At 47.8% G+C, this 57,671-nt stretch carries 54 protein-coding genes and 1 tRNA gene (1 of these 55 running past the window's edge); 24 read left to right on the top strand and 31 right to left on the bottom strand.

Features of this window, described 5'->3' with window-relative positions; all coding sequences use genetic code 11:
- Both AC4IE7_RS17190 and AC4IE7_RS17185 read right to left on the bottom strand, forming a co-directional pair.
- Positions 1–276: the 5' end (the start) of an ABC transporter permease gene (locus AC4IE7_RS17190; RefSeq protein WP_490778092.1), read on the bottom strand. It extends 450 nt beyond the left edge of the window; only the first 276 of its 726 coding nucleotides appear in the window; its start codon is at positions 274–276; its stop codon lies off the left edge, out of view.
- Positions 273–1,262 (bottom strand): ABC transporter ATP-binding protein, encoded by a 990-nt coding sequence (locus AC4IE7_RS17185; RefSeq protein WP_490778091.1) that lies wholly within the window; start codon positions 1,260–1,262, stop codon positions 273–275. The genes AC4IE7_RS17190 and AC4IE7_RS17185 overlap by 4 nt, the downstream gene beginning before the upstream one ends.
- Positions 1,263–1,424: 162 nt before the next feature.
- Between AC4IE7_RS17185 and AC4IE7_RS17180 the strand changes: the two genes are divergently transcribed.
- Entirely contained in the window at positions 1,425–3,413 is a 1,989-nt protein-coding gene (locus AC4IE7_RS17180; protein ID WP_490778090.1) for a hydantoinase/oxoprolinase family protein, read from the top strand.
- Positions 3,414–3,520: 107 nt separating this feature from the next.
- Here the strand turns inward: AC4IE7_RS17180 and rpmG are convergent, their stop codons facing one another.
- The 3 genes from rpmG to radC all read right to left on the bottom strand — a co-directional run bounded on the left by rpmG (position 3,521) and on the right by radC (position 4,701).
- Positions 3,521–3,676, bottom strand: coding sequence for a 50S ribosomal protein L33 (rpmG, locus tag AC4IE7_RS17175; protein WP_068990016.1), 156 nt, complete (start codon positions 3,674–3,676; stop codon positions 3,521–3,523).
- A 17-nt stretch (positions 3,677–3,693) separates the two neighbouring features.
- Positions 3,694–3,930, bottom strand: a complete 237-nt coding sequence (gene rpmB / locus AC4IE7_RS17170; protein WP_490778089.1) for a 50S ribosomal protein L28 — start codon at positions 3,928–3,930, stop codon at positions 3,694–3,696.
- A 96-nt stretch (positions 3,931–4,026) separates the two neighbouring features.
- Positions 4,027–4,701 (bottom strand): RadC family protein, encoded by a 675-nt coding sequence (gene radC / locus AC4IE7_RS17165; protein ID WP_490778088.1) that lies wholly within the window; start codon positions 4,699–4,701, stop codon positions 4,027–4,029.
- A 144-nt stretch (positions 4,702–4,845) separates the two neighbouring features.
- Here radC and coaBC point away from each other — a divergent pair, with 144 nt between their 5' ends.
- The 4 genes from coaBC (at position 4,846) to slmA (ending at position 10,463) form a co-directional block, all read left to right on the top strand.
- Complete coding sequence (gene coaBC, locus AC4IE7_RS17160) at positions 4,846–6,054, top strand: bifunctional phosphopantothenoylcysteine decarboxylase/phosphopantothenate--cysteine ligase CoaBC (RefSeq protein ID WP_490778087.1); 1,209 nt, start codon at positions 4,846–4,848, stop codon at positions 6,052–6,054.
- A 362-nt stretch (positions 6,055–6,416) separates the two neighbouring features.
- Positions 6,417–8,903: a phosphomannomutase/phosphoglucomutase gene (locus tag AC4IE7_RS17155; RefSeq protein WP_490778086.1), complete on the top strand. Its 2,487-nt coding sequence runs from the start codon at positions 6,417–6,419 to the stop codon at positions 8,901–8,903.
- A gap of 64 nt (positions 8,904–8,967) precedes the next feature.
- A complete protein-coding gene (gene argB / locus AC4IE7_RS17150; protein ID WP_490778085.1) occupies positions 8,968–9,864 on the top strand; it encodes an acetylglutamate kinase in 897 nt (298 codons plus the stop codon).
- On the top strand, positions 9,861–10,463 hold the full coding sequence (slmA, locus tag AC4IE7_RS17145; protein ID WP_490778084.1) for a nucleoid occlusion factor SlmA: 603 nt from the start codon (positions 9,861–9,863) through the stop codon (positions 10,461–10,463). The genes argB and slmA overlap by 4 nt, the downstream gene beginning before the upstream one ends.
- Positions 10,464–10,542: 79 nt before the next feature.
- Here the strand turns inward: slmA and AC4IE7_RS17140 are convergent, their stop codons facing one another.
- Positions 10,543–11,517: a DUF4124 domain-containing protein gene (locus AC4IE7_RS17140; protein WP_490778083.1), complete on the bottom strand. Its 975-nt coding sequence runs from the start codon at positions 11,515–11,517 to the stop codon at positions 10,543–10,545.
- An 81-nt stretch (positions 11,518–11,598) separates the two neighbouring features.
- On the opposite strand from AC4IE7_RS17140, the gene AC4IE7_RS17135 reads away from it, so the two are divergent.
- Positions 11,599–12,345, top strand: a complete 747-nt coding sequence (locus AC4IE7_RS17135; RefSeq protein ID WP_490778082.1) for a sulfite exporter TauE/SafE family protein — start codon at positions 11,599–11,601, stop codon at positions 12,343–12,345.
- 204 nt (positions 12,346–12,549) lie between these two features.
- On the opposite strand, the gene pyrE is transcribed toward AC4IE7_RS17135, so the two are convergent.
- On the bottom strand, positions 12,550–13,194 hold the full coding sequence (pyrE, locus tag AC4IE7_RS17130) for an orotate phosphoribosyltransferase (RefSeq protein ID WP_490778081.1): 645 nt from the start codon (positions 13,192–13,194) through the stop codon (positions 12,550–12,552).
- A gap of 170 nt (positions 13,195–13,364) precedes the next feature.
- On the opposite strand from pyrE, the gene AC4IE7_RS17125 reads away from it, so the two are divergent.
- Together AC4IE7_RS17125 and AC4IE7_RS17120 are read left to right on the top strand one after the other, a co-directional pair.
- Positions 13,365–14,759, top strand: coding sequence for an AmpG family muropeptide MFS transporter (locus AC4IE7_RS17125; RefSeq protein WP_490778080.1), 1,395 nt, complete (start codon positions 13,365–13,367; stop codon positions 14,757–14,759).
- Positions 14,760–14,886: 127 nt separating this feature from the next.
- Entirely contained in the window at positions 14,887–15,567 is a 681-nt protein-coding gene (locus AC4IE7_RS17120; protein WP_490778079.1) for a sulfite exporter TauE/SafE family protein, read from the top strand.
- Positions 15,568–15,676: 109 nt separating this feature from the next.
- Here AC4IE7_RS17120 and AC4IE7_RS17115 read toward each other — a convergent pair whose 3' ends face one another.
- The 6 genes from AC4IE7_RS17115 to AC4IE7_RS17090 all read right to left on the bottom strand — a co-directional run bounded on the left by AC4IE7_RS17115 (position 15,677) and on the right by AC4IE7_RS17090 (position 21,034).
- Positions 15,677–16,120: a DUF4426 domain-containing protein gene (locus AC4IE7_RS17115; RefSeq protein WP_490778078.1), complete on the bottom strand. Its 444-nt coding sequence runs from the start codon at positions 16,118–16,120 to the stop codon at positions 15,677–15,679.
- A 393-nt stretch (positions 16,121–16,513) separates the two neighbouring features.
- On the bottom strand, positions 16,514–18,490 hold the full coding sequence (locus AC4IE7_RS17110; protein WP_490778077.1) for a dynamin family protein: 1,977 nt from the start codon (positions 18,488–18,490) through the stop codon (positions 16,514–16,516).
- A 107-nt stretch (positions 18,491–18,597) separates the two neighbouring features.
- Positions 18,598–18,882, bottom strand: coding sequence for an ACR/YggU family protein (locus tag AC4IE7_RS17105; protein ID WP_490778076.1), 285 nt, complete (start codon positions 18,880–18,882; stop codon positions 18,598–18,600).
- Entirely contained in the window at positions 18,879–19,457 is a 579-nt protein-coding gene (locus AC4IE7_RS17100; RefSeq protein WP_490778075.1) for a YggT family protein, read from the bottom strand. Before AC4IE7_RS17100 ends, AC4IE7_RS17105 begins: the two co-directional genes overlap by 4 nt.
- Complete coding sequence (gene proC, locus AC4IE7_RS17095) at positions 19,450–20,286, bottom strand: pyrroline-5-carboxylate reductase (RefSeq protein WP_490778074.1); 837 nt, start codon at positions 20,284–20,286, stop codon at positions 19,450–19,452. The genes AC4IE7_RS17100 and proC overlap by 8 nt, the downstream gene beginning before the upstream one ends.
- Before the next feature lie 25 nt (positions 20,287–20,311).
- Positions 20,312–21,034: a YggS family pyridoxal phosphate-dependent enzyme gene (locus AC4IE7_RS17090; RefSeq protein ID WP_490778073.1), complete on the bottom strand. Its 723-nt coding sequence runs from the start codon at positions 21,032–21,034 to the stop codon at positions 20,312–20,314.
- Positions 21,035–21,299: 265 nt separating this feature from the next.
- On the opposite strand from AC4IE7_RS17090, the gene AC4IE7_RS17085 reads away from it, so the two are divergent.
- Positions 21,300–22,334, top strand: coding sequence for a type IV pilus twitching motility protein PilT (locus AC4IE7_RS17085; RefSeq protein WP_490778072.1), 1,035 nt, complete (start codon positions 21,300–21,302; stop codon positions 22,332–22,334).
- A gap of 156 nt (positions 22,335–22,490) precedes the next feature.
- Entirely contained in the window at positions 22,491–23,615 is a 1,125-nt protein-coding gene (locus tag AC4IE7_RS17080; protein WP_490778071.1) for a PilT/PilU family type 4a pilus ATPase, read from the top strand.
- A 238-nt stretch (positions 23,616–23,853) separates the two neighbouring features.
- Here the strand turns inward: AC4IE7_RS17080 and AC4IE7_RS17075 are convergent, their stop codons facing one another.
- From AC4IE7_RS17075 to AC4IE7_RS17055, 5 genes are all read right to left on the bottom strand, one after another.
- Entirely contained in the window at positions 23,854–24,306 is a 453-nt protein-coding gene (locus tag AC4IE7_RS17075; RefSeq protein WP_490778070.1) for a hypothetical protein, read from the bottom strand.
- Positions 24,307–24,612: 306 nt separating this feature from the next.
- Entirely contained in the window at positions 24,613–25,185 is a 573-nt protein-coding gene (locus AC4IE7_RS17070; RefSeq protein ID WP_490778069.1) for an ankyrin repeat domain-containing protein, read from the bottom strand.
- Between the two features lie 77 nt (positions 25,186–25,262).
- Positions 25,263–25,598, bottom strand: coding sequence for a DUF1820 family protein (locus tag AC4IE7_RS17065; protein WP_490778068.1), 336 nt, complete (start codon positions 25,596–25,598; stop codon positions 25,263–25,265).
- A 167-nt stretch (positions 25,599–25,765) separates the two neighbouring features.
- On the bottom strand, positions 25,766–25,930 hold the full coding sequence (locus AC4IE7_RS17060) for a hypothetical protein (RefSeq protein WP_490778067.1): 165 nt from the start codon (positions 25,928–25,930) through the stop codon (positions 25,766–25,768).
- Between the two features lie 850 nt (positions 25,931–26,780).
- Complete coding sequence (locus AC4IE7_RS17055; protein WP_490778066.1) at positions 26,781–27,491, bottom strand: NYN domain-containing protein; 711 nt, start codon at positions 27,489–27,491, stop codon at positions 26,781–26,783.
- Positions 27,492–28,025: 534 nt separating this feature from the next.
- On the opposite strand from AC4IE7_RS17055, the gene AC4IE7_RS17050 reads away from it, so the two are divergent.
- Both AC4IE7_RS17050 and AC4IE7_RS17045 read left to right on the top strand, forming a co-directional pair.
- Complete coding sequence (locus AC4IE7_RS17050) at positions 28,026–28,586, top strand: heme-binding beta-barrel domain-containing protein (RefSeq protein ID WP_490778065.1); 561 nt, start codon at positions 28,026–28,028, stop codon at positions 28,584–28,586.
- A gap of 54 nt (positions 28,587–28,640) precedes the next feature.
- A complete protein-coding gene (locus AC4IE7_RS17045; protein WP_490778064.1) occupies positions 28,641–29,255 on the top strand; it encodes an NAD(P)H-dependent oxidoreductase in 615 nt (204 codons plus the stop codon).
- 126 nt (positions 29,256–29,381) lie between these two features.
- Here the strand turns inward: AC4IE7_RS17045 and AC4IE7_RS17040 are convergent, their stop codons facing one another.
- Positions 29,382–30,467, bottom strand: coding sequence for a hypothetical protein (locus tag AC4IE7_RS17040; protein ID WP_490778063.1), 1,086 nt, complete (start codon positions 30,465–30,467; stop codon positions 29,382–29,384).
- 691 nt (positions 30,468–31,158) lie between these two features.
- On the opposite strand from AC4IE7_RS17040, the gene AC4IE7_RS17035 reads away from it, so the two are divergent.
- From AC4IE7_RS17035 to AC4IE7_RS17005, 7 genes are all read left to right on the top strand, one after another.
- Positions 31,159–32,394 carry a multidrug effflux MFS transporter gene (locus tag AC4IE7_RS17035; protein WP_490778062.1) on the top strand — a complete coding sequence of 412 codons (1,236 nt, stop codon included), beginning with the start codon at positions 31,159–31,161 and terminating at the stop codon, positions 32,392–32,394.
- Positions 32,395–32,827: 433 nt separating this feature from the next.
- Complete coding sequence (locus AC4IE7_RS17030; RefSeq protein WP_490778061.1) at positions 32,828–34,165, top strand: tyrosine-type recombinase/integrase; 1,338 nt, start codon at positions 32,828–32,830, stop codon at positions 34,163–34,165.
- Positions 34,155–34,874: a hypothetical protein gene (locus AC4IE7_RS17025; protein WP_490778060.1), complete on the top strand. Its 720-nt coding sequence runs from the start codon at positions 34,155–34,157 to the stop codon at positions 34,872–34,874. The genes AC4IE7_RS17030 and AC4IE7_RS17025 overlap by 11 nt, the downstream gene beginning before the upstream one ends.
- A 135-nt stretch (positions 34,875–35,009) precedes the next feature.
- A complete protein-coding gene (locus AC4IE7_RS17020) occupies positions 35,010–35,231 on the top strand; it encodes a helix-turn-helix domain-containing protein (RefSeq protein ID WP_490778059.1) in 222 nt (73 codons plus the stop codon).
- Positions 35,228–37,000: a DUF927 domain-containing protein gene (locus AC4IE7_RS17015; protein WP_490778058.1), complete on the top strand. Its 1,773-nt coding sequence runs from the start codon at positions 35,228–35,230 to the stop codon at positions 36,998–37,000. Before AC4IE7_RS17020 ends, AC4IE7_RS17015 begins: the two co-directional genes overlap by 4 nt.
- Before the next feature lie 426 nt (positions 37,001–37,426).
- On the top strand, positions 37,427–41,230 hold the full coding sequence (locus tag AC4IE7_RS17010; protein WP_490778057.1) for an SIR2 family protein: 3,804 nt from the start codon (positions 37,427–37,429) through the stop codon (positions 41,228–41,230).
- Between the two features lie 165 nt (positions 41,231–41,395).
- Entirely contained in the window at positions 41,396–41,959 is a 564-nt protein-coding gene (locus AC4IE7_RS17005) for a hypothetical protein (protein WP_490778056.1), read from the top strand.
- Between the two features lie 185 nt (positions 41,960–42,144).
- Here the strand turns inward: AC4IE7_RS17005 and AC4IE7_RS17000 are convergent.
- From AC4IE7_RS17000 to AC4IE7_RS16950, 11 genes are all read right to left on the bottom strand, one after another.
- Positions 42,145–42,220 (bottom strand) — tRNA-Thr (locus AC4IE7_RS17000).
- A gap of 111 nt (positions 42,221–42,331) precedes the next feature.
- On the bottom strand, positions 42,332–43,417 hold the full coding sequence (thiO, locus tag AC4IE7_RS16995) for a glycine oxidase ThiO (protein ID WP_490778055.1): 1,086 nt from the start codon (positions 43,415–43,417) through the stop codon (positions 42,332–42,334).
- Between the two features lie 367 nt (positions 43,418–43,784).
- Entirely contained in the window at positions 43,785–44,216 is a 432-nt protein-coding gene (locus AC4IE7_RS16990; protein ID WP_490778054.1) for a type IV pilin protein, read from the bottom strand.
- A complete protein-coding gene (locus tag AC4IE7_RS16985; RefSeq protein WP_490778053.1) occupies positions 44,206–47,034 on the bottom strand; it encodes a pilus assembly protein in 2,829 nt (942 codons plus the stop codon). The genes AC4IE7_RS16990 and AC4IE7_RS16985 overlap by 11 nt, the downstream gene beginning before the upstream one ends.
- 10 nt (positions 47,035–47,044) lie before the next feature.
- The gene (locus AC4IE7_RS16980; protein ID WP_490778052.1) at positions 47,045–47,551 is read right to left on the bottom strand and encodes a pilus assembly PilX family protein; all 507 of its coding nucleotides are present in this window, start codon (positions 47,549–47,551) and stop codon (positions 47,045–47,047) included.
- A gap of 5 nt (positions 47,552–47,556) precedes the next feature.
- On the bottom strand, positions 47,557–48,372 hold the full coding sequence (locus tag AC4IE7_RS16975) for a PilW family protein (RefSeq protein ID WP_490778051.1): 816 nt from the start codon (positions 48,370–48,372) through the stop codon (positions 47,557–47,559).
- A gap of 2 nt (positions 48,373–48,374) precedes the next feature.
- Positions 48,375–48,944 carry a type IV pilus modification protein PilV gene (gene pilV, locus AC4IE7_RS16970; RefSeq protein WP_490778050.1) on the bottom strand — a complete coding sequence of 190 codons (570 nt, stop codon included), beginning with the start codon at positions 48,942–48,944 and terminating at the stop codon, positions 48,375–48,377.
- A complete protein-coding gene (locus tag AC4IE7_RS16965) occupies positions 48,935–49,375 on the bottom strand; it encodes a GspH/FimT family pseudopilin (RefSeq protein WP_490778049.1) in 441 nt (146 codons plus the stop codon). The genes pilV and AC4IE7_RS16965 overlap by 10 nt, the downstream gene beginning before the upstream one ends.
- Positions 49,376–49,637: 262 nt before the next feature.
- Entirely contained in the window at positions 49,638–50,579 is a 942-nt protein-coding gene (ispH, locus tag AC4IE7_RS16960) for a 4-hydroxy-3-methylbut-2-enyl diphosphate reductase (protein ID WP_490778048.1), read from the bottom strand.
- A 4-nt stretch (positions 50,580–50,583) separates the two neighbouring features.
- Positions 50,584–51,033, bottom strand: coding sequence for an FKBP-type peptidyl-prolyl cis-trans isomerase (locus AC4IE7_RS16955; protein WP_490778047.1), 450 nt, complete (start codon positions 51,031–51,033; stop codon positions 50,584–50,586).
- Between the two features lie 3 nt (positions 51,034–51,036).
- Complete coding sequence (locus AC4IE7_RS16950; protein WP_490778046.1) at positions 51,037–51,813, bottom strand: hypothetical protein; 777 nt, start codon at positions 51,811–51,813, stop codon at positions 51,037–51,039.
- Positions 51,814–52,404: 591 nt separating this feature from the next.
- On the opposite strand from AC4IE7_RS16950, the gene AC4IE7_RS16945 reads away from it, so the two are divergent.
- From AC4IE7_RS16945 to rimO, 3 genes are all read left to right on the top strand, one after another.
- A complete protein-coding gene (locus AC4IE7_RS16945) occupies positions 52,405–52,737 on the top strand; it encodes a transcriptional regulator (RefSeq protein ID WP_490778045.1) in 333 nt (110 codons plus the stop codon).
- Positions 52,734–53,597, top strand: coding sequence for a tetratricopeptide repeat protein (locus AC4IE7_RS16940; RefSeq protein ID WP_490778044.1), 864 nt, complete (start codon positions 52,734–52,736; stop codon positions 53,595–53,597). The genes AC4IE7_RS16945 and AC4IE7_RS16940 overlap by 4 nt, the downstream gene beginning before the upstream one ends.
- Positions 53,598–53,717: 120 nt before the next feature.
- Complete coding sequence (gene rimO / locus AC4IE7_RS16935; protein WP_490778043.1) at positions 53,718–55,067, top strand: 30S ribosomal protein S12 methylthiotransferase RimO; 1,350 nt, start codon at positions 53,718–53,720, stop codon at positions 55,065–55,067.
- A 61-nt stretch (positions 55,068–55,128) separates the two neighbouring features.
- On the opposite strand, the gene AC4IE7_RS16930 is transcribed toward rimO, so the two are convergent.
- Positions 55,129–55,329 carry a YgaP family membrane protein gene (locus AC4IE7_RS16930; RefSeq protein WP_490778042.1) on the bottom strand — a complete coding sequence of 67 codons (201 nt, stop codon included), beginning with the start codon at positions 55,327–55,329 and terminating at the stop codon, positions 55,129–55,131.
- 153 nt (positions 55,330–55,482) lie between these two features.
- Here AC4IE7_RS16930 and AC4IE7_RS16925 point away from each other — a divergent pair, with 153 nt between their 5' ends.
- Together AC4IE7_RS16925 and AC4IE7_RS16920 are read left to right on the top strand one after the other, a co-directional pair.
- A complete protein-coding gene (locus AC4IE7_RS16925) occupies positions 55,483–57,054 on the top strand; it encodes a bifunctional aminoglycoside phosphotransferase/ATP-binding protein (RefSeq protein WP_490778041.1) in 1,572 nt (523 codons plus the stop codon).
- Positions 57,055–57,151: 97 nt separating this feature from the next.
- Positions 57,152–57,493, top strand: a complete 342-nt coding sequence (locus AC4IE7_RS16920; RefSeq protein WP_490778040.1) for a hypothetical protein — start codon at positions 57,152–57,154, stop codon at positions 57,491–57,493.
- The last annotated feature ends 178 nt before the right edge of the window (positions 57,494–57,671 follow it).

The raw sequence follows: 57,671 nt of genomic DNA, 5'->3' as shown, positions 1-57,671 counted from the left end.
TAGTGCATAGCTTCCAATGCGGAATGAATCACTGAAAGTGCGGGCGGTAAGTATCGGCGTGATGATCAGAATCAGAACTGCAGTCAGTCCATACAGCTGCAGGCTGAGGTGGTGACTGAGACCCAGTTTCCTATGCTCTGTCTGCATGCCGCTGAAGGATTCCAGGGTGCCGAGAAACTGCCAGCTGAGCAGACATAAGCAGAGCGCGAGCAAACTCCAGGCAAGGGGGGTGCGCATCAATCGCCGCCACTCAATCGAGGCAAGAGGCCAGCTCATTGAGCGCCTCCTGTGGTGGCTTGCAGGAAAAGCTGCTCCAGACTGCGGGTTTCGGGGGATAGCTCACATACTTGCCAGCCTCGGCTAAGTATCTGTTGCAGACACTCACTGGGCCGGCACCCCTGCTCGAGGGTTATCAGAAAATAGTCAGTGTGTAACTGCTCGGCAGAGGCAATTGCCGGTAGTGCTGCGATTTCAGACTCCAGGGGATTTTGTTCAAGGCCCAGTCGGTAGTAGGACTGATCGGCTGGCGTGATCTCTCCGCTATAGACGGTTTTGCCCTGCTGCAGGATAACCACCCGGTTACAGGTGGCTTGAATCTCCGGCAGGATATGGCTGGAGAGAATGACAGCCTTGTCAGTGGCCAGTGTGCGGATCAATTCCCGCAATTGACGGATCTGAGCCGGGTCCAGACCATCGCTCGGCTCATCGAGAATGAGCAGCCTGGGGTCATGAATAATGGCTTGTGCCAGGCCAACCCGCTGCTGATAGCCTTTGGAGAGTTTACGGATTAATCGTTTGCCATACTCTTCCAGTCCACACTGTTGTTTGGTCGATTGTTTAGCCTCTTCTATCTGTTTTCGTTTCAGGCCATGAAGCCTCGCGCAATCAGCAAGGAACTCATCGACGGTCTGATCGGGGTGAAGTGGAGGACGCTCAGGCAGGTAGCCGATTTGCCTTTTGGCTTGCTGTGGCTGCTCAAGTAGATCAAAGCCGCAGATCTCCACTGAGCCACCACTCGCAGCAAGATCACCACAAATCATGCGCATGATGGTCGATTTACCAGCACCATTGGGACCCAGCAGTCCAAGGATGTCTCCTTTGGAGAGTTGCAGGTCGAGAGGTTCGACAATCTGAACTTGATTAAAGCTTCTGCAAAGCTGGTTGGTTGAGAGGAGGTTCAGCATTGTTGATAAAGGTGGACGGGCAGTACTCAAGCTGTTGTGGAATAGATAAAAAAGTCGTTGCAGAAGCCCGCCAAACATATCACTCTTGGCTCGCTATGCAAGGCCTGTGATTGGAACCAATCCGCATTTCTCGATAGGTTTGAACGTCTTAACCGATAAATTCATGGTTAACAACGTCTAAAAACAGGTCGCAGAATAACTGACTCTCGGCATAGCTATCAATATTTGCCGGAATAGAAAATGACAAAGCTGGATCAACAAGCCTCATTTCCTGTGTTGCTGGGCGTCGATACTGGCGGCACATTCACCGATTTTGTGTTGCTCAAGGATCGTAAAATAGAAATTCACAAGGTGCTCTCAACACCTGAGGCACCAGAGCGGGCGATACTGCAGGGGATTCAAGAGCTGCAACTGGAAGCAGACGGTCTGGTTTTGGTACATGGCTCCACTGTTGCCACCAATGCAGCACTGGAGGGAAAAGGGGTTCGTACCCTCTATATTGGTAACCGTGGACTGGCTGACCTGTTGACCATTGGTCGTCAGGCGCGTCAGGCGCTCTACAACCTGCAGCCTGATGCTATCGCGCCACCAGTGCCATCTGAGTACTGTCTTGAGACTGGGGGGCGTCTGGGAGGTGATGGGCAGGTTATTGAGCCTCTGAGTAAGAATGATCTTGCCTGCCTGAAAGCAGAAATAGATCGGCTCAACCCGCAGGCTGTCGCCATCAACCTCTTATTCAGCTACCTGGATGATAGTTTTGAGCGGCAGATCGAGTCTCTGGTATCAGGGGATGTTTTCTGCTCCCGCTCCTCCGAAGTGCTCCCTGCCAGTGGGGAGTATGAACGGGGCATTGCTACCTGGCTCAATAGCTGGGTAGGTCCGTTGGTGGCAGGATATCTCAAACGCCTCAGTTGCGGATTGCCGGGAACCCGTCTCTCAGTGATGCAAAGTTCAGGTGAGGCAATTGCTGCGGAGCAAGCGGCGCGTCAGGCAGTACGTATGCTGTTGTCAGGGCCTGCCGGTGGTCTGGTCGGTGCTGGATTTATAGCCGCAGAGTCTGGACGTAGTCGACTGCTGACTCTGGATATGGGGGGAACCTCCACTGATGTGGCCTTGATCGATGGTGCTCCCCGTCTTACCCGTGAAGGTCGTATCGGCCCCTGGCCGGTGGCTGTACCGATGGTTGATATGCATACCATTGGTGCTGGTGGGGGCTCAATAGCTCGGTTGGATGCCGGAGGCATGCTGTTGGTGGGCCCGGAGTCGGCTGGTGCAGATCCGGGGCCAGCCTGTTATGCAAGAGGCGGCAGAGAGGCCACTGTAACCGACGCCAACCTGCTACTGGGGCGATTGCGGGAGGATGCCTTTCTTGGGGGGCGAATGAGACTGCAGCGGCAGGCAGCCGAAGAGGCGGTTGGGCGATTGGCGCAGCAGATGGCACTGCCAATAGAGACCGTCGCGGAAGGGATTATCCGTGTGGCCAATGAGCATATGGCTCATGCCTTACGGGTTACATCAGTTCAACGTGGTGTAGACCCCAGAGACTACACACTGGTCTCCTTTGGCGGAGCAGGGGGGCTACACGTTTGCGCCTTGGCTGATGCATTGGCAATGAGATCGGCTTTAGTACCTGTAAATGCCGGGGTGCTCTCTGCTCTGGGTATGCTGGCTACTAAACCGGGGCGACAGCTGGTAAGAACCCGACTGGGGCTGCTGGATTCACTGGACGATAAGTCGATCAATGAGGCGTTGTCAGAACTTGCTGCAGAAGGCAGGAGGGGGCTGCTGCAAGAGGGTATGAGTCAGCAAGAGATTGAGCAGGCTTACTCGGTCGATTTACGTTATCTCGGCCAGTCTTACACCCTCAATGTGCCCTGGGAGAGCCAGATCCAGGCTGAGCGGGAGTTTCATGCCCTACACAAGTCCAGATATGGACATCAAATGGATGGCAGCGTCGAATTGGTCAATTTAAGAGTGGCGCTGCACGGCGCTCAGGCCGATATTGTGCTGCCAGGCGTTGCCACAACTCAACCTGCTGAGCCAGTTGAGCTGTTGAGTCTGTCAGGTGAAGATACTCCAGTTCCCTGTTATGAGAGAGAGGCGTTGGCTGATGAGCAGTCTATCGAAGGGCCCGCCTTGATTGTTGAGATGGCTTCCACCACTTGGCTGGCGCGAGGCTGGCAGTGTGTGGTTGATCGGTCAGGGAACCTGATGTTGCATCGGGTTTAAGTCAATGGATGACCTTAGCCATAGAGAAGCTTTTTACTCTTGGTTAGGAATCTCTGGCATAAAAAAACCCGCCGGTGTGGCGGGCTTTTCCAGGGATAGTGCAAGATCTATTTGATCTTGGACTCCTTGTACATCACGTGCTTACGAACCTTAGGATCGAACTTCTTGATCTCCATCTTTCCCGGCTGATTACGCTTGTTTTTGGTTGTGGTGTAAAAATGTCCAGTCCCGGCGCTCGAGACAAGTTTGATTTTATCACGCATGACTCAATGCTCCTTGATTAGACTTTTTCGCCACGGGCGCGAATTTCAGATAAAACCGAGTCGATACCCTTTTTATCAATGATGCGCATACCTTTGGAGGTAAGGCGCAGACGAACCCAACGGTTCTCACTTTCAACCCAGAACCGATGCGTATGCAGGTTGGGGAGAAAACGGCGCTTGGTTTTGTTGTGCGCATGGGAAACGTTGTTTCCCGAGACCGGGCGCTTGCCGGTTACTTGGCAGACTTTTGACATAGTCAAAACCTCAAAAATTGTTATCCCTGGGGGCGAAAGGCGCGTATTTATATCAGAGTGCAGACTATGAATCAAGGGAATTTGGATTTGATTCTCTCAGATCATTCCCCGCTCAGCCAATGAGGCCGGCTCTCCATCGCCAATGATAATGTGATCAAGCACCCGAATGTCCACTAGAGCCAGAGCGCTTTTCAGCTGTTCTGTAATTGCTCTGTCGGCACGACTGGGTTCGACAATACCGGAAGGGTGGTTATGGGCAAAGATCAGCGCGGCTGCATTGTGTTGAAGTGCGCGTTTGACTACTTCTCTGGGATGCACGCTGGCACCATCGATGGTGCCGCGAAACAGCTCTTCATAACAGATAACCCGATGATGGTTATCTAGAAACAGGCAGGCAAAAACCTCATAGGGATAGTGGCGTAGCTTGCTGTGCAGATAATGCTGGGTTTGTTGAGGATTGGTCAGACTGTCGCTGTGTTGTAGCTGTTCATGAAGATAACGCCTCGAAATCTCAAGGGCTGCCTGAATCTGAGTGAATTTGGCCACTCCCATTCCCTTGGCCTGACAAAACCGGGATTGGTCTGCCCTTAACAGTGCGCCAAGGCTTCCAAACTCAGACAACAAGTTGCGAGCAAGATCAACGGCGGTTATACCTTTGACACCAGTACGTAAAAAAATTGCCAGTAGCTCTGCATCGGAGAGTGTAGCCGGGCCTTTCTGGAGTAACTTCTCCCGTGGACGCTCGTCATCTGGCCAGTCTGTGATCGCCATATTTTAAGACCTCCCTGTCTCATGTTTGACCGAGAAGAGATCATAGCCTGTTTTGTTGTCAGGGACATCTAAAGCAAATTTGTTAACATTTTCAGGCCCAGGGGTTACTCTTGGTGGGATGAGCGAATGGTGTGGACATAACTGATGAGCAGTCTGGCAAATAAAAAAATCCTGCTAGGCGTTACTGGTGGAATTGCAGCCTATAAAAGCGCACTACTCCTGCGCGAACTGCAAAGAGCTGGGGCTGAGGTGCGAGTCGTGATGACGGCATCGGCCCAGGCATTTGTCACACCGCTGACCTTTCAGGCACTCTCCGGACAGCCGGTTCATACCGAGCTGCTCGATTCCGTTCAGGAATCGGCCATGGATCATATCTCACTGGCACGCTGGGCGGATCTGGTGTTGGTGGCGCCGGCAACGGCAAATTTTTTAGCAAAAATGTCGACAGGTCTGGCAGATGATCTATTGACCACGATCTGTTTAGCTACCATCGCGCCGATAGCACTGGCGCCGGCAATGAATCAGCAGATGTGGCTCAACCCTGCAACTCAGGAGAATGTAAAGAGACTTACAGCTCGTGGGGTGCATAGCTGGGGGCCGGATTCTGGAGAGCAGGCTTGTGGTGAAACCGGGCCAGGGCGAATGCTTGAGCCAGAGCAGTTGATGGCGCTGGCACAAGCGTTCTTTGAAGTGGGTTCACTGATTGGTGTTCATGTGCTCATGACAGCTGGATCGACTCGGGAGCCGATCGATCCGGTGCGGTATATCGGTAATCGCAGCTCGGGGAAAATGGGTTACGCACTGGCCGAAGCGCTTAAAGCACAAGGTGCTGAAGTAACCCTTGTAAGTGGTCCTGTTGCATTGGCAGTGCCGCCAGGTGTGAACTGTGTCAACGTTGAGCGAGCGGAGGAGATGCGAGCTGAAGTCATGTCATATGTGACCGATTCGGATATCTTCATTGGGGTCGCTGCTGTTGCAGATTACCGCCCTAGCAGCGTTGCTCATGATAAAATTAAGAAAAATAAAGAGATAGTTACACTGGAACTTGTAAAAAATCCAGATATACTCGCTGAAGTAGCCAGTCTTGATGAGCCTCCATTTTGTGTCGGTTTTGCCGCTGAGACAAACGATGTGGAGGCCTATGCAGAGGCAAAACGACAGACCAAAGGAGTGGAAATGATTGCAGCCAACAAAGTTGGTGCCAAGGAAGGGGGGTTTGAGTCAGATCAAAACGAACTACTGTTGTTGTGGGAAGGGGGACGAGAAGTCTTACCCATGATGTCAAAACATCAGTTGGCACAACAACTCGTAGCGAGAATTTCAGAACGATATCATGCAACAACGCAACAATAGTATTCACGACTCTTATCAGGGTGAAATATTTTGCTGTCTGAATCTCTTTCACGGGGTAGTCAATTGAGACCTGCACACTATGCTGGCATCAATTATCGTACTGAAACTCGGGCTGATTGAACTTGTTTTGACAACTATTGTTTTTCATGTCTGAAGATACCGGGTGGGCTGAAATAACTCAGCTTTGTTGTTAGGGGCCAAGGTTTGGCATGATAATCTGCTTGGTGGTTTAGGTCGTTCTGTAAGGCATTGATATCTAAGATTGTTGTCATGATAGAGCTGTAGATGACGAAGAGCATCTGCCTGGGTAGTGATAGAATTCAGGGTTTATTATGGGTTTTGCAAAAAAGAATGGGGACCAGATGGCTAAGCAAGGGAGTGGGCGCACAATTCGCGGTTATTGGATGATTGGGGTGTTTGGCTTATTGATCCTGGTCGTCGCCGCTTGGGCTGCTGATTACTACCTGGCCCAAAATGCGAAGCAGGCCAATCAGCAGTTTCATACCAAAGCCGTAGCCCAAACCCTGGCAGAGGCTGTCAGTGCTGGAATTCAGCAGCAAATCGATTTGATCAGAGGGTTGGCCAGTCAGGTTGGAACCTCTGCGCTGTTTGACTTGAATGACCCTGAGAAATTACTGCGTGAACAACAAAGACTGACCGATTTAGTACCTGGCGCACTGCAGGTTCGTCTTCTGCCTGTAGGTGTAAGTGAGCCGGATAAGAGTATCTCTCCCCACATGGGGTATGCGTCACTGCAACTGCTGAGGCAGGCTGAAACCAGTGATCAGTCGCTCCCAGCTGAACTGCATCAGTATGGTACGGCTCACCAGCATATTGCTATTGCAGCTGCGATCCGTGGGCCAGCAGGCCAGATTAAAGGGGTCATTCACGCCTCCTTTCCAAGCAAAGAGTTCCAAAAGTTACTGGATAGTGCCGGCAGCACAGTAGGGCGTATCGAGTGGCAACAGGTAATTTCTGGTAAAGCGCCTTTATCGCTTGCCGGATCGGGATTGTTGGCAGCAGCAGGTATACAGTCGGATGGTGTGATTTCTATTCCTGGATCAATTTGGCAGATCGCCTATTGGAGCAGTACCGGGGCTGTGCTCGATCCTCTAAAGATCGGAATGCAGATTGCTCCCGGTGCGTTGCTGTTTCTTTTTACCGCTTTGCTGTTATTGATGCTTTCCAAACAGATGACCAAAGCATTAAAAGCGGATCAACACAGCATACTCTCTCTGGTAGAAGCGCTGGTGGTGGGTCGTCCACCTAAATCCCAATTGGCGCAACTCAGTGATCTCCAGCCAACCTTGGATGTAATGGAGCATCAGATAAGAGAATATCGTAGCACGCAGGCCGGAAAGGCGACCACCAAACGAGGGAGTGCTACTGATGACAAGCCAGGAATGGGGATCTCTGTTGAAGAGGGTGTTCCTGTAATTCATGATCCAGCCGATTCTGAGACATTGATCCGTTCAGTTGATCTCTCGCCAACAATTTTTCGTGCGTATGATATCCGTGGTGTTGTGGATGAAGTTCTGACAGAGGAAGCCGTTGCGGTGCTTGGTCAGGGTATTGGCAGCGAGATTTATGAGCAGGGACATAGCGCAGTAATTGTAGGTCGGGATGCGCGTAGATCGAGTGAAAGCCTTCAAAGTTCTCTCATTCAAGGACTTCAGGCCAGTGGCCGGGATGTGATTGACCTGGGACTGGTGCCAACGCCACTGGTCCATTTTGCTGCCCACGAACTCGATGCGGAGTGTGGGGTTATAGTGACCGGCAGTCACAATCCACCTCAATACAATGGTTTGAAAATGGTAATCGGGCGTGAGAGCCCCTCTCCAGAGGAGATCCAAAATCTCCGTCGTCGTATCGATGCTGATCAATTGCTGGTGGGTGAAGGATCTTTTGATTCCAGGGATATCATAGAAGACTATATTGAGAGAGTGCTCTCGGATGTGCGAATGGGGCAAACCCTCAAGGTAGTGGTTGACTGTGGGAATGGTGCTGCATCTGTAGTTGCACCAGAGCTCTATCGCCAGCTTGGTTGTGAAGTAGTGGAGCTCTATTGTGATGTCGATGGTGATTTTCCCAATCACCATCCCGATCCGGGCGACCCGAAAAATATGGCTGATTTGCAGAAGGCTGTTGTAGAACACCAGGCTGCATTAGGTCTGGCGTTCGATGGTGACGGAGATCGCTTGGGAGTTGTTGACTCATCGGGGAATATCATCTGGCCTGATCGTCTGCTGATGTATTTGGCAATCGATGTGCTGACCCGTGAGCCCGGTGGTGACATTATTTACGATGTGAAGTGCAGCCGTCATCTGGCAAATATCGTACTCTCCAATGGCGGTCGTCCCTTAATGTGGAAGAGTGGCCACTCCATGCTGAAGGCCAAGATGAAAGAGACCCATGCACTGTTGGCTGGGGAGTTCAGTGGCCATATTATTTTTTCCGAACGTTGGTACGGATTTGATGATGGTATATATGCTGGGGCACGCTTGCTTGAGATTCTCTCTCTGGATTATCGTACCAGTGCAGAAGTATTTGCTGAGCTTCCCGATAGTCTATCGACGCCTGAATTTGTTGTACGCCTTGATGAGGGGTATGCCGAGACAGTGATGGAAGCACTCGATCTGTTGCCTGACATGCCAGGAGCCAGAATGGTCAAGATAGACGGTTTAAGGGCTGAATTTGAACAGGGGTGGGGCTTGGTGAGAGCGTCGAATACCTCTCCGGCACTGCTGTTCCGTTTTGAGGCAGAGACTGAAGATGGGTTGGCAGAGGTGCAGTCCATCTTCCGTGATATGCTTAATAAAGTCGATCCACACCTTGAGTTGCCATTCTAAGCGGTGTGTATCAGGCTACTTTGTATAGATAGTTAAACCTTCCTCACTGAGTTGTCACCAAAAGATGAGTCTAACAGCTGAACAGGCGCAGAATATTGCCCACGTATTAACCTCAGCCCTCCCCTATATCCAGCGATTTAGTGGTAAAACCCTGGTCATTAAATATGGCGGTAACGCCATGGTCGACGAGGCTTTAAAAAACAGTTTTGCCATGGATGTGGTGTTGATGAAGCTGGTTGGGGTTAATCCTGTGGTTGTGCATGGCGGCGGTCCACAGATTGCCGATCTACTGGGGCGGTTGGGCAAGAATTCTGAGTTTGTTCAGGGGATGCGAGTCACCGACAGCGAAACCATGGACGTTGTAGAGATGGTGCTGGGTGGATTGGTGAATAAAGACATCGTTAGTCTGATCAACCGTGCTGGTGGCTCGGCTGTGGGGCTGACAGGTAAGGATGGTGATCTGATCCACGCAAAAAAAATGGTGATCAGCCGCGTCGGGCCTGAGTTGGATGTTCCTGAAATCATCGATATTGGGCATGTTGGTGAGGTGGAGAGCATTGATGTGAGTGTGGTCGATATGTTGATACAGGGTGACTTTATTCCTGTAATCGCACCCATCGGTGTCGGCAAGGACGGCCACTCCTATAATATCAATGCAGACCTGGTTGCTGGTAAGGTCGCAGAGGTTATGCAGGCAGAGAAGTTGATACTCCTGACCAACACCCGGGGATTGCTTGATAAGGACGGTGGTCTGCTGACAGGTCTCTCTGCTGAAAGGGTCGATGAATTGATTGATGATGGGACTATTCACGGCGGCATGCTGCCTAAAATTGCCACGGCTCTGGAAGCGGTGAAAGCGGGAGTGGGAAGCTCTCATATCATTGATGGACGCGTACCCCATGCAGTTTTACTTGAGCTGTTCACGGATGAGGGTGTGGGTACCTTGATTCGGCGTAGATGATGACAAAAGAGAAGAAGGCGCCTCGTAGGCAATTGATTCTCGAGGCACTGGCTCGTGAACTTGAGCAGAACCCTGGGGAGAGGATTACAACTGCTTCTCTGAGTAAGGCGGTTGGTGTTTCTGAGGCGGCACTCTATCGTCATTTTGCAAGCAAAGCCAAGATGTTCGAAGGATTGATTGATTTCGCTGAAGAGAGTGTCTTTATTCGCATCAATCAGATTCTCAAAGAACATTCAGATGCACAAACCCGATGTGCACGAATTCTCTACCTGTTATTGGTTTTCTCCGAACGGAATCCAGGTATAACCAGAGTTTTACTTGGTGATGTTCTGGTGGGTGAGACAGAGCGCCTGTTGGCTCGTGTCGGGCAGTTTTTTGATCGCTTCGAGACACAGCTAAAACAGGTTCTGAGAGAAGGAGAGATGAGGAGTGAAGGGAGGCCTCATGCATTGGATAGCGCAATTTCTGCCAATATGATGACCTGTCTTGTAGAGGGGTTGCTGCACCAATATCTGCGTAGTCGATTTAAGGCATCACCACTGCAGCATTGGGAGATTCAGTGGCGGCTTCTATCAGCAACCCTGTTTCCAGATAGTTAACGGCCATCAGGGGTTTGCTGGTCAGCATTCAGCCATATTCCATCAAAGTATACTCCACACCAGAATATCACTCTGCCAGCTATTGGGTGAGTGCTTTCTGAAACCCTTCTTTTATTTTCAATACCTTTGATGTTTTCTTGCATCGGATACTATTTGCCGGATCAGCTTTGCATTGTAGATCCATGAAAATCACAGTGCTGCCCTTTTGTGGATCCTCAATACGGGACATGGAGATGCTGATATCGCCATCATTGACAGGCTCGCCAGCAATCACAATGTTTTTGCCATCGATTTTGATTGCTGTGGTGCTGTGCTTTTTAAGATACTGCTTGGCCAATATCCAGGGTTTGTCACAGGACTTGTCATCCTGGCAATCGTAGACATTTTGAAGTGCGTCACTGAAGGTTGACTCGGCCTCTTTGATAGGATTGTTGCTGGCACTCAGCTTTTTCAATTCACGAAAGCGCTTCAGGTCCTGGGCGAATGATTGCCGTATACGGTTTTTATGGTGTTCTCGATCGATAATTGAGCTGTAGGCATCCTTTAAAGCCTGCCGTTTGATCTCGATATCATTCTGCATCTTTGCTGAGACAGGTTTTCCGCTCAATTCTCTCTGCGCGGCATGCTGTTGCATGTCATCAAGAGTCGATTTGAGACGTTTGATATTCGAATGGGTTACCCTGATGTGCGTGTCTACAGCCTGTAGTTGCCCATTACGGGTCATCAGAATATCATCTTCAGTGCGGAAGGAGCGTAACAGCACATTATCAAGGGCCTGCTGTTTTTCCAGTACCCTCTGTCGCTCCAGACGCAGCCGCTCCTCTTCGCGCTCCTGCCTGAGTTCCTCGGCAGTTTTAGCCGCGTCCACCTTTTGTACCGTGATGCCATGCTCATCTAAATGAGAGCGTGCCCGATGTGTCTCTGTTGGTGGTAATTTGTCGGAATAGTGGGTGCGCCCTTCGTCATCCGTCCATTTGTAAAGCTTCCCTGCAAAACAATTTAGGGGTAAGACGCTGCATAAAAGGATAACTGTACAGATATTTCTCAAACCCATGCTCGCTTATGACTCTAATTTCGCCGATTACACTTAAAGATCGATTATACTTCGGGAGTTACCTCATAAGATAGCTGGTTTGTGGAACAGTTCACCCTTTTCATTATTTCTATTCTGGCAAATCTCTTCTCCGCCTTCTCTGGTGGCGGTGCGGGATTGGTGCAATTGCCTGCATTAATCTTCCTTGGATTACCTTTCGGTATCGCTTTAGCGACCCATAAAGTGGCCTCTGTGGCGCTGGGGATTGGCGCCACTATACGACATCTGCGCGAGGGTGGGCTGGAGCGCCAGTTTGTGATCTTTATGCTCGCTGCCGGTATACCTGGCGTCATTCTTGGCGCCAGTCTAATTCTGCAGATACCGGATCGGATCGCCGAAGTCTCCCTTGGAATACTCACCCTGGGGTTGAGTCTCTACTCTTTTCTAAGTCCTCAGCTGGGGCAGGAGTACAAGGCAATTCATCGTGACCGGATAGGGATGATCGCCGGGGGAGTGGGGTTGTTCCTGATTGGTGTGCTGAACGGCTCTCTCACTTCTGGCACAGGTCTGTTTGTTACGCTCTGGCTAGTGCGCTGGTATGGGCTCGACTACCAGCGTGCAGTAGCGCACACCTTGGTCCTGGTTGGGGTGTTTTGGAATGGCAGTGGGGCCATTACTTTAGGGCTTCTGGGGGAGATACGTTGGCAGTGGTTGCCTGTTCTGATTGCTGGATCGTTGATTGGTGGCTATTTCGGAGCACACCTCTCAATTGCTAAAGGGAATAGATGGATCAAAAGGGGGTTTGAAATTGTCACCCTCCTCGTTGGATTGAAGCTTATTTATGGATAGTAGCTCCCGGCACTTGAAGCGGAGTAGATCGAGTGCCGGGTGGTGAGGAATCTCGAGCTTGAAGCTAAAAAAATCAGTTGACCGCGCCATTCCAGTGCTGTGATCTGATTTTTGAGGAAAACGGCTTCGACGGTGATGGTTACCTTTTGGGTGAATCACACTGCCCAACTGATCTCTTGAGGTTGAAGCAAACCGGATTGCAGATTATGCGACCCCGTAATTCTCACGATAGGCTTGAATACGCTGCAGAGCCTCCTTGTCATCATCCTTCTGACTGAGGTATTCGATCAGCTGTTCAAGCTTGACTATGGCACTGACAGGCATGCCGTAATCACTCTCGACTTCCTGTATGGCCGATCTCTCCCCCTGTCCCCGCTCTTGTCGGTCCAGGGCGATAACAACCCCGGCGGGGATGGCACTTTCGCACTTGATGATCTCCACTGATTCACGCACTGAAGTGCCTGCAGAGATGACATCATCGATGATCATTATTCTGCCTTCCAGGGCATGTCCGACAATCACACCACCCTCGCCATGATCTTTAGCCTCTTTGCGATTGAAGGCATAGGGCAGATCCAGACCATGATGGTCATGCAGCGCAGCAGCAGTTACTGCAGCCAATGGAATGCCTTTGTAGGCTGGGCCGTAGAGTACATCGAATTCGATTCCGGAATCGACTATAGCCTGGGCATAGTATCGTCCCAATCGTGCCAGACTGGCACCGGTATTGAAGAGTCCAGCGTTGAAGAAATAGGGGCTGACCCGGCCGGATTTCAGCGTGAACTCGCCAAACCGAAGTACCCCGACGTCGAGGGCGAAGTCAAGAAATTCCCGTTGATAATCCTGCATGATCGAATACCTGTTTAAAGAGAGGTGCGCATTGTAACCTCCCGCCACCTAAATAGTCATCAGAGCATACAATTTGGGCTTTGAGCCGACAGGGTGTTCACCGGACTCGAATGGGACTATTGACCAACAGAAGCATATAATGCCCGATCATTTCACGATTAGAGGTATCCGTGTCAACAGCCAGCAGGTTATCCAATTGGCGCCAAACATTGTCAGTCTATTGGCAGCCGGGCGTTCGCAATATGCTCTTTTTGGGGTTTTCAGCCGGATTGCCCCTGTTGCTGGTTTTCGGGACCCTCTCCTTTTGGCTGCGAGAGGCTGGCGTCGCCCGCTCCACCATTGGCTTTTTGAGCTGGGTGGCTCTGGCATATGGCTTCAAGTGGATCTGGGCTCCATTGGTCGATCGTATGCAATTACCCTGGCTGACGAGACGTTTGGGGCGTCGTCGGGGATGGATGATTTTTGCCCAGATGATGGTGATCCTGGGGCTTTGTGGATTGGCCTTCTCTGATCCGCTACAAGGATTAGGCTCATTTGCTCTGTTTGCGCTGTTGGTGGCTTTTTCTTCCGCTACCCAGGATATCGCCATCGATGCCTACCGTATCGAATCGGCTGAGGTAAAGTTTCAGGGGTATATGGCTGCAAACTACATGATCGGCTATCGCTTGGCGATGATCGTCAGTGGTGGTGGTGCCCTGGGTATTGCGAATTGGGTTGCACCAACTGAGACTGGCTATCATCTTGCTGCCTGGACCCTGGCCTATCTGAGTATGGCACTGTTGATGTTAGTGGGTGTGGCGACAGTTTTGCTGATATCAGAACCGGATGTGCATCCCGATAGGGCTACCTTAGAGCAGGAGGCCAAAGTTGAGGAGGCCCTGGGGCAACAAACCTGGCTACCTGAACCGCTGCGTCGATTCATGACCTGGTTTTCCGATGCGGTAGTCAGTCCATTTGTCGATTTTATCAGGCGTTACCAATGGCAGGCTCTATTGTTACTGGCCCTGATTGCCACCTACCGGATTTCAGATATTGTGCTAGGGGTTATCTCGAGCGTTTTCTATGTTGATCTGGGTTTCAGTAAGGGTGAGGTTGGTCTGGTTGTCGGTGTGTTTGGCGTGGTAATGACCTTGGTTGGCGCTGTTCTTGGGGGTACGTTGGTTGCTCGTTTCAGTGTGATGCCAATCTTACTTATTGGTGGGATATTGGCAGCGGCAACCAATCTCCTTTTTGCCTGGTTAGCTGAGGTTGGATATAACCTCTTCTTTTTGACCCTGGTGATCTCTGCAGATAATCTGAGCGCCGGCTTGGCAACTGCTGCATTTGTTGCCTATCTTTCAAGTTTGACCAATGTCGCCTATTCGGCAACCCAGTATGCGCTATTCAGCTCAGTAATGTTGTTATTGCCAAAATTCCTGGGAGGCTTTTCCGGCGTGATGGTGGATAGTTTTGGTTATCCTGCATTCTTTCTGATTACCGCTTCAATCGGAGTGCCTGTCATATTCCTGATTCTATTGGCAATGCGATATGTACCTGTGCCCAGATCGAAGCATAATCCCGGATAATGTGTCAATTTTTTGAGGTTAACTGCAATGTGCTCTGAAATACGATCTGATAGTCGCCAGCTGGTGATTCATACAGATGATACTCATATCATTGATAGATCGAGGTTGATTGTCGGGAGCGCAATCCATGGTTGAACCAGGAAGTTATCTGGCTGCATTTGTTGTTGGGCTATTGGGGGGTGGTCATTGTGCCGGTATGTGTGGTGGTATCGTTGGTGCTTTGACATTCGGCCTGCCGGAACAGGTACGGGATAGACTTATACAGACACTGCCTTATCAGGTTGGTTATAACTTGGGTCGTATTACCAGTTATGTCTTGGCTGGTGCGATCATGGGGGGGCTCGGCCTATTACTGGCTCAATTGATGCCGGTCTATGTAGCGCAGCAGGTGTTGTTGGTCGTAGCTGGATTATTCATGATCTTTCTTGGTCTCTATCTAGGTGGTTGGTGGTTAGGTTTGTCTAGAATAGAGCATCTGGGTAACAGTTTATGGAAGCGTATCGAGCCCTTTGCAAGAAAACTGTTACCGGTTAAAACCCCTGCACAAGCTTGGGTTCTGGGTATTGTCTGGGGCTGGATCCCCTGTGGTCTGGTCTACAGTATGTTGATCTGGACTGTTTCATCAGGTGGCATTGTTGAAGGTGCGGGATTGATGTTGGCTTTCGGCTTAGGCACATTGCCAAATCTTTTTGCTATGGGGATGGTTGCAGGTAGCCTGGCGAGATGGCTCAAGGATATTCGGGTTCGCCGTGCAGCAGGATTGACGGTCATCATATTTGGTTTGGTGACCCTATATCGAGCTTTCTAAAAGGTTGAGGCTTTCAGGTTGGGCGAGTAGTCCAGAACCCTTATATTGAGTGTTCTTGATATTCAACCCCTCTCACCCAGAGGGCGAGGGAGTTAGTGGGGTAGCAGCGCTAATCGATATAAAAATCCTGGCTCAATTTGGCGGTATAGAAACGCCGCTCTCCTCTGGGTTGTACCTTTAACTCAAAATTCAGTGTCTCCTGATCAGCGATGCGGAACTCACCGATGTAATAGACGGCATCACCCTCTTTGACCTTACGCATGGGGATGCTGATCAACTGGCCGCGTATATTATTAGCCTTGGCCATTACGATGGCTTCCGATGGTGTACCGGTGGTTCCTTCCTCTGATTTGATGATGCTGACATTCAGCATGCCACGGTACTTACTTCGTTGAATGCCATATTGGCGGGCTACATTGGGCTCCAGTGAAGCACTGGGTATGGCGTTGTGGTGAATGGTATATCCAGGAATGGTGGTACTGTTTTCTGCCCAGACAGGAAGGGTGATGAGTGATACAAACAGCAGTCTGGTAAAAAAATTAAAAACGGACATGTAAACTCCTCCATTATGCCGGTCTGATTGACCGGTCTAGGTTGTGATTGCCCTGGTCAAGGTGAACATCTTTTCTGCCTATGTCAAAGTGGACGATGTCGATCAGAAGAGCAGATAAGCACTCTTCTATGCTTGGGGCATGAACAACAGTTTAGACGATCAAGCCCAGAGCGTGAAGTGGAACTGTATACGGGGTGGGTGTAGGACGCCTGCTGGTTAGTAGATTGCAGGTAAAAGAGCCTGCGGTCGATTAGTCTCTTAAGCGCTGATTAACTTGGTTAATATAAGGCTTGCAGATCGAAGATAATAGCTAATTAAAAGACGACCTACTGCAGTGTCACAAGACAGAGCAGTAGGTTTATTTAGATTAAGACGAACTCTGTTATGCAGCTATCAACCCGCATTTTGTTTAACCAGTGTTGGTTTCTGACGTTTAGCCTGATGCAATGGACGGCTATTGCTTAGTCTGTTGGACATATTGCGTAGTGCTGTCAGCTGTCTGGCCAGTTCGGTATATTGTTCCTGAAGTTCGAGTATGCGGTACTGCAAAGTATTTCGGGACTGGCCGATCTTTTGCAGATTTGTAAGCCGCTTCTCCATCATCTCCTTGTGATCTTTGATCTGCATCACTAAGGGTTCCAGGGTTGAACTGAGCCATCTGTTGATATCTTCGTCAGCCCTTTTAAAGATGTCGTGAGCGCGCTTAACCAATGCAGAGAAAAAACGTTTAACGACAAAGTTCTGTTCCATCATGGCAGTTACAGGGCTATTTCGAAAGATCTCAGCCTCCTGGTGCAGCAGCTCAAGTTCAACACGATATTTCACAATCGAAAACATCTTTGGCTGCACCACGGCAAAACCGTGTTCATTCTGAAATTTTCTGTAGATCGCGCGTATCAGCTTACGGGTCTGTTCGCTTTGGTTGACAACCATAAGCATGGTGCTGCGTGTCTCTTCGAACAGGTTCTTCATCGAACCCTTCATGCCGCTGGTGGTCCAGCTGTTGGTCATCTCTTTGCGGGATTTTTCAATCGTACTTTCCAGGGCTTCAAGGCTGAGGGTTTCAGAGAGCGTGCTGGCCTGCTGTTTCAGCTGCTTGCGGCTCAGCTGGAAAGTTTCTACATCACGGAGATATTGCGCCTGTTCACTGCGGGTCTTCTCCATCAGATTGGTGATCACGTCATCACTCTTATCGCTCAGCTCTTCCAGCTCTTCGAGTTGGTACTTGGTGTCGTTGAGCTTGCCGGAGAGCATGCTGCGGCTGTTGTCGAGCATCTGACCGACATCAGAACTGACCGTATCGAGAATGATCTGTTGTTTGATGTTCAGAACATCCTGACCCAGGTAGTTTTCAAGTTCCAGTAATGCACTCTTTTCAAGTAGCGATGGTTCGCCTTTGATCTTTGCAAGCAGACCTTTCTGAGCAGAGATGGGAAAAACAACTCTTGGTTCAACACCCAGCATCTCAGCTGTATTAGTCTGCTGGTTTCTGATTGCATCATGGATATCTTCATGTTCACGCAAATCATCCCAGAGGGTGTCGATCTTGTTCAATACCACCATCAGGCCTCGCTGGCGGCCACTCTGAAAGCCTTTGATATGGTGCTGCCAGATCTCCATGTCGCTGCGGGTTACGCCAGTGTCAGCGCCAAGTACAAACAGCACTGCCTGAGCGGCAGGTAACATGTTGAGGGTCAGTTCCGGTTCCGTACCGAGTGCATTCAGGCCGGGGGTGTCAAGAATGGTAAGACCCTTCTTCAGCATCGGATTGGGGAAGCTGATCAGGGCATGACGCCATTTTGGAATCTCGACAGTTTCAGGTGGCTGTTTCTGATGGGGGTGCAGGTCAGGATTGTAGAGGCCGAGATGTTTGGCCTCTTCGAGGGTGACCTCTTTTGTCTGGATAACTTCACTCAACGCAGCTTGCATCTGCTCAACGGAGTCGATTTCGAGCGGATAATGAACCCACTGCTTGGTGTCGTGTCTCAGCTGAGAGAGCGTGGTGTCCTGCAGTCGAGTCTCAATGGGCAGCAGACGTACATAGGCTTCGTCCCGCTCGTCATCGTAAAATATCTCAGTAGGGCACATTGTGGTGCGGCCGGCATCAGATGGCAGCAGTCGGCGGCCGTAGTCGGCAAAAAAGATGGCGTTGATCAGCTCAGTCTTACCGCGAGAGAACTCAGCGACGAAAGCTATCGTGAGTTTGTCACTTTTGAGAGTGTCGAGTGTATGTTTGATGCGCTGTTGGATGTCCTCTGTGGACATACCATTCTCTTCCAACCAGGGACCATACTCTTCAATGGTATTGATAATGTCCTTTTTCCACTGCTCGTAAGCTTGTAACTGTTCTTGAAATCTTACTTTTTCCATGCAATAGCCCCAGTCTTACACATGCTGAAACGGACCCATTTTCCGCTCTGATCAGCTTTAGGAAAAAATGATACTCGAGTAATCAGGCAGACGCCATGACCACAGTCTCACTTCTCAATCGGTATCGGCAGACGCTTAGGAGACTTTAGTTTCAGGCACTTGCTGCGGGATGACTCTCCAGTGAGCAGAGAGATGTTGCTTCTAGGGAGGCCAAAAGCCTTTGAAATGAACTTCAGTAACCGGGCGTTCGCCTGTCCATCAACAGGTGGTGCCATTATAGCCACCTTGAACTCATTTTCGCCATAGGGCCCTACAAAACGATCCTTTGAGGCCTTGGGTTGAACCCGAAGGCGCAAAATCAGGTCATCCTCCTGCCACTGATACCAGCTCATGCAAAGGGGCTAGAAGTAATCTGCAGCAGCGGTGGGATCAGCAACATTTTCAATAAAACCAACCCGATCATCACCAACATAGGCGATAAATCAATACCACCAATCGGTGGTAGAACTTTTTGAGCTGGTCGCATCACCGGACCAGTGAGGCTGTAGAGCAGATTGGTGGCTGGGTTGTAGGCCCCCGGATTGACCCAGCTCAGAATGACCTGAATCAGTACACCGAACAGAAAGATGTTGATGGTGAGTTCAATCAGTTCAGGGATTGCCCACAACAGCGGACCCAGAAGATTGACGCTGCTACCCGAGATCATGATGACCAGGAACAGCTCAACTGTTTTCAATGCCCAGGCCAGTATCAGTGACGACAGATCAATACCCCCAAATCCAGGTATGATGCGACGCAATATCTTAATCGGCGGGTTAGTCACTTTGACTAAAAACTGCGAAACAGGGTTATAGAAATCGGCTCGTACAAGCTGCAGCAGGAAGCGCAGCAATATCGCGAGGATATACAGGCCAAATATGGTTTGTACCAGAAAAATCAAAGGGTTGGAGAGATAGCTGCTACCCATGATCATTGTGTCCTAGTAAATTGGAAAGTTCGTGGGAACGCTCTTTGGCACCTTGCAGGGCATCTTTGAACAATTCCCTGAGGCCACCTTTCTCAAGGATATCAAGGGCTCGTTCGGTAGTGCCACCTGGGGAGGTGACTTTTTGACGTAGCATGGCTGGCGAGTCACTACTCTCAATCGCCATGCGGGCTGCACCTAAAGCTGTCTGTAGCGTGAGCAGTCGGGCGCTCTCTTCATCAAGCCCCATCGACTTGGCCGACTCCTCTATGGCCTCCATGACCAGGAAGAAATAGGCCGGACCACTTCCGGAAACAGCAGTTACTGCATCGATGAGGGATTCATTCTCTACCCAGCGTGTAAGGCCTACGGCTCTAAGAATGCTCTCTGCTTGGTTGCGTTGGTTTTCACTCACTCCGGGGCTGGCATAGAGACCAGTTGCACCAGACTGGATCATTGCCGGGGTGTTCGGCATGCTGCGCACTACTGCCTGATCTCCACCGAGCCAGTTATCGAGGTCTGTAGCGGTAATACCCGCAGCGATGGAGATGATCAGAGGCTTTGAATTTTGAAGGGTTTTAGCCAAATTCTGAGCAACCGACTCGAGAATTTGTGGTTTGACCGCCAATACAACGATCTGAGCCTGCTGAACCGCCTGTTCATTATCAGGCTCTGTTGTAACCCCGTAGCGGGCAGCCAGTTGGCTTAATTTTTCTGTATCGGGATCACTGACTGTAATGGCATTGCAATCATATTCGTCTGCAATGAGGCCGCCAATCAGGCTTGTTGCCATGTTGCCGCCGCCGATAAAAGTGATTTTGTCGTTTTTCATGCTACCGCTCTGTGTTCAGAGGTGATTACTGGGATTGATTATACTGCCGGGGGCCAAAAATTGCGGTGCCGATTCTGACGATGGTCGCTCCCTCGCAAATAGCATCCTCCAGATCGTTGGACATCCCCATGGAAAGGGTGCTTAAAGGCTTCTCTTTTGTACTCAACTGATCACGCAGTGTCCGCAGCAATTGAAATGGCTGTCGGGGGTCAGAATTGTCTTCTACAGGAGCTGGAATGGTCATCAGTCCCTGAATTTGTATCTTATCCAATGCTTGATATTCAGGTAATAGTTCTTTCAGCTCTTCTGGTGAATGACCGTCTTTACTCGACTCGCCGCTGGTATTGACCTGCAGGCAGATGTTGAGTGGAGCCAGGTTGTCAGGACGTTGTTGGCTGAGTCGGGTCGCATGTTTGAGGCTGGCAACGCTGTGTACCCAATCGAAGTGCTCTGCGATCTGTCGGGTCTTGTTACTCTGAATACGACCAATGAAGTGCCAGGAGAGTTTCAACGCTTCAAGTTGTGTGATTTTGCTCACCGCTTCCTGTAAGTAATTTTCTCCAAACATTCGCTGTCCTTGCTCTGCAAGCGCATGAATTTCCTCGCTGCTACGGGTTTTACTCACAGCCAGCAGTTCCACACTGCCGGGGAGGCGCTTACAAGATGTCTCTGCCTTGCGGATGCGTTCCTGTACGTGATGAAAGCGTTGCCGAAGCTGATCAGATTTGGATATGGTGTCGTCTGTCACGTCTATCTCATGCCATTTTGCCGGATAACGGATATTTGTAAGGCGGATTAGTATATTATTTGCTTATCCGGCAGCGTAATGTTGCTTTCTTATGTGTGGTCAGTCAGGTGCCAATTCAAGTTTAAGTGCCAGTTAAATTTATCTGTCTGGATGTCGATAAAGGGATAATGCCTACCAGCATGAGATACAGTACCATGATTTGCTGAAATTTTATGTGCCCGCAAATGGCACATGCATCCTTTGCATGATAGTAATGGGGGAATGAATGGATATCGCTGAACTTTTGGCCTTCAGTGTCAAACACAACGCATCAGATTTACACCTTTCATCTGGCTTACCGCCGATGATTCGCGTAGATGGAGATATACGCCGGATCAACGTGCCGGCGCTTGAGCACAAGGTTGTGCATGCCTTGGTGTATGACATCATGAACGATAAGCAGCGCAAGGATTTCGAGGAATTTCTGGAAAACGACTTCTCTTTTGAAATTCCCGGTCTGGCCCGTTTCCGGGTCAATGCCTTCAACCAGGCGCGGGGTGCCTCGGCAGTATTTCGTACCATTCCATCCAAAGTTCTGACCCTCGAAGATCTGGGTTGTCCTCAAATATTTAAGGATATTGTAGATGTGCCTCGTGGCCTGGTTTTGGTCACCGGCCCCACCGGCTCTGGTAAATCGACTACTCTCGCGGCAATGATGGACTATAAGAATGATAATGATTATTCCCATATACTGACCATCGAAGACCCCATCGAATTTGTTCATAACAGCAAAAAGTGTCTGATCAATCAACGAGAAGTACACCGCGACACCCTCGGCTTTGCTGAAGCGCTGCGATCTGCACTGCGTGAGGATCCGGATATCATCCTGGTGGGTGAGTTGCGTGATCTTGAGACCATTCGTCTGGCGCTGACGGCTGCGGAGACCGGCCATTTGGTATTCGGTACCCTGCATACCAGCTCTGCCGCAAAGACTATCGACCGAATCATCGACGTCTTCCCTGCAGGTGAGAAATCAATGGTTCGTTCCATGCTGTCTGAGTCTTTACGTTCAGTTGTTGCCCAGACACTATTGAAAAAAATAGGCGGTGGCCGAATTGCCGCTTGGGAGATTATGGTTGGTACCCCGGCGATCCGTAATCTGATTCGTGAAGACAAGGTGGCTCAGATGTACTCTGCGATACAGACCGGGCAGGCAGCCGGGATGCAGACCATGGATCAGGCCCTGAAAGAGCTGGTGCAGAAGGGCGTAGTGAGTCGTTTGGATGCCAGATCCAAAGCACAGCACAAGGATCAGTTCTAGAGTGCGTTATCAAACCTGGCTGTAGGCGTGCACAGCGGCTGAAAGCGATATACTTAGTCGCCGGGTTAATTATAATTAGGGTTAACTGATAGCCATCGAAATTGCGCTGATTTACCGTATTCGGCGCATAAGAATGAGTGTTTAGAGGACAAGAATATGGAACTGAACCCACTCCTTGCCATGATGGTCAAGAACAAGGCCTCGGACCTGTTTATCACCGCAGGTCGGGAACCATCCATCAAGGTGGATGGTAAAATTCACCCAGTGAACAAAACAGCACTGACCCCGCAACAGACCAAAGCCTTGGCCTACAGCGTCATGACCGATGCCCAGCAGCGGGAGTTCGACGAGACCAAAGAGTGTAACTTCGCCATCAGCGCGAAAAAGATTGGGCGGTTTCGTGTCAGTGCTTTTATACAGCGGGATGCAGTCGGAATGGTTCTGCGCCGGATTGAGACCAATATTCCAACCCTGGAATCTCTCTTTCTTCCGCCTGTACTGCAGGATTTATCTATCGCCAAACGTGGTTTAGTGATCTTTGTTGGTGCTACCGGTACCGGTAAATCGACTTCTCTGGCTGCAATGATTGGATATCGAAATACACGGGGTGACGGCCATATCATCAGTATCGAAGACCCGATTGAGTATATGCATGATCATGACAAATGCATTATCACGCAGAGAGAAGTGGGTATAGATACAGAATCGTACGATGTAGCACTGAAGAATACTCTTCGTCAGGCACCGGATGTGATATTGATCGGTGAGATCCGTAGCAGGGAAACCATGGAAAACGCAATCACCTTTGCTGAGACAGGTCACCTCTGTCTGTCCACCCTTCATGCCAACAATGCAAACCAGGCATTGGATCGCATCATCCACTTTTTCCCGGAAGATCACAGAGAGCAGATATTTATGGACCTCTCCCTGAATCTAAAGGCAATAGTTGCGCAGCAGCTGATACCCAAAGCTGATGGGAATGGGCGTCGCGCTGCGATTGAGGTCATGTTAAATACGCCTTTGGCTGCCGATTTGATAAGGAAGGGTAAGATTCATAAGCTGAAAGAGTTGATGAAACGCTCGAACGAGCTCGGCATGATTACCTTTGATCAGCATCTTTTTCAACTCTATGAAGAGGGCGTTATCAGTTATGAGAATGCACTCGCCCATGCTGATTCCGCCAATGATGTACGATTGATGATCAAACTTGGAGCAAGCCATACCAACGATTCACTGGTTGATGGACTGGATGGTATTACCCTGATGGATGGGAAGGCCTGAGATATCCAGGCACTACTTGCTCAGAGCTGTTTATTAGGCACACAATCAACGAGATTCAGATAGCTCCTGTAAATCTAAGGGAAGACTCTGAATACTCCTGTTCGGAAAGAAACGCTATCGTCGGTGTTATGCTTGCTTAAACCTGGATTCTGCAGTTGACCGCTGATCTTGCGCTCGCACGCTTTACCAATGGCGCGGGTGATCCGGCTGAGTGTTGCCAAATTTACCCAACAACCCACTAGGGCAGAAAAGCCTCAGCAAGGCGATACTGATTTTCTGATTCGTTGGCCAGACCACCTCCATCATTCAGAATCATCTCACAATTTTTAGCCATGCGTGCCTGCATCGCAGCCCGCCATGCCCCCTTTGTGCCATCAGCTTCATCAGGCGTCAGTGAGGCTGTTGCAGCTGCGGCAACAAAATGTTCAGCTTGTGCAGCCCAGTCTGCATCACGGCCGCAAGCTGTATAGGTCTGAGTCGCCAAAGCCTTGGCGTCTTTATAGGCAGTTTCGACCTCCTGGCTTGAGAGATCGGGGTTTGTTGCAGCTTCAATTGCCCGGGCAATCCTTGGATCTGAACTTAAATGTTCAACGCTGGCTACAAATTTACCTGCTAAAGCTCTCTGCTGTTTACTGGATAGTTGGCTAATAGCATCGCGTAAACTTTGGTCATTAGTGATTTGATTTGACATGAGAGAAACCTCCAAACCAGTAGACTGGACGTAGGATGAGATAGATTTGGCTCATCTACACATCTTAGGATTAGTCCAGATATTACTTGATGATCCAGATCAGTGAATGAGATGTTTTTATTTGATCTGTTTTCGCTGTTGTTCGGTTAACCTTCAGCTACCCACCATTTGATGATTCATGAACTATTGAGTCGCTATTCAAATAAAGATGCCTTAACTAATTGATATAAGTGGCTTTAATGGCTGTCTGAATCTAAACGCACAAGGAAAGATTGAGTTTGCAGCTATTTCCTAAGGAAGAGGGTGTCAGTGGGAGAGCTGAGATGATTCAACCATTTCCGATATCTCTGAATGTTGATTCTTTGTGGCCCAGTCAAGGGCCGTCAAATTACTGAAATCGCGGATATCGCGGTTGGCTTGATGAGCCAATAGTGTTCTCACCGATTCAATATGACCTAGCTTTGCAGCCCAGATTAGAGCGGTCCAGCCACCGGTAACCTCAATCTGGTCAATTTCGGAACCATGGGTCAAGAGTAACTCGACTATCTCATAATGGTTGTTTGAGGCAGCGAGCATCGTTGCAGAATAGCCCCCCTTATCGACTTGATTAACATCAGCGCCCGCATCAATCAGACGCTGAGCTATGCCTAGATGTCCATTGAGTGCTGCTTTCATTAACGGCGTCCACATGCAGGCATCCTGAATATCGACCTGGCCGTTATCATCAATCAGCTTGCGTATTGTTGGCAGGTCGCCTGTTTCCGCAGCAACGATCATCGCAGGAGTGTTTGAGAAACCCTCCTGCAGCTGATCAGCGGTTTGTTGAGAACATGCGCTGACCAGAGAGAGTGAACAGATTAGAAAGGGAAATATTTTCATATCGAAGAGAAGCAGTGAAAGTCACCTCCATTTTCGATATTTCCTGGTGATGCTCAATGCGTTATCGCAATCAGAGCCTACTTCTCTGGTCTGTTTTTAGGGTTAATAAAATGGTTTGGGAATGGAGTGATGTTGGAGTCCGAGTCAATATCGATAATTTTTCCTGGACCATGATCATTTTTTTCCACCTCATCGATACGAATCACAGAGTGGATAGGAATACGTGTCCGCTGTACTCCGGAAAACTCCTCTTTTAATTTTTCAGCTGAGGGGTCAACGACCAGTGAGCTGCTCTCCTGAAATATCAGGTCCTCAACCTCGACAAAACCATAAAGCTCTCCCTGACGAATGGTTTTAGCAAAGATTTCGTAGACTTTTCCTTGATTTAAAAAAACGATTTTAAACAAGTGCATGGGGAGTTATATGGCTCCTTGGTGGTGAATATCTGACATGAGTAGGTGCCTTTTAAGCTGAATCCAAGATTTATGAATCTCTGCAATCTATAAGGCATTGATCCAATGAGAAATAAATAGCTTGGTTGAAGCTGGTATGGTTCTACAGTTTTGCTGTTTATTAGTCGCTAGCTTAATTCATCACCAGGAAATGTCCAATGATGAACATGTCGCGTATAGAGGATTGAGACAAAAATGATGGTCTCAAGGGTGTAGATATAACTGTTAGCAGTGGATTGGACTTTTGTTGTCGCCACAACCACCATTGATGTTATTACGGTCGTAAGTCGCATCTACCGACTCAATATCACTCCACAGGCAGCGATAAAGGCCCCTCTCCCTTGACGGGAGAGGGGGTGGGGAGAGGGTGTGCGTCAAGAGCATTTTGAAATTGAAGTGATTGCGGCATGATCAGATCAATCCTTCTTATCCTGAGTATTGATCTTGAGGATGATGTTGTTGTTGAACACCCCTCTCCCCCAGCCCCTCTCCCGCAAGGGGCGAGGGGAGTAACGATGTTTCAGTTTCACATTGCTCTTCACCCTATTTGCCATTGTGATGATGTTTTTTGTTCTTTATCCTCTGCTCTGTAATGCTTTTCATCTCTCAAAATCCTATCGACAAGAGAAGCCAAGAAATTAATAGAGGTGCCCTTATTAACCCGGCGACTAAGTATGTCGTCTTCAGGGTATCAAGCCTGCCCTTGATCAAGGTACGGCTCGCGCCCCGCAGGAAGTGCCCTTCGGCTGAAGACAACATACTTAGTCGCCGGGTTAATAATATATGAACGAGTCGTAATTTAATGCCAGGTAGTAGAGTGCAGTGGTTCTGTTCGCAATAGAACTTTGCAATAATATGATGAAAGGTGCTTTTTAAAATATAAGTTGGGTGTTTGTTCGAAAACTTTATCGAGTTAAGTTTCGATAAAAAGTAGCGGGGTAGTCATTCTGAATTGCGGTCTATTTAACTGAAGCGACACTGCTCAGGTGAATACCAAAGATAATTGCCAGGCACCGGTTCACCCTAATGCAGCAAGCGTGCAAATAATAGATATTAAATCGAGTGTCAGGGTTGCTCTATGCCAAATGTTTCATGTGTCTATCGACTCTCTTGTCATAAGCACACAGAGCGATATTTAAACCGTTAGTTTTTCTTCCGCTTGTCTTTTACGAGATATGAGTTGCCTGGTCCTCTTTTTAACTCAAATAGATCAATCGCCTTAATCAGGCTGCTTAAATTTCTGTATCCGTAATTTCTTGTGTCAAATGATGTTTTATTGGATATATGTGATCCTACCGGACCAAGAGCAGCCCATCCATTATCTTCTTCAGTTGCCTCTATTGCTTGTCGTAAAAGATTGATTAGCTTTGTGTCAGATTTAATGTTTTTTGATTTTTCAGTAACTGAGCTGTTTTGTTTAGGTGCTTGATCAATGTATAGGAATTTCGAGCATGCGTTAACAAAAGGTGAAGGTGTTTTACGCTCTCCAAAACCCAGCACGACTTTACCCTCTGCAAGTGCGCGAGTAACCATGGGTGTAAAGTCACAATCTGATGAAACGAAACACATAACATCAATGTTCTTTGTATACATGACATCCATCGCGTCAATCACCAAAGCAATATCGGATGCATTTTTGCCTTTAGTTAAATCGTACTGCTGTATTGGCTGAATGGCGTATTCATTTAATAAGTCCTCCCAAGGCTTTAGCGAAGAACTTTTCCAGTTACCGTATGCCTTTCTTATTGTTACCACCCCATATTTTGCAACTTCGCTAAGGACATCTTCAAATTTACTTGCGGGTGCATTATCAGCATCTATAAATAGTGCAATTTTTTGAGTTGTATCGTTCATTAGTTATCTATCCCTATTGTTCAAACGAACCCCAGTGCTCTTGAGAAGGCGGAGAAAAAATTGAGGTTTGTTGCTTCAGTAAGAAGATCCATTCACTCTTGTAAGATTAGTATGAGGGAGACTGTTTTTATTAGATTCAGCTGTTTTTTATAGTGTCGCTCAAATTGAGTACCAGTGTCATGACTACATGGGGTGGAACTCTGTCTGGAAACTCCCTTTTCTATTTTTTAACTATTTCATTCAGTATTTCATAAAAGGATAATTGTAAGCATAGCATTTACTTTAGACTCTACTGGGACGACATGGATGACCAGCTTCTAGGATAGAGATAAAATAGATCCCTGGTTACAGATTAATCAGAGGTTCTTGTTGCAGGTGACTATTGATCTGAATCAATAAAATCGATAGATATATGGAATTATTGAAATAATTCAATGAGTCAGTTCGAACGAAAGAGTAATGTACTACGGATCTTTCAGTGAAGAACTGCTTCAGATAGTAAGTCATATCTATTACCTCCATGTGGAGAATCTCATGAGTGATGCAATTATTGATAGTCTAGGTCCATTGGCCCCTTTGGCTGGTGTTTGGGAGAGTGATCAGGGTGTGGATAGATCGAGGATCCATGGCAAGGAATCGGTCACAAAATTCCGAGAAAAAATTGTTTTTGAACCATTGGGTCCGGTCAATAATGGGCCACAGGAACTCTATGGATTGAGATACTCAACCGTCTGCTGGCCTCTGGATAAAGAGGATCCATTCCATGAAGAGCTAGGTTACTGGCTTTGGGACAAAGACCGCAAACAGGTTATGCGCTGCTTTCTGGTGCCCCGTGGTGTTTTAGTGAATGCCGGTGGTTATGTTGAGGAGGATAGTAAAAACTTTCGCCTCGAAGCTGAGTTAGGCTCACTGACCTATGGTGTCCTATCCAACCGCTACCTTGATGACAGCTACAAAACAAAGCGCTACTCGCTTGATCTCTCAATCAACTCAGATGGTACATTCAGCTACAGTGAAGATACCGAGTTGTGGATTCCTGTTAAGCAGGAGATATTCCACCATATTGATGAAAATACCTTAACAAAAGTCAGTTGATTGTTAAGGCTCCATGCTGTTGTATAGAAGCCCAGCAAGAAGAGTTCATTTATTATGAAAATCAGCATCATCACTGGTAGTCACCGAGTTTCATCTCAAAGCGAGAAAATCGGACGTTACACCACGTCGGTCCTGCAAAATGATTTTGATGATATTGAGACTTATCTCTATTCACTTGCTGGGAATCCACTCCCGCTCTGGGAACAGTCTATCTGGACAAAGGATAAGGAGTGGGTTGAACGGCTGGCCCCTTTGAGAAAGCAGTTTTCTGAAAGTGATGCTTTCGTCATTATATCCCCGGAATGGCATGGGCAGGTTCCAGCTGGTCTGAAAAACTTCTTCCTGATGTTCAACAATTTGGAGCTGGGGCATAAGCCAGCTTACATTATTGCAGTCTCTTCTGGTGCTGGCGGAGCCTACCCAGTAACCGAGCTGCGGATCAGCAGTTATAAGAACAACCGTATCTGCTATATCCCAGAACATCTTATCGTGCGTAATTGTGAAAAGGTCTTTAACGAGAATCCCGAAGAGAACGACCCTGATAGTGATCCGTACTACAAATCTCGTCTCCATTGGGGGCTGGGTATTTTAATTGGCTACGGTAAGGCGCTGAAAGCAATGCGGCAGCAGACACAAGTCCATCATGATGATTTTGCTAATGGAATGTGATTTCTGAGGCGAGGCTCAGCTACATAATCAATCAGCTAGTGATGTTATTGCATTTACATCCCACCGTTTAGTTTATTCCAAGGGTTGGGCTCAGGATTCGTGCAACTTCTAAGTAGACATGTCAATCTACTCGCCTGCTGTTGCGCAAAAGTCACTTTCCCAGTACCCGGTACCAGGGATATATGGTGAGGAGGGGTCTGAGTTAGTTGGAACAATGGCTCGAACCCCCCATAAGATCATAGGGGTACAAACACCTGCTTCCCATTCGGTTATGATCCTTACATCAGTACTGCCATCTAGGTATCGATCGACCAGCGATTCAGATAGTAGAGCGTTATCTGCATATCGGTAGGTGTAGCTAAAATCGTCAGTGTATTGATCCAGATCAGATCTGAATTCGAAACTTGTTGGCTGGTTAGCGGAGTTGAAAGCAAAGTTGTAAACCATATCACCTATGGATGGTGTGCTCGGTGTTGTGGCGATAACGGTTTCTGTGTTGCCGTTGCTGAAATAGGTATAGCTGAAGAGAGAATCAGATCCAGGTGGGTTAACAGCCATGTTATTGGTTGAGACTCGGCCATCACTATTATACTCAATCTGGTAAGTCTGATTTGCTACCGGGTTGTTGTTTAGATGATGGGTGTGTTCAATCAATCTTATGCCATCGTACTCAAGCAGATGATGAACCTGAGTGGTAACACCACCGATACTGTCCAATGATGTGGTATCTACTCTGCTGATAAGGCCGCTTGTATTGTAGGTATAAGTCGTAGTAAAGCTGTACTCACTATTCGTTTCAGACCAGGTTTCGACTCTGCCATCAGTGTCGTATGTATAGGTCGCAGTTGTGTTCAGGTTCTCTCTGGGTAGTGTGCTACCGAGAAGTCTAATATCAGGTGTACCATCGTCTGTATAGGTGTACTGCTCTTCCATCAGTCTACCGTTGGTGTCGTAGACAAATTCTGAGACGCCATCTATAACCCCATTGAGATCGAAATCGTACTGTCTGCGTAATACTCTGTAACCAGATTGGGTGTCTGGTTGGGTATCATCACTATCGACGTTGTCTTCTGTTGTGCCGCTGTCACTATCCGGGGTCGTGTCGTCACCACCACCACCACCGCCGCCTCCACATCCGCTGGATAAAAGTGCAGTCAATAGAGAAGTTGTCAAGATTCGGATGAAAACAGAATGGGGTTTAGAGTAAAGCATGTGTTAACTCCTTTTCGACATCAGTCCTTGGTTGTCAATCCTACCTGTATCAGGCTAAGTAACTATACCTGTTCGATACTTTTTGCTGTGAAATGAGCCGGGCCTAAAGTTTGGGCAATACTGATATATATGAGCTTGAGCTTTCTGGTTTACTCTGCTTGCTCATACTTCGTGCCGGGTTGCTGTTGTCTTGTACGCTTCGTGCTTTAGTCTGGCTTACGCCAGGATGACGAAAGAGAAGCGAACAGAGGCCACTTATTAACCAGCCAACAGACTCGATTCGCTGATGATACGCCGGTAATATATATCTCACAACTGTTATACAGGGCTACCCCTCTGCTAGGACAAACCTGCCGCGGCCCGACTGATACCATTCTCAGTAACTACTATTTTCAAATTTCCAACCACGGGACTGCAGACTCAGGTCGGAAATCCAGATGAATGTCGGGGTAGGCAGCGGTTTTCAGTCTATTCGCCTCCAGCTCCCGGTTTTTTGCCTAGGGGCGGTTATACTCCTTATACCTGCTTAATCCCTTGTCCTTATCTCCTCAGTGCGCCTTGTATTTCAGCTCATCGCCCCCATATAACACAGTGTTGGCGTAAGTCTTCAATCTTCATACGGTCATGAGATATCTCTCCCCATCTCATGATGCGATTTATCACACTACCGACACTTTGGCTCCTGATAATCTTGAACAACTCTACAACGGCTGATAGTGATACGGCGTCCCGCTTTCCCGTGCCATTTCGTGAATTCATCACCCTAATGGCAATGATGATTTCGATCACGGCTCTTTCGCTAGATGCGGTTTTGCCTATTTTGTCAGTCGTGGGCCATGATTTATCGATAAAAAACGACAATCAGACTCAATATATTATCGGGACGCTACTGCTGGGTCTTACCCTGGGGCAGCTGCTCTACGGGCCTCTGGCAGATAGCTATGGCCGCAAGTTCAGTGTCTATCTAGGCTTGCTGATATTCGTGGGTGGCTGCTTCATGAGTCTTTTTGCTACCAGCTTTTCAGTCATGCTTTTGGGGCGTTTTCTGCAGGGATTTGGGGCTGCGGCTCCACGGGTTGCAAGCATTGCCATCGTGCGTGACAGATTCACCGGACGGGAAATGGCTCGTGTCATGTCCTTCGTGATGGCGGTTTTTATTTTTGTCCCGGTCATCGCGCCCGCGATGGGCGAGATTGTGATGTCCATCAGCCATTGGCGCATGGTGTTTGCACTATTTGTGGTTATGGCTGTTTTTACTGCCGCCTGGATGGCTCTGCGTCTACCCGAAACTCTCAAACCTGAAGATCGCCATCCATTTAATCTGAATGATATTGGATACAGCTTCAGAACCGTACTGACCAACAAACAAACCCTTGGGCATACTATCAGCGCAGGGCTGGTTTTCAGCTGTCTGATCGCCTATTTAAGCTGTGCCAGACAGATTTATCAGGACTACTACCACACCGGCCATCTCTTTGCATTTTACTTCGCCCTGTCAGCGCTGTCGGTTGGTGTGGCCTCGCTGGTAAATTCCGGCATAGTCCGTCGCCTGGGTATGCACCGAATCAGTCGTTTAGGGCTGATTGCTTTAGTCGGCGTGTCAGCGCTATTTCTGGCAAGCAACATGCTCTACTCCACACAGACCCCGTTGCTGCATTTTATGCTGTTTGCGGTTCTATCCTTTTTCACCCTCGGTTTGCTATTTGGTAATTTAAACGCAATGGCGATGGAACCCATGGGCCATCAAGCCGGTATTGCCTCATCGGTAATCGGCGCACTCACATCTGCCATCTCAACCATTTTGGGAGGGCTGATCGGCCAAGCCTACGATATGACACTGATACCCCTTACACTGGGTTTTCTGATATTGGGTTTGCTGGCCCTGGCTGTGGAAGTGCGATTATCGACCTTACAGAGGGAAATCTGAGGTCAACGCCGCATACGCTTTTGCAGATGTGCAGCGGAATTGTTTTGTTGGCTGAATGTTCATGCGGAGGCTTGATCATCCCAAAGAGAGGAATGGTTTTGGGTTGCAGCGGTATTTGAAATGATAATAGCCTTTTTTATTGCGCGGATTCAACTCTGAAGCACATAAAGGAGATGTAACTTATTTATATATGGAGCCGATGGGCGGAATTGAACCGCCGACCTACTGATTACGAAAAGCTGCAAATCAAATTCACCTCTATGTGTTAACCTATATTTCCTTTTATTATCATATTGTTAAGCCTGCGTTCAGATTCATCGTGATAAATTGAAATTCTCGAAATTTCACTAAAAACGTAGCACCGGCGTAGCACGCACTGACCTACTGATCTTTTACTGATCTGTGTTTACGCTCCGTATAAGGGAAGGTTGGGATGGCAAATAAGCTGAATTTCACCAAGGCGGGTTTAGAGGCTATACCGGTCGCCGAGCCGGGCAAGCGGACCTATTACAATGACACCCGGGTATTGGGCCTGCAACTGCAGGTCACCGATAAAGGTGTCAAAACCTACTATGTCTATAAACGCATCCATGGCCGACCGAAGCGGATCAAGCTAGGGCGCTTTCCTGATATGTCACCAGCCCTGGCCCGAGACGAGGCACAGATCTGTCTTGCTCAAATTGCTAAGGGAAATGATCCCATGGTCCTCAAACGCGAAAAGCGGGCCAAATCGGTCAACCTAGCGACCGCCTTTGGGGATTTTAAGGAGGCTCGCAATTCCCTCAAAGCGAAAACCCTCTATGACTACGAACGGGTGATGAATGTCGCTTTCCCGGACTGGCAGAAAAAAGAGCTGATCATGATCACCAAAGATATGGTCGCCAGACGGCACCAGAAGTTGGGTCGGGAGCGCGGGGAGGCCTATGCTAATCTGGCCTTGCGTGTGTTTCGCACGGTCTTTAACTTTGCCCGCAGCCGTTATGAGGACGAGGCCGGTTATTCACTCTTACCGGAGAACCCCGTTCAGCGGCTCACCGATACCCGGGCCTGGTATAAGCAAAGACGCCGGGATACCGTAATCACCCGCGCCGAGTTACCCGCCTGGTTTCGGGCGGTGAACAGCATAAGGGCAGAGGTCCAAAGATCTTATAATAAGGGATTCCCTTATAAGGGAAATTCTTATCATAAGGCGGCCCCTTATAATTATAAGGAAACTGTCCTCGACTACCTCCTACTTATATTATTTACCGGACTGCGGCGGCAGGAGGCAGCACAGCTCACCTGGGCGAATGTGGATCTGGCCAATCGCACCTTAAAGATCCTGGATACCAAAAACGGCGAAAACCACACCTTGCCGCTTTCGGACTATATCTATGAGATTCTCTCATCGCGCCATAAGCAAGCCGACGATGAGACGGTCTATGTCTTTCCCGGGGAAAAGGGTACTCCCTACCTGATCGAACCGCGAAGTGTGCTGAGAAGGGTCACACAGATCTCCGGCATCACCTTTACCATTCACGATCTGCGCCGTACCTTTATCACTGTGGCTGAGAGCTTGGATATACCCGCCTATGCCCTTAAACGGTTGCTTAATCACAAGATGACCAACGATGTTACAGCAGGGTATATCGTTACCGATGTGGAGCGGTTGCGAAAACCGATGCAGATGATTACCGATTTCCTCTTATCTGTCGCTGAGATCAAACCCAGTGTGGTAGTGGTATCCCTGCACCAAGACGAGGGAAAAAGGAGTACGGATCATGGCCAATGATAACAACTCGTCTTTGATGGATAAGGCACTCAAACAATTGCAGGCATTCAATGAAAAACTCCAGCAGCAATCTAAGTGGATTGATCAGTCTAATCATCCAGAGCTGCCCGCTATCATGGATGAGTATGCCAAACGCGATTTTTGGGTATTACGGGAGGCCTTGAATTTGTTACGGGGGTATCACCCACACCGAAACGGTTGGGGTGAGTCGGGTGATCTGGAACGGGCAAAAAGTTGTGTGGGACCGGGTGGGTCGCTATCGGTAATCAATCTACAGGCCCCGGTGAGGAAATGGCAGGTGAAACCTAAAGATTTTATCAAGTGGGCAGAAGAGAAGGGATTACCACTGTACCCGGCCATGAAGCATGTCATGACCAGCCCTGCACATTTGTCCAAGCCGATAAAGCAAACCAGGACGAGTCAGGCTAATCAAACCCGTCAATCAGAAAAGAAAGCCCGGCTAGAAAACCTCGAGTGGATGAGAAATGAAATCGACAGTCGAACGGTGGAGAGGAATTGGGATAGCAGCTCTATCCCTGCGACCAAAGATGATTTTCATATTGTGTTCTTTAGCGTCTTCCCGAATCGTGACAAAGTGAAGGTGGACACGTTGGCCTGCGATTTACCCAAGATTGGCATCAAATTCCAACCAGGGCGTAAAGTTAGTAAAAACAATCTATTAGCGAAGCTATTCGATGATCTAATCTAGGGATTTTTGATAACGAAAATCCCCAGATTCCTGACGATAATACCCTGCATCCCCCCAATTTTGTTCTCGGTTTGATTCACCGAGAATCTCAAGCATGCCTGTATGTCCAGGTTTATCAATAGAAGAAGAATAACAATGAAATTTCCAAAATTATTGACACCCGAAGAAGTGGCAGAAATCCTAAGTGTGACTACCCATACCCTGGCTGTATGGCGATGTGAAGGCCGCTATTCACTCCCCTATATTAAGACTGGTCGATTGGTGCGGTACCGTGCTGATGATGTTATGGCCTTTATAGAGGCGCGCACTCAGCAATCGGCCCCTCCTGTGTATACGGATGTAGGAGGGCGGTCATGAGTGACAGCAAAGTATTGAAGATAAACGCACCCCAGGAGTCAGTGTCGAATGTATGGGCGAATATCGCACACCCTGATGGCTATCTCTTGACGGAAGAGGGTGTGTTTGAAGAGCGAAAAGGGGAACCCTCAATGATCTGCGGTCCAGTTTGGGTTGAGGCCTTAACCCGAGACCACAATGGAAACGGTTGGGGGATGGTGGTGTGTTGGATTGACCGGGACGGTCGAAAGCAAAATCAGGCTATTTCGAACTATCGACTCCATGAAACCGGGGGTGGCTTGGCTATTGTGTTATCCCATGGTGGTTTGATGATTGTACCGGGTGAAGAGCGCAAGGTGGCCCGTTACCTGGGTTGTTTTCAGCCAACCAACCGGGTTTTGTGTGTATCACAGGTTGGCTGGGTCGAGTCTGACAATCAACTGGTTTATGTCCGGCCTGACCGGGTGATCAGTCGGGAGGAGACCACGGAGATCATGTTTCAGCCTGAGCAGCATGCACCATCAGTTGAAACAATGAAATCCAATGGTTCACTGGCGTCATGGCAGCGGCATGTAGCCGAACCCTGCAAAGGGAATCCCTACCTGGTGTTTTCAGCCTGTGTTTCACTCGCTGCATTGATTCAGCGGTTTGCAGGTACGGATAACAGTGGCTTTCATCTTTATGGCAACAGTAGCCGGGGTAAAACCACGGCACTGCAGGTTGCAGCCAGTGTGCATGGGTGTGGAGCGGACCCCGGTGGATCTGAGCAAACCTATCTTTTGCGATGGAATACAACTCAAAATGCAATGGAGGGCCTGGCCGCAGCCCATAATGATGGCCTATTGGTTTTGGATGAGATCGGATCCTGTCCAGCCTATGATTTTGGCCGGACTGTTTATGACCTGTCCGGCGGACAGGGTAAATCACGGATGAATAAAGATGCTGTTTTGAATAAACAGCGCCGTTTTCGCCTGCTTGCCTTGTCATCAGGTGAATACTCTGTGCGGCAGAAGATTGAAGAGGCGGGGAAACAAGCGAAAGCGGGGCAGATGAACCGGTTTCTCGATATTCCCATCGATGATGCGGTGGTGATCGAGACCCACGGTAAAAGCCCTGCGGAATATGTCAATCGATTAAAACGGGACTGTGGCCAATATTACGGCACGGCAGGGCCTGCATTCATCCAGGCCATTCTCGATGAGTATGGGAATGAAGAAGACATCCAAACTCGAATCCATCAGTATATTGAGGAGTGGAGGGAACTGATAACTCAAGGATTGAATCTTGAGCCAGCACAGGCGCGTGCTGTGGGTCGTTTGGCTTCGGTCGGCGCTGCGGGTCTCCTTGCGGCAGAACTCGGTATACTGCCCCTTGAAATGGCTGATATACAGCATTCAATTGAAACCATACGTGATGCTTGGCTGGCGGATGAGTTGAATCTGCCTGAGGAAATCCGGGGTATGTACTACGTGCGGGCATTTATCTTGAAAAATCCAGATCGATTCGGTGCATCTGAAATGGGCAGTGGTCAGATGAAAAATCTGGCCGGTTATCATAATGCGGCAGAGGGTCTATATTACTTTACACCTGAGGGCTTCAGAGAGGCCTGTGGCGGCGTTTCAGAAAGGGTAGTGGCCTCGGCCCTTATTGATCAGCGTTTACTGCATAGAAATAATGGTAATCATCACAAATCACGGGTGAGTATACCTGGTGTGGCAAAGCGATTGCAGGTGTATGCGGTGCGTAAAGAAATATTGGAAGGTGATAGCTTGCCTACATCTGTCCGGTAATGGTGTGGATTGTGTGACAGGTGTGACATCCGGCTTATTGCTTGGTGGGTATTCGCATTAATCAGTGATTGATGTGTGACACTGTGTGGCTGGCTGTCACAGTCTGCCACACAGTAAATGACAGTTGTGGTTTGCTAACTTGTTGAAAAATAGATGGTATGCACATTGTCACATAGCACTCTTAGCAGTACTTGCTTATTCCCCAAAAGAGATTCATTTTTTATTATTCATAAAGGTTATTTTACTAAGTACAAAATTATGTCATTTTATGGGTGTCCGGATTTAGCCCTCTGTTCGATATAGGTTTTACACACTGTCACATGCAATATCTATCGTTAGCTCATAAGTGGAAATCCATTGGTCCTCAATTCGAGTCTGAATCTACTTTAGTATAGTGACTGAAGAACAATTGTAGGATTAAAAATAATGCGCTTCTACAGATATGGGCCAATTATTCCTGATATTCTTCTGAATCGAAGAGACGATGGTCGAGTCGTATTTCTTTGTGGTGCAGGTGTTTCCTTTAATTCAGGCTTGCCATCATTTGTTGGACTTACTAGACATGTCTTTAAATATTTCGATCCACCTGAAAACTCTCAGTTGTCGATTTCATTTAAACCATGGGATGAGAGAGTAGATGGCCCCAAAGACTCACTCGATCAGATTTTTCATATGCTGTATCAAGAATATGGTAAAAATGATGTAAATGCAGTCGTGGCAGAGCGTCTTCAGCAGAAAGGCGCCTCTGTTACAGAAAGCAACGATCATAGAACTATTGCAAGAATATCATCAGATCTAGAAGGAAATCCTCAGATCGTAACTACCAATTTTGATCGACTATTTGAAAACGTAAATGAGGGTTCGAAGCTAAGTATTTACGAACCTCCCGCGCTACCTGATATCAGGCATGGTGTGCCGATAAATGGCATTACATACCTACATGGTCGGCTTCAAGAACCAAATGCGAGTCACCATCCATATGTACTTAGCAGTGCAGATTTAGGTCGAGCGTATTTATCAGAGGGTTGGGCAACAAATTTTATTCAATCCTTACTTGATAGATATACTGTCGTACTAGTCGGATACCAAGCTGAAGATTTACCAGTTAAGTACTTGCTGCAAGGTTTGAGCCACGATGGTTTATCAGACCGATCTAGTCTTTATGCATTTGATAAAGGTAATTTTGAAGAAATTGAAGTCAAATGGCGTGACCGGGGTGTAACGCCTATCGCATATAATGATCACTCTGATCTCTGGAAAAGTCTTGAAGCATGGGCAGAACGTGCGGATGATCCTCGGGTATGGCGTTCTAAACTTGTTGATTTAGCAATGAGTGGGCCCCGTGAGGTTTCTGCCCACGAACGAGGCCAGGTCGCTCATTTGGTGAGGACAACAGCTGGTGCAAAGCTATTTGCTTGCGCTGAACCATCGCCACCTGCTGAGTGGCTGTGTGTGTTTGATGCCTCATGTCGAGCTGCTGATATAAGTAAGGGTTTTGGTGAGGATGCAGAAGCCTTTGATCCGCTTGAGGTATATGGTCTTGATGATGACCCGCCTCGTCCCAAGAATGCAAGACGAGATTTCAATTGGATCAATGATCATATATTACAATGGCATCGGGGTGATACAAATCCAACTACTCTCCAAAAGATTGGTGATATACCAGCTGCTGGTTTTGAAGATATGCCATCAAGATTATTACATCTCAGTAAATGGATTGTAAAAAAATTAGATAGCCCTATTGGAGCATGGTGGGCATTAAGACAAAATAGATTGCATCCACGAATAGTCCACGAAATACATTTCTCTCTGAGAAGAAAGCCGGATTTACACCCCAAAGCTAGACGTATTTGGGGTTTCATCCTTGACCATCAGCCATACATTAGAAATTTTCTTTGGGATGATGGCTGGTACGATTTTAAAGATAGATTAAAGATTGAGGGCTGGAGTCTTAGCCTACTTAGAGAATTTGAAGATATTACTAAACCGGTTCTGTCACACATTCTACCATTGGGCGTTGAAGCTTCTAGGCCGCCATTTAACGACTGGGAAAATACAGAACTTGGAGAATTAACAAATTGGAAAATAAAGTTCCTTAATACGCATGGGGACAAGATAGAGATTCCAGATGAGCTTCTTATACCTGTATTCCGTATTGCTGAGACGAATCTTCACCGTGCTGCTGATTTACTAGAAGACCTAGGTACTATTTACTTCTATCAACTCACATGTTATCCGGATCGAGATGTGGATGGAAATGTGCGTGATCTGGATGCGAACTTTATATGGTTTCTTGAGCTGTTCGAGAAAATGGTTGCCAATCATCCAAAAATTGCGCGTGCATATTCCATTATGTGGCCGGTTGATAAAAAATACTATTTTAGAATGCTTAAACTTTTTGCGCTAAATCATGTTGATTTGTTTACTGGAGATGAGTCAGCAGAGATCGTGATTTCACTCGATCAAGATTGTTTTTGGGATGTGGTAATACGTAGAGAGTTGTTGTTTTTAATACATGACCGATGGAAAGAATTCTCTAATTATAATAAGAGCCTTTTGGTTGAACGCCTCCTTAATGGACCCGATAACCGGAATGACTGGTCAGAGGAGAAGAGCCAAAGTAATAAGCGTAAATTTGCATGTCGCTATACAAGGTGGTTGGTCCTTCAGGGGTGTGAGTTATCGACTAAACAAGAGATACGATTGAATGAAATGATCGAAAGAGTACCAGATTGGAACGATAGCTGGGCCTTGAGTTTTGTAACAGAATACTACGGTCGTTCTGGTTGGGTTGAGATTGATGAGGCACCTGACACACTCATAAATCTACCAGTTGATAAGGTAGTGAAGCAGGCCATAAAAGATCATCACCGTGATACAGGTAGCTTTAAAGATAAACGTTCTTTCGTAGGATTAGTGAAGTCCCAACCAAGTAAAGCACTGGAAGCACTCTTACTTTCTGCAAGTAAAGGCGACTATCCACAAGATTTATGGGAAACACTGATTAAGGATTGGCCTGAAGATACCGCCCCCCAGCTTTTCTGTCGCTTTTTGAGAGGATTAGGGCAATTGCCTGAAAACATCATTCAGAATATCCGGCACACTATAGTGGGGTGGATCAGATACAGGTTTCAGTCTGCTTATCAAATTGACAAAGATCTATCCTGGAGTGTATTTGATTACCTTGTATATGTACTTGTTATGGGTGGCTATGAAGCAGCCGTGAGTAGTATTGAAGAAGTGCTTGAACGTGGTGAGGTTTATCAAAACTCACGGCGTACTTATGAGCATACTATCAATGGACCAATTGGAGAGGTTGCAGATGGGTTGCTCAGTGCAATAAGCTCACTGAATTTAAACAGCTGTCAAGAGATACCTGGTGATTTTAAAGAACGAATAGAAAAGCTACTAGGCGTACCAGGTGAAGGAAGAGACCAGGCTATTGTAAGGTTAGCACACGATTTTAGCTGGCTTTACTACATTGATCCTAACTGGGTTATAGAACAAGTGATACCATGGTTCAGTTTCGAACATGCTGATGCTGAACCAGCTTGGAGTGGATATTTGTGGGGAGTGGCGAACACACCTCCAGATATACATATTGCACTAAAGCCTTACTTGCTAGGATTATTCCCGAGAATTTATAAATGGAGCTGGGATGATTACCCTGCAGAAAATGCGACCAAGTATATTGTGGATCTTGCAGTATTTAGGGGTGATAAACCTGATGGTATAAGCCCATGTGAAGCTAGACAATGCTTGCGGAATATGAATGACAAGAACAGGCGAGATGCAGTATTCCATCTAGGCCGGATTGGTAAACATGAGAATAATGGTTGGTCGGATCATGTGATCCCGTTTTTTGAATGGGTATGGCCGAAGGAACATAGATTTCGAACATCTTCACTAGTTACCTCTTTGGTATCAATCTTAGAAGATGCCGGAGGTGATTTTCCTGCAGTACTAAGTGCGGTACGTAAGTTTTTAGTGCCAGTTGAAGGTGATAGACTTCAGCTCTATCGTTTCAGTCAGGAGGTTGGCGAAGATCGGTCATTGGCAATCGAATACCCCGAGAAAGTCTTGGGTTTACTTGATGCTATAGTGCCGAATAGTACAGATAATTTACCCTACGAACTTGAACAAATACTTGAGCTTGTGGTGGAATATGATACAAGCCTTGTTAGAGACCGTAGGTATCTACGTTTGATTGATTTGATTGATAACAAGTAACTACCATAGGTTTTCTTTATTGTAACGCGAGATAAATATTTAGTATGTAATTAGCTAAAGGTTAAATTTTAATGACTAACAAAAAATCAATAATAAAAAGCATCAGCTATCTTATGTTAGTGTTAGAAGTTAATAATGAGTACTGATTTAGGGTGATGATATATTATGAAATCAATATATAATATTTTCATATGGATATTACTGTTTATAGCTCCGGTTGCGTATGGTGAAACCATAAAGCTGATTTGCATAAATGAAAGTGGTGATTCATCTATACCAGGATCACTGGCAATAGATATAGACACGATTGGGAAAAAAATATTAGCAACGTCAGTTGATGATTTAGTTCCATCTGGAGAATATAAGAGTACAGTAAATTTAGATCATAAGTATGAAGTAGAGAAATTTACTGATAATGAAATATATTTCACAATAGAAAAACCAGATCCATTCTATGTGCGAAACATGATAGCAAAAAACATAAAAAAGAATAAAAGTATTGGTTGGGTATCTGATGAAGATTACTTTTCACATTTTTATTTTCGTATAGATAGATTTACAGGGAAGTTTACTGTTCATAAACGTGACACGCATGTATCAACACCAATGAATTGGTTGGCTGCAAATAACATATGGCTTCCAGAAGACTGGCCATCTTGGGTTAAAAAATATGTAAAAGGAAATGATGCAAGTGGTAGTTGTTCCATACGAACTAAAAGAAAATTCTAATCACCTATCCTGATTAATATTGATGACATTTGGTGATTTGCTAGAGTGAATTGATACAAGCAACAAGTTCATGTATTTGAAACTGAAAAATTGCTGATCATGTAGCACCTACGTAGCACTGAAAAAATACAAGAGTTGATGCTGTTTTTTTGTTGTCCGTAACACATTGATTAATATATATAATATGGAGCCGATGGGCGGAATTGAACCGCCGACCTACTGATTACGAATCAGTTGCTCTACCGACTGAGCTACATCGGCCCGAAGCGGCCGATTATAGACCCTCTTGGTTCTAATGGTCTAGCCTCTTACTTTATCAACAGTTACACGCCTATAGGCTGCCTCGGTAAATAACCCATTGATATATGTTGATTATCTCTCTGCAGTCAGGCTGTAAGGCTGTGGGTTGAGTATTGGTTGGCGATCCAGAACCAGGTCGGCGGTGAGACGGCAGGAGGCTGGTCCAAGTACGACGCCATTGCGGAAATGTCCTGCATTGACATAGAGGCCTTCAATATCGGGTACTGGGCCGATGTAGGGGACACCGCTGGGTGATCCGGGGCGAAGGCCGGCCCAGTGGTGCTCGATTTCTGATTCGGCAAGTTCCGGATAGTGGTTGAGGGCGTAGGCTTTCAGTTCCTGTTTTGCCTGCGCTGTTGTGGTCTTCTCAAAACCTCGAAATTCCAGGGTGCTGCCTATCAGCACTCTGCCGTCACGCCGGGGTATGACGTATCGATCCTGGTGCAGGGTTACTCGTGAAATTCTGCCAGGTTGGTGTTTGAAGATGATCATCTGTCCCAATACTGGATCAATGGCTGGTGGTATCGGTAGTGATTGAAGTAGCTGTCCTGTCCATGCACCGGCACAAATCACTACCTTGTCAGCTTCGAATTGGCCACTTTCTGTTTCGACCCCTTTGATTCGACTATTTTGGATGACCAGGTCAGTTACTTTTGTGTTCTGATGAATTGTGATGTCATCACAAATTGCACCATGTAAGGATTTTGTGAGCCGGGGATTGCGAATTTGTGCAACATCGGGCATCCAGGCGGCATGTTGCGCATTGGTCTGCAATGCTGGTTCACAGGCTGCGATCTCTTTGTTTTCGATAAGCTGCAGATTTTCTCCACGCGCTTCAGACCATTGAACGGCTTTTTCGCTATCTTCAGGTTCAACAATCAACAGGCCGCTGGGTGTGTATTCCGGGTCAACTCCAGATTGCTCAGTGAGCTCTTTAGCGAGACTGGGATAAACCCTCTGGCTCCATGTTGCAAGATCGGAAACTGAAGGTGCATATCGCCAGGGATACAAGGGTGAGATGATACCGCCACCTGCCCAGGAGGATTCCTGGCCTGTCTGAGTCTGCTCGAGGAGGGTGACCTGCATTCCAGCGGTATACAGATCCCTGGCGGTGAGCATGCCGATGATTCCACCTCCGACGATAAGGCAGTCTGTCATATGGTTCCTTGTAAAGCTAAATTAGAATTGACCCCAAAAAAGCTGACATTGCATGTCAGGCAATATTTATAGAATAACATACTCATCTAAATGGGTAGTTTACATTGTTGGAGCTTATTCTCGCCTTAGAATATCGAGGTGGAGGATTCAAATAAAAAAGGATCCACTATTTTTGGTAGTGGATCCTCTATGGGTGTAATGTGCCTGAGGTATGGTTTGACTAGTCAGGGCCACATAGTGCTATGCAGATAGCAGTGTACTTGTGAGTGCTTTGAATCTAAGCTGTCTATTTCAAACTCTGTTTGTCCAGGCTATTCAGTAGTTCCTTTGTTTCAAAGCGACGGCTCGTGATAAGTAATCTACCCAATCACTTCCATCCTGTAGTCCAACCCCCTTCATTTCGCTGCTTTAAGCCACTGGACTGTAAACGGTAAGCAGTTACAGTATCCAGATTCTGTCCATTCAAGGCAGTGGGTGAGATTTCCAGAGTATAACAGTTAGCAATGTTTCCACAATCTCCAGCTACTATGGTGAGGCCACCATAGTAGCCTTCTGCGCTGTCTGTCAAAACGTTCGCTTCAGCTGGAGTAACTGTATAGGTAGCTCTTTGTGACCTATACACCTCCAGCTTCTGCGCAGCATCCAAGAGCGCACTCATGCCATCATGTCGGCGTCCTTTTCGAACTGAATCCACGTAGGAAGGATAGGCCAATGCCGCAAGAATGCCTACAATGGTGACTGCAATCATGATCTCCAGTAAGCTGAAGCCATTAGGCTTTCTTCTAAGGTTACTCATCATCAATCACCTCTTCCCAATAGATAGGTCTGAAGCGGTCACTCCATTCACGTTTCTTTTCAATACCGACAAGTAGATGTACCTTTTTACCTATCACCTGATTGCCGTCGTCATCCAGACCGCCTGGGAAAACAAGCATAGGTGATGGTGGGATGCCGAGCATGTTCAGTGTGTCAGAGCGATCACTGACTGTCAGATTATCTTCACTGCCTCCGCTCCAATTGAATGAGGCACCTGCATTGACCAGGTTTACAGCATACACTCTTGCTGTACCTGTAGCGCCTCTGGCCTCGCAATCCCCCAAGTCTTCTGCTCTATCTGCACTGAAAGTGGTAAAAATAATAGCATAGTCATATAGAATGGCTTTTGAATAAGACTTTTCTGTGGCTGCGAAATCGAAGTACCAACCACCATTGGTAATATCCAATACGCTACTATCATCGAGTGCTCCACTGGTGGCATTGAGCATTTCTGACTCAGTAATAGTGGTATAACTACCAGATGGTGCATGCCAGACGGCTCTATCTTTAATCATGTAAAAGCGGTCAGTAATAGAGTTATCCAACGGGTCAGTACGGTTGCCTGAGCCAATTAGGATACCGAGGAACTGAACGCCACCTTTCGAGTAATATCCGACCTGTGGTGAATTAAAGAAACGTCTAAAGTCACTGCCTGCTGTCACATCGGCAATCACACCACCAGTCATATCGTCAACATCAACTCTAATTACACGTCCACCCACATCTGAGGCATAGAGCCTATCTACCAGAGCATCACCATTAATATCAATGGTCATAATGTCGCTCGGTATACTGTTGGTCATATGGGGGACAGAGATGTCACCTGAGTCAGAGACGGTACGTAACAGAGTGCCATCAGATGCCCTGACGATGTAGATTACGTTACCTTCATCATCATTAGACCGGCTTGTGGCAGTATCCTGGTCGGTATCGTATCCGCCACCGAATACTAATACTTCGGTTGCTGCTCCCCCGATGTTCATTTTAACAAATAGAGGTTTTGACCAGGTCTGTCCCAATTGTGAAAAGTCGCTGTCAGAATCAGATATTTCTCTGACGAATACGGGATTGTCTCTGTTGGAGACGTCAAGAAGATAGTATTTTTGACCACCACGACGCATGCCAAAGATGGCCATTTTACTACCACCCGTTTCATAGACAGTCAATGGGCCATCCAATCCATAATATGGAATGGTAGAAGCACTGTTAGTTTTAATGGCCTCAATATTGCCCAATAGATCTGCAGGCATAAAGGCCCATAACTCAGCTCCAGTTTCTGCATCAATAGCTTCAAGGACACCTTCACTGGTAGGCAATAACACTACATCTCCAGACGCATAATTGACTACTGCTGGTTGAGTGTGCAGCGGGGCACCCATTACGCCGACGTGGGTCTCTTCGTCTGGATCGGCTGGCGTCCAGTTTGGATCCCATGTAATCCAATCAAGAAGTGCGATCCTCTCGGGATCAGTTGCAACATTCATCATTGCGTTAGTGATGGCAGTGTTCAGTCTGCTAACTTGATTGGATGAATCAGAAAGTGGCACAGTTGTATTAATGTTGGTATAGAGGTTTCTGATACCTGTTGCCCCCATCATGTTGGCTGCGCCACCTACAAGGGTTTCCGCCCCATCAGTACCGCTGCCCCAATGATCTTGGGAACTGACGAATTCATAAGCACCGTTGACGACCGAGTTGCCCAGCGAGTCAAGAAGTACTATATCTCCATCACTTACTGTAATGGTATAAGCTTTAAGGTTGCCTTTCCAAAAAGTGGTTGCTGATGGTACAAACAGCGGAACATAAATTCGGTCGCCACTGATTGCAGCGTTATCCGGGTTGAAAGGGATTACCGGTGCAGTGTAAGCGTAAGGTATTGTTTGCTGCGCGTCATTGAGAATTGAAGTAAATGCGTCACGTAACCCTGCCACGGCACCACCTGCTCCAGAGCTGGATACTGGGTAGAAATCACCGCCACCAGCAAATGGCCCTACGATGCTTTCAAGGAATGTAGCGGTAGTGTCGGTAGTGTCAAAACCGATGGTATGGGTTGTGATGTTTTGGGTCTCTTCCCAGCCAGCGCCAGTTTCCAGGTCTGTCGTAAAGGCCCACTGGGCTATTTCCCGGGCGCATCGACCATTTTGCCATCTTGAAGTGGAATCACTTGCGCAGTTTGTGCCCTGGTATGAGGATAAACCGTAAGCTTGTCCTGATGTGGTTGAGTTGGAGTTGGGAGCGCCATCTGATAGCAGAACGATATGGTTGGTTCGACACCAATTGTCTTCTGGGTCTCCACTGATCGGAGAGGTCATGGTATTACCATAGGTGTCTGTGAAGGTGACGTCACGACGGAACCAGTTCACTGCTGCTTCGAGTGCTTTTACGGTTGGGGTATAGCTTGTTGTGCGTATGGTGTCGGTTTGGGCGTTAAAGCTGGCTCTGTTGCCGTCAAACAGTTTAAAGTCGCCAGAGAGTGCGCGTAAGTCAAGCGGTCCATCATTGCCCGTATTTGTCGTGTAGCCTAGCAAAGCGGCATTGGTATTACCCAGCTCTGTGTCATTGATGATGTCGTGCATCGCCTCTACCAGCATATCTCTTCGACTATCCGGCCAACCGCTTGACATACTGCCGGATTCGTCAAGTACGAAGAGTACATTTGGTGGAACAGGGTCTGGTGGCTCCTGTAAGTAGATCTCTATATCGTCGGCAAGTGATACCGGTGACAAAAGCGCGTAGATCAACGCACCACCCAAGGCAGGCAATAGACGCGAGGTGAATGATGTATTTTTAGGGGTGTTCATGCGGTGCTCCTTATTGCCTGATCAGCGCGACTTGCATCCGGTTATGAGTTCCGGTGCCGCTGCCATCTACAAATCCACGAGAATCTGCCAAATAAAGGTGAGTGACAGTGTCAAGCTGAAAGCCAGAGAAGAGAATATTACCTAAACCTTGCTCAGGATCGATTACAGCTTGATAGGTCATGTCGACATCAGCATGATATGCAGGGTGTTCAGCTGTTTCCTCAGAACGGAAAAAATCAGTTGTTGTGAGCATGTCATTGATGGTGGCCGGAATTCTTAAATCTAGCGCATCCAGCTCGGGGCCGGTTACTTTAGAAAGCGCATTTTCGGCGGCTTGAAAACTCATCTCCTTCAATTGATGGTTGACAGAGATCTTGGTTTCTAGATTGGTGTTACGCATGGAGCTGACACTGAGAAGGGTAATAATTGCGAGCAATATCATGCTAACGACCAATGCAGCTCCATTTTGTTTTGTAAAGTTTTTGTGGCCATTCGTCAGGGAGTTTAACTTGGGCATTTTGATCACCCTCCAAAATTTGTGGCTTGACGGTTCATGGATTGGTGCAGATTCCTCAATTGAATTGTGACATTCGCTGACTTAAAAGCTTGAGTTGAATCTGTTGGAGTGTATTCCATGCCCATGATGTCAAGAGGCTCTATAACGCTGGGACGGTACATCACTGGCATTTCCTGGCCATCTCCTGAACCGGTGACTATACCGATGCGGATTGCGACAACATTTACCCAGCGACTGTTGGTATCAACCACAGTTGCAGATAGATATTGATTGGCAATGCCGTCACCATCGGTGTCGACTCCATAAAGAGCGCGCATCCTTGCAATACCTGAAACCAGTGGTTGGGATATGGTTTGACTACCAAGAGTACCCTCACAAATGAGGTTGCCATCTACATCAACAAAAAAGCGCGCTGTTACAGGATTGGTGGTTCCATCCAGGACTACATCCAAACCGCAAGGTGCCGGGCCTGAGGCGTATCTAATGGCAACGACACTAGAGCCGTTATTTTCGTCTTCAATGCCGCCACTCCCTACTGCAGGGAAAGTGCGTAGTGCATCTGTGTCAGGTTGAGAATAGGCTGTAGTATCATCGTTTTCTGGAATGATACTCCTGCCGGCCATGACTATCGTTCTACGTAAATCCTGAATGGCAAAACGGTAGTTCTCAGTTGCGGCAGAAACTGAAGAGCGAGCGTTGAATGTGTTTTTACTGTCTATATAGACCTTACCAGCACCGCCCATGATGAAGATGCCAATCGCGCTTGCGATTAGTAGGGAGATAAGGGAGAAACCTGCTTGAGTTCCTATAGCTTGTCTCATGATTAAGGTGCTCCTGGAAGTATATCTGTAACCACTGACATGGTTTCGGGAGTAACTGCATCGCTTTTAATCTCCCAGGTTATGGCAACAGTGAATGAAGATAAGGGAGAACAGTCTATGCCATCGAGAGGTAGGGAATCGATACAGGTAACGACCATTTGTCCTCCGGGCAAGCTATTTTGTACTCCATTTCTGCAGCGTGTTTCCCATAGGTCGAAAGTTGCCATTTGTTGAGTGGTGCATTGGTCGGTATCTCCATCATTTGCAGCACCCGGAATCATCGCGCAAATCGCTGCTGGAGGTGTGTCACAGTCTGCAACGTCAGCAGAGATATAGTCACCATCGACTACACCCTGGAGATTGGCTCGCATACGATCTGCAAGGGAAGCGGTGAGGTCACTTGCCCGGGATCGATAGTCTGCATTGCTTGCACCTTGTAGTGCTGTTAATTGCAGTGAAGCAACACCTAGAAGCCCGATACCGATGACTACTGCAGCGACAAGTACTTCTACTAAAGTCATGCCTTGGCAACGGTTTTTTGACATAGATTTATATTTGTCTGTCATGGGCATGGTCCATCCTCTGCCAATCTGATAAAAGGGCGTCCAGTCAAGCTCAGACATATCCGGCTTTTGACAGTACCGCCGTAACTGATTTCAATGGAATCTGTATTGTCTAGGGAAGCTCTGCCTGTGGCATTGTAATTTAGGATAATGCCATTGATGGAGAGGCTAGCGTTGTCAGAAACATGATTTACGAGATTAAGGGCGCCAGCATCTACTCGCCATCCATTTGCTAGAGGAGTGAAAGTTGTTGTGCCGTTCTGGCGAACTGCTTCGCTTCGAGCTAGCAATATGGCACCCAACATTTCATTACTTGTTGTTGAAATGGTATTGCGTTGGGTTAAATCGATAAAGGTTGGGACTGCAATGCCCACAAGAATTGCTCCGATAGATATCGTCATGAGCAATTCGATGAGTGTAAAGCCTTTTATTCCTTTCATATATAAACCTCACATATACTAACCAATAGCTTAGGGTATGCAGCTTGGCACTGAAATACCGTTTATCGGTGTAGGGCGTCCATACATCTAAAATTGACCCTTAATAGGGCCTTTAGGAACGCAATTCAGTAACTATAAGAGTGTCTGTGGAGAAGTGGTAGACGAATTAACCTCTCTGGGTAGATTTGACCCAGTCACGCGTTTAGCGACACTCCTGACCAAACAGCAATCTTGTCTGCTTTGATGCTGAATGAAGATATCTCTAATTAAGCAGTGATTTTGGTAAAGCAAAAACCACCTCTTCAGGCTTCCCCTGGGTCTCAATGACAGTTTCAGCACCCCATTTTTTTAATTGCTCTATGACACTTTCGACCAAAATCTCGGGAGCTGAAGCGCCGGCGGTGACACCGACGGTCTTTTTGTCCTTGAGCCAGGCTTGATCGATATCATGAGCACCGTCTATCAGATAGGCGGGTGGGCCATGTTTTTCGGCGATCTCTCTGAGGCGATTTGAGTTGGAGCTGTTGGGTGAGCCGACCACCAACACCAGGTCGCAGCTCTTTGCCAGCTCTTTTACCGCATCCTGCCGGTTCTGGGTGGCGTAGCAGATATCATTCTTTTTTGGCCCGGTAATGTTGGGGAAACGCTGTTGCAGGGCGTGAATGATCTGCTGGGTGTCATCCATGGAGAGTGTGGTCTGGGTGACAAATGCGATTTTGTCGGTATTTTCGATCTCCAGCTGCTTCACGTCCTGGGCATTTACCACTAAGTGAATATGAGAATGGTCATCATTGTGCGTGCATTGCCCCATGGTTCCCTCCACTTCCGGGTGACCTCGGTGGCCGATCAAGATGACTTCATAGCCATCACGACAGCGGCGGGCTACCTCCAGATGCACCTTGGTTACCAGTGGGCAGGTCGCATCGAAGACTCTCAGTTTTCTTTTTTTCGCTTCCTCTCTGACTTGCTGGGAAACGCCATGGGCGCTGAAGATGACCGTCTGTTCGTCTGGAACATGGTCGAGTTCATCGACAAAGATCGCTCCCCGCTCTCGCAGGCTCTCTACCACGAAGCGGTTGTGTACGACTTCGTGTCGCACATAGATGGGCGCACCCAGTTGATCCAGTGCCCTCTCTACGATCTCTATGGCCCGATCTACGCCGGCACAGAAGCCACGGGGGTTGGCGAGTAAAATTTGTTGCATGATATTATTCAGCTGATTCTACACTGAGAATAGAGACTTTATACTGGAAACTCCTGCCACTGAGTGGATGGTTAAAGTCTACCAGAACCCGCTCTCCATCGATCTGTTGGATTATTCCGGGTGTCTCTTCACCCTGCTCTGTGGTGAAAGCGATAATTTGCGACTCCTCAAGGGATAGGTCTGCAGGAAACACACTGCGCTCGATCCAGTGGATATTTGCTTCGTCTTTTGCGCCATATACTTCATCTCCGGAGACCTCTAGAGACTGTTCATCTCCGCTATGGAGGCCAATCAGGGCGTATTCCAATAAGGGCTCCATTGTGCCGTCCCCCATTACGAACTCCAGCGGGGAGTCCTGGTACGTGGATAGCACTTCTGTGCCATCACTCAGGGTCAGGGAAAAGTGCATTTTTACACCACAGCCCAGGGCGATCTCGGGGTTGGTTGCTGTCATAAACTAATTTGCCGGCTGCATCTGTTCGAGTTGTCGCAGTTGAGGGAGTTCCAATTTGAGTCTATCTGCATGTTTTAGGGCTCTCTGTAGGCGTACCGGAGCACTCCTGCCCATGCACTTATGCTCAGGGTCTCCATCAAAAGCGGCGAGCATTGCTTGTATGAGTGCCTCGCTGTCGAATGATCTGCTGGTCATGGCCTCTTGTAGCAATATTACCTCCCTGGCTACTGATTCTGCGAATGGTTTGTGACTTTGCCACAACTCACTGACCGTTCCACCGGTTTTTAACCCTGCAATATTGGTTGTGAGTATATAGAGGTTTTTAACTACCAGCTGGAATAGCAGTTGATCCTTCTCCTCTAACCGGGTTGTTGGAATATTCACCGCTGCAAGTGCCTTTGAGAGCAAATCTGCGTGGGGACCGAAAACAGGAGAGGGGATGATCACTTTGGGATCCATTCCCGGCTTTTTCTCGAACCAGATCGAGATCACGGTGGGATCCGCAATCCCGGCCCACTCCTCAGGGAGCAGTTCATTTTGCAAAAGGCATGTGCGCTGTTTCCAGGGAGTGGGAAGTTTCTCCAGCACTGAGGGTAGATCCTTCTCACCTACCGCGACTACCACAAGCGTCGGCTTTGGAAGTTGAGCTGCCCGTTGTTCGATCTCCATCTCCCTGGTGATGGGATGGAGAGTGTAGCCCAGACGTAGAAAGCCCTTGGCTAAAACGCCGCCAATCTCACCGATACCGATCAATACGATCTCTTTTTTTAATTCTGTCATTCTGAGCTACTTAAAATTGAGGTAAAAACTGTTCGCATCATAGCGGATTTGCAATATTTTTTTAAAGGGCTAACATTAACTTAATCAGGAGGATTAACAAAGGTATTTATCGCTATGAATAATAAAGAAATATTTAAAAATAATGTCTTGCCCCTCTATGATGTCGAGGAGGTGTCCATGCTCGACGCAATGATACTTTTAAAGCATCATGCGAAATCGACAGGCGAGACATCCATATCTCGGGCGGCTGAGCGCCTTAAACCAGCTTCTGAACCACACGCTCATGAGCTGGTACGTTCTATGTCCGGGGGTTGAGCTGGCGCGCAGTACAGCTCTTGCTTGAGTTTCACTCTATTCGACTGCGTGACTGGATCTCTTTTCACCATTTGAGGCTATGCCATTCAGAATAGCTTCCCACCAACGTTGGGAGAGCACAATGGTATTGCGTGTAGTCTCCATATCCCCTCTGTGTAGCTCGATTTTGGCTGCAAAGTAACGACTTTATCCCCTCTATTTTAGTGTGTTTGGTTTGAACCGGATTGCGAACAGATTACTATGTAGCAATTGGTTACTACCCCTGTGGAGAGAAAAATGCAGATCGAGGGTCCTTTGAAAATTGGTGTGCTGGATGATCCTGAGCAACCAGGCCGAGAGCTACATGTCGATTTTACCTCTGAATTTCAGGCGCTCGGGTCTGAAGGACAGACCAACACCTTCAGTGACTATTTACAGACATTGCAGAAGAGCATTGTAGACTTGCCAGAGAGTGATCCTAACCGGGCAGGTATGTTGATAGTTCAACAGATTGCAGAGCAGTTGATGCCACACTTGGCAACTGGTGATCTGGAGCTGTCAGAGACAATTATTGTTGAGATGGGACGTGATCATGCCAGTAACTCCCTGATGAGTTTACTTAATTCATGACGCAATCAGCCCATATCCTCGAAGGTACCACGGAGAATTTTGACCGACTTGTGTTGGAAAACTCCAAACGAGGTCTGGTTGTGGTGGATTTTTGGGCCCCTTGGGTAGGGCCCTCGCTCAGACAGCAGGAGATCCTCAGCGATCTGGTCAAAACCTACGATGGCCGGTTTCTTCTAGTCACGGTTAATACGGATGAACAAAAGCAGCTGGCAGAACGTTTCGGGGTAAAAAGCCTGCCATCCTTCAAGCTGTTTCGCCACGGCAATCTGGTTGGGGAATATCACGGCATACAGCCTGAGGCAGACTACCCGAATATCGTTGAAACCTATGTGCATAAAAAGCTTGATGAGGTGAGTCGTCAGGGGATTGCCGCCTGGCAATCAGGAGATCCTGACCAGGCGCTACAGATCCTTGCACGGGGGGTTGTGGAAAACCCACAAAATCTTGCTCTACCCGCATTGATGGCCAATATTCTGATGCGTCAGGAACGCTATCATGAGGCCAAAGAGCTGCTGACCAGTCTGCCAGAAACAGCTCAGGAAGCAGTAGAGATACGCCATCTGTTAGCGCATGCTGACCTCATAGTCACTGCGCAGGATGTAGAAGAACCAAATGAATTGGTACAGCGTCAGCAGCAGGAGCCGGAGAATCCTGAACTGCTCTACCAACTGGCTGCGGTACATCTTCTGGATGATGATATTCAGAGTGCTCTGGATCTGCTCCTGAAAATGGTTCAGCAACATGCTACTTATCGGAATGGCGTTGCCCGTAAATCGATGAGTGCTGTATTGGATCGAATGGACTCTGAAGATCCGCAGGTGGCCCGTTATCGGCGTGAGCTGTTTCGACTTAACTACTAGTGTAGTGCTTCCCTTGTTAACATAGCCTCAGTCTGTAGGGGTCAGACTCCATGCCATACCCATTCCCATGTGCGGCTTTGAGCTGCATAATTTAACCAGGTATCCCGGAAGATAGTAGATATGCCAAGCAGTGGTAAGAATATAGGTTTTGTCTCTTTGGGGTGCCCAAAAAACCTGGTGGATTCCGAAAGAATACTCAGTCGATTACGTGCTGAGGGCTACCAACTGATCGGCAATTACGATGAGGCGGATCTGGTTGTTGTAAATACCTGTGGATTCATCGACTCCGCAGTGGAAGAGTCCCTGGAAGCCATTGGTGAAGCACTTCAGGAAAATGGCAAAGTCATTGTCACGGGTTGCCTGGGAAAGGATGAGGGCCGTATAAGAGCAGCCCATCCAAATGTTCTGGCGGTAACCGGCCCTCACGCTTATGAGGAGGTAATGGAGGCGGTGCACCAGCATCTGCCCGCGCCACACGACCCATTCACCAGCCTGGTTCCTCCCCAGGGAGTTAAGTTAACGCCCAGGCACTATGCCTATCTGAAGATCTCAGAAGGGTGTAACCACAGTTGCAGTTTCTGCATTATCCCTGATTTGCGTGGTCCGCTGGTCAGTCGGCCTTTTGGCGAGGTGATGCTGGAAGCTGAGCGATTGGTTGAGTCAGGGGTACGTGAGCTGTTGGTGGTTTCTCAAGATACCAGTGCCTACGGCGTAGACTTGAAGTATCGTCCCGATTTCTGGCAGGGACGACCGGTCAGCTCCAGACTGAAGGATCTGGCCACAGCCCTGGGTGAGTTGCAGGCCTGGGTGCGGTTGCACTATGTCTACCCCTATCCTCATGTGGATGATCTGTTACCTCTGATGGCTGAGGGAGATATCCTGCCCTATCTTGATATGCCGCTGCAGCATGGCAATATCCGAGTGCTGAAGGATATGAAGCGACCAGCGGCGACGGAGAAAGTGTTGGCCAGAATCGCCCGCTGGCGGAGGAGCTGCCCCGAACTGACGCTACGCAGTACGTTCATTGTCGGTTTTCCTGGAGAGAGTGAATCTGAATTTGAGGATTTGTTGGCTTTTTTACAAGAGGCCCAGCTCGATCGTGTGGGTTGTTTTGCCTATTCACCAGTCGAAGGAGCAGCAGCAAATCAGCTACCCGGCGCACTTCCTGTAGAAATAAGAGAAGAGCGGCAGGCGCGCTTCATGCAGGTGCAGGCAGAGATCAGCAGGCAGCGCCTGCAGTCGAAAGTCGGCAAAGAGATGGTGGTACTGGTTGATGAGGTGAATCAAAAGCAGGTCATTGCCCGGAGCAGTGCAGATGCACCGGAGATTGACGGTCAGGTGTTTATACCGGGTGGATGGGAGTTGGAAGCGGGGGATTTTATAAAAGTACGCATCACTGCTGCTACAGCTCATGACCTTCAGGCAGAGCCAATAGAGGTTGATGAAAGTGATATTGAGGAGAGGGTTTAAACCGGCGCATCCATGCGCCTTGCCAACCATTCAGACGAATGATTCTGTTGGGTTCGTTTACTCAGAAAGCGGAACCACTTTTACTGCCAATCTTCTTTAAAATCATAGCCAGTGGGCAGAAGCCTGTGAACGCTGATTGTAACAGGTTTAGCCCGACGAAGGCAGTGAAGTAGAGCCAGTATGGATGATGGTAGTGTGCGAGCGTCACGCTCAACAGAATTGCAAAGCCTGCGAAGGCTAGAACAATGCGGTCAATATTCATGAAATTGCCTCTAAACTGTCAGTAATGATCTGTCTAATACCATTGCCTGCGAATCTCAGAAAACGGTGTGGACGATCGTAACCAGCTGCATACGATCAAAAAGTGGGTGCAATATTAGCACTACCTAATATTTAGTCAAGGGTTGCCTAAATCATGGCCGGCAAAAGTTCAGATCATGATGTTCAGAATCAGCTTGTACATCACCTGCTAGACCATCCTGAGTGCTTTGGTCACAGCGTGGATCAAACAGAACATATAGAGACTCACATATCTCATCTATTACTGGTAGGTGACTTTGTCTACAAGATCAAAAAGCCTTTGAACCTGGGGTTTCTCGATTTTTCCACATTAGAGAAAAGACATCAGTTTTGTCTTGAAGAGTTGAGACTCAACAGGCGTTTGGCTCCCGATCTCTACAAAGGGGTTGTGGTTATCGGTGGAACTATTGATCAGCCAGAGATTGGGGGTGCTGGTCAGCCTTTGGAATATGCGGTAAAGATGAGCCGTTTCAAACAACAGGACCTGTTTGATCGGCGGCCGTTAGGGCGAGAGACGATTGATGAGCTGGCAAAACTGATCGCTGAATTTCATAAAAATGCCGCCGTCTCTTTAGATCCTTCTCAAGGAACAGCGGCGTGGGTGATGCTTCCCGTGATGGAAAATTTTCAAATTATCCGTGAGCTAAAACATCCGCTTTTAGAGAGTGAGCGTCTCAATAATTTACAAACATGGACGGAACATCAAGCCAATGAGTTGGATGGATTAATGCAAGAGCGTTATCAGGAGGGAAAAGTTCGAGAATGTCACGGTGATCTCCATCTGACCAATATTACCTTTTTTGAAAACAGGATAACGCCATTTGATGGTATTGAATTCAATCCAGCTCTACGCTGGATAGATATCCTCAGTGATATCGCCTTTTTGTTGATGGATCTTCAGCATCGTGGGCTGAGCTCATCTGCCGATCAACTATTGAATCGTTATCTGGAAGAGAGCGGGGACTATGCCGGATTGCCTCTACTGAGGTTTTATCTGCTCTATCGCGCTATGGTGAGAGCCAAGGTTTCTGCAATACGCATTACCCAATCGGATCTGCCCCATCAGCAACAACCAAAATATGTAGAAGAGTATCTCAGTTACCTCTCTCTGGCTGAGTCGTTGATCCGACATCCACCAGCCTCATTAGTTATAACCTATGGACTCTCCGGATCAGGAAAAAGTACAGTAAGTGAGCAACTCTCAGAACAGTTGATGGCAATTCGTCTTCGCTCAGATGTCGAACGAAAGCGTCTTTTTCCTGATGCTGAAAAGAGTAATGCGGATGGAAATCATACTCGGTACTCTGGCCAGGCAACACAGATCACCTATGCTCATTTATGCGCAATGGCGCGTCGCCTTTTACAGTCAGGGTTCTCAGTGACCATCGACGCTGCGTGTCTTAAGCAGTGGCAGAGAGAGATCTTTATTCAGATGGCAGAAAGCCTGCAAGTACCTGTGTTGATACTCGAATGTAAGGTTCGGCAGGAAGTTTTGGAAAAACGGATACTATCAAGAAAGCAGTTGGGGGTGGATGCTTCTGAGGCTGATCTCGATGTTTTATCATTGCAGCAAAGGAGTATTGAGCCACTGACTGAGAAGGAGCGGCTACATACGCTTGTGGTTGATACAGAGTCATTTCCACCGCAAGGATTTCTTGCGACAGTATTGCAGCGTCTTATGCTGTAGCTGGTAGGGAATTCCTTTTCATTTTCTGAAATAATTCTGTAGTTGTTGGTTTAATCATAAATCACTCTAAGCTCCGGGTAATAGATAAGAGGTTCTAATGCGCTTTCCCCATCTTAAGATTGGTCAAAGTTTCATCTATCAGGGTAAGCGGTATAGCAAGACCGGGCCCATGACTGCATCAGAAGAGGAGAGCGGTAAGAGCTGTATGATCCGTCGATCTGCAGAGGTTATGACTCTGGATAATTCCGAAGAGGTCAAACAGCCTCTACCAAAAAGCTTTACTCAGGATCAGGTGGTTGAGCTTTTAGAGGCCTATAAGATTGAGCTGAAATCCTGCTTGCAGACCAGAGTGGATGAGCATGAAAAAGTGTTACTTTCAGATCTGTTGAGCTGCATGGATAGCGTGTCTGTGAATGATCTGGTATCCCGCATGAAATAACAGTTTTTCTGTACTACAGTCTTTCGTAAATTTGGGTTAGATACTAGCCTTGATTGTCAGTATGGGATCGTGCCACACCACTAACTGATGAGTGATCGTTTAGCTTAATTGGTGGGGCATGGCCCCACCCTACGCCTATACGGTCAGGGGAATGACCCCACCTATACAGTCAGGTAGG

This window comes from Candidatus Thiodiazotropha sp. AKAK3, from assembly GCF_058244645.1.
Note: the sequence above shows the minus strand (reverse complement) of the source record. Positions and strands in the feature narration are given on the sequence as shown.

Excerpts from the sequence above, each read along its gene's own strand:
- AC4IE7_RS17185 (WP_490778091.1), bottom strand. The coding sequence starts at position 1,262 with ATGTTTGGCGGGCTTCTGCAACGACTTTTTTATCTATTCCACAACAGC.
- AC4IE7_RS17180 (WP_490778090.1), top strand. The coding sequence starts at position 1,425 with ATGACAAAGCTGGATCAACAAGCCTCATTTCCTGTGTTGCTGGGCGTC.
- rpmG (WP_068990016.1), bottom strand. The coding sequence starts at position 3,676 with ATGCGTGATAAAATCAAACTTGTCTCGAGCGCCGGGACTGGACATTTT.
- rpmB (WP_490778089.1), bottom strand. The coding sequence starts at position 3,930 with ATGTCAAAAGTCTGCCAAGTAACCGGCAAGCGCCCGGTCTCGGGAAAC.
- radC (WP_490778088.1), bottom strand. The coding sequence starts at position 4,701 with ATGGCGATCACAGACTGGCCAGATGACGAGCGTCCACGGGAGAAGTTA.
- coaBC (WP_490778087.1), top strand. The coding sequence starts at position 4,846 with ATGAGCAGTCTGGCAAATAAAAAAATCCTGCTAGGCGTTACTGGTGGA.
- AC4IE7_RS17155 (WP_490778086.1), top strand. The coding sequence starts at position 6,417 with ATGGCTAAGCAAGGGAGTGGGCGCACAATTCGCGGTTATTGGATGATT.
- argB (WP_490778085.1), top strand. The coding sequence starts at position 8,968 with ATGAGTCTAACAGCTGAACAGGCGCAGAATATTGCCCACGTATTAACC.
- slmA (WP_490778084.1), top strand. The coding sequence starts at position 9,861 with ATGATGACAAAAGAGAAGAAGGCGCCTCGTAGGCAATTGATTCTCGAG.
- AC4IE7_RS17140 (WP_490778083.1), bottom strand. The coding sequence starts at position 11,517 with ATGGGTTTGAGAAATATCTGTACAGTTATCCTTTTATGCAGCGTCTTA.
- pyrE (WP_490778081.1), bottom strand. The coding sequence starts at position 13,194 with ATGCAGGATTATCAACGGGAATTTCTTGACTTCGCCCTCGACGTCGGG.
- AC4IE7_RS17120 (WP_490778079.1), top strand. The coding sequence starts at position 14,887 with ATGGTTGAACCAGGAAGTTATCTGGCTGCATTTGTTGTTGGGCTATTG.
- AC4IE7_RS17115 (WP_490778078.1), bottom strand. The coding sequence starts at position 16,120 with ATGTCCGTTTTTAATTTTTTTACCAGACTGCTGTTTGTATCACTCATC.
- AC4IE7_RS17110 (WP_490778077.1), bottom strand. The coding sequence starts at position 18,490 with ATGGAAAAAGTAAGATTTCAAGAACAGTTACAAGCTTACGAGCAGTGG.
- AC4IE7_RS17105 (WP_490778076.1), bottom strand. The coding sequence starts at position 18,882 with ATGAGCTGGTATCAGTGGCAGGAGGATGACCTGATTTTGCGCCTTCGG.
- AC4IE7_RS17100 (WP_490778075.1), bottom strand. The coding sequence starts at position 19,457 with ATGGGTAGCAGCTATCTCTCCAACCCTTTGATTTTTCTGGTACAAACC.
- proC (WP_490778074.1), bottom strand. The coding sequence starts at position 20,286 with ATGAAAAACGACAAAATCACTTTTATCGGCGGCGGCAACATGGCAACA.
- AC4IE7_RS17085 (WP_490778072.1), top strand. The coding sequence starts at position 21,300 with ATGGATATCGCTGAACTTTTGGCCTTCAGTGTCAAACACAACGCATCA.
- AC4IE7_RS17080 (WP_490778071.1), top strand. The coding sequence starts at position 22,491 with ATGGAACTGAACCCACTCCTTGCCATGATGGTCAAGAACAAGGCCTCG.
- AC4IE7_RS17075 (WP_490778070.1), bottom strand. The coding sequence starts at position 24,306 with ATGTCAAATCAAATCACTAATGACCAAAGTTTACGCGATGCTATTAGC.
- AC4IE7_RS17070 (WP_490778069.1), bottom strand. The coding sequence starts at position 25,185 with ATGAAAATATTTCCCTTTCTAATCTGTTCACTCTCTCTGGTCAGCGCA.
- AC4IE7_RS17065 (WP_490778068.1), bottom strand. The coding sequence starts at position 25,598 with ATGCACTTGTTTAAAATCGTTTTTTTAAATCAAGGAAAAGTCTACGAA.
- AC4IE7_RS17060 (WP_490778067.1), bottom strand. The coding sequence starts at position 25,930 with ATGCGACTTACGACCGTAATAACATCAATGGTGGTTGTGGCGACAACA.
- AC4IE7_RS17055 (WP_490778066.1), bottom strand. The coding sequence starts at position 27,491 with ATGAACGATACAACTCAAAAAATTGCACTATTTATAGATGCTGATAAT.
- AC4IE7_RS17050 (WP_490778065.1), top strand. The coding sequence starts at position 28,026 with ATGAGTGATGCAATTATTGATAGTCTAGGTCCATTGGCCCCTTTGGCT.
- AC4IE7_RS17045 (WP_490778064.1), top strand. The coding sequence starts at position 28,641 with ATGAAAATCAGCATCATCACTGGTAGTCACCGAGTTTCATCTCAAAGC.
- AC4IE7_RS17040 (WP_490778063.1), bottom strand. The coding sequence starts at position 30,467 with ATGCTTTACTCTAAACCCCATTCTGTTTTCATCCGAATCTTGACAACT.
- AC4IE7_RS17030 (WP_490778061.1), top strand. The coding sequence starts at position 32,828 with ATGGCAAATAAGCTGAATTTCACCAAGGCGGGTTTAGAGGCTATACCG.
- AC4IE7_RS17025 (WP_490778060.1), top strand. The coding sequence starts at position 34,155 with ATGGCCAATGATAACAACTCGTCTTTGATGGATAAGGCACTCAAACAA.
- AC4IE7_RS17020 (WP_490778059.1), top strand. The coding sequence starts at position 35,010 with ATGAAATTTCCAAAATTATTGACACCCGAAGAAGTGGCAGAAATCCTA.
- AC4IE7_RS17015 (WP_490778058.1), top strand. The coding sequence starts at position 35,228 with ATGAGTGACAGCAAAGTATTGAAGATAAACGCACCCCAGGAGTCAGTG.
- AC4IE7_RS17010 (WP_490778057.1), top strand. The coding sequence starts at position 37,427 with ATGCGCTTCTACAGATATGGGCCAATTATTCCTGATATTCTTCTGAAT.
- AC4IE7_RS17005 (WP_490778056.1), top strand. The coding sequence starts at position 41,396 with ATGAAATCAATATATAATATTTTCATATGGATATTACTGTTTATAGCT.
- thiO (WP_490778055.1), bottom strand. The coding sequence starts at position 43,417 with ATGACAGACTGCCTTATCGTCGGAGGTGGAATCATCGGCATGCTCACC.
- AC4IE7_RS16990 (WP_490778054.1), bottom strand. The coding sequence starts at position 44,216 with ATGATGAGTAACCTTAGAAGAAAGCCTAATGGCTTCAGCTTACTGGAG.
- AC4IE7_RS16985 (WP_490778053.1), bottom strand. The coding sequence starts at position 47,034 with ATGAACACCCCTAAAAATACATCATTCACCTCGCGTCTATTGCCTGCC.
- AC4IE7_RS16980 (WP_490778052.1), bottom strand. The coding sequence starts at position 47,551 with ATGCCCAAGTTAAACTCCCTGACGAATGGCCACAAAAACTTTACAAAA.
- AC4IE7_RS16975 (WP_490778051.1), bottom strand. The coding sequence starts at position 48,372 with ATGAGACAAGCTATAGGAACTCAAGCAGGTTTCTCCCTTATCTCCCTA.
- pilV (WP_490778050.1), bottom strand. The coding sequence starts at position 48,944 with ATGCCCATGACAGACAAATATAAATCTATGTCAAAAAACCGTTGCCAA.
- AC4IE7_RS16965 (WP_490778049.1), bottom strand. The coding sequence starts at position 49,375 with ATGAAAGGAATAAAAGGCTTTACACTCATCGAATTGCTCATGACGATA.
- ispH (WP_490778048.1), bottom strand. The coding sequence starts at position 50,579 with ATGCAACAAATTTTACTCGCCAACCCCCGTGGCTTCTGTGCCGGCGTA.
- AC4IE7_RS16955 (WP_490778047.1), bottom strand. The coding sequence starts at position 51,033 with ATGACAGCAACCAACCCCGAGATCGCCCTGGGCTGTGGTGTAAAAATG.
- AC4IE7_RS16950 (WP_490778046.1), bottom strand. The coding sequence starts at position 51,813 with ATGACAGAATTAAAAAAAGAGATCGTATTGATCGGTATCGGTGAGATT.
- AC4IE7_RS16945 (WP_490778045.1), top strand. The coding sequence starts at position 52,405 with ATGCAGATCGAGGGTCCTTTGAAAATTGGTGTGCTGGATGATCCTGAG.
- AC4IE7_RS16940 (WP_490778044.1), top strand. The coding sequence starts at position 52,734 with ATGACGCAATCAGCCCATATCCTCGAAGGTACCACGGAGAATTTTGAC.
- rimO (WP_490778043.1), top strand. The coding sequence starts at position 53,718 with ATGCCAAGCAGTGGTAAGAATATAGGTTTTGTCTCTTTGGGGTGCCCA.
- AC4IE7_RS16930 (WP_490778042.1), bottom strand. The coding sequence starts at position 55,329 with ATGAATATTGACCGCATTGTTCTAGCCTTCGCAGGCTTTGCAATTCTG.
- AC4IE7_RS16925 (WP_490778041.1), top strand. The coding sequence starts at position 55,483 with ATGGCCGGCAAAAGTTCAGATCATGATGTTCAGAATCAGCTTGTACAT.
- AC4IE7_RS16920 (WP_490778040.1), top strand. The coding sequence starts at position 57,152 with ATGCGCTTTCCCCATCTTAAGATTGGTCAAAGTTTCATCTATCAGGGT.